At 65.2% G+C, this 57,671-nt stretch carries 48 protein-coding genes and 1 pseudogene (1 of these 49 running past the window's edge); 41 read left to right on the top strand and 8 right to left on the bottom strand.

What is annotated here, in order from left to right; translation table 11 throughout:
- From GY937_11925 to lpxK, 16 genes are all read left to right on the top strand, one after another.
- A protein-coding gene (locus GY937_11925) for a DUF4388 domain-containing protein (protein ID MCP5057416.1) crosses the window boundary here: on the top strand, window positions 1-656 show its 3' portion. It extends 454 nt beyond the left edge of the window; 656 of the gene's 1,110 nt are visible here — the last part of the coding sequence; its start codon lies beyond the left edge, outside the window; it ends in the stop codon at window positions 654-656.
- Window positions 657-685: 29 nt separating this feature from the next.
- Window positions 686-1,759, top strand: coding sequence for a PhoH family protein (locus GY937_11920; GenBank protein MCP5057415.1), 1,074 nt, complete (start codon window positions 686-688; stop codon window positions 1,757-1,759).
- Window positions 1,731-2,207 (top strand): rRNA maturation RNase YbeY, encoded by a 477-nt coding sequence (gene ybeY, locus GY937_11915; protein ID MCP5057414.1) that lies wholly within the window; start codon window positions 1,731-1,733, stop codon window positions 2,205-2,207. Before GY937_11920 ends, ybeY begins: the two co-directional genes overlap by 29 nt.
- A gap of 49 nt (window positions 2,208-2,256) precedes the next feature.
- Window positions 2,257-3,837: an apolipoprotein N-acyltransferase gene (gene lnt, locus GY937_11910; GenBank protein MCP5057413.1), complete on the top strand. Its 1,581-nt coding sequence runs from the start codon at window positions 2,257-2,259 to the stop codon at window positions 3,835-3,837.
- Window positions 3,834-4,983 (top strand): peptide chain release factor 2 gene (locus tag GY937_11905; protein MCP5057412.1). Its coding sequence is split into 2 segments (ribosomal slippage): window positions 3,834-3,932 and window positions 3,934-4,983, totalling 1,149 coding nucleotides; the frame shifts between segments, so codons are not numbered across the junction. Before lnt ends, GY937_11905 begins: the two co-directional genes overlap by 4 nt.
- A complete protein-coding gene (lysS, locus tag GY937_11900; protein ID MCP5057411.1) occupies window positions 4,980-6,458 on the top strand; it encodes a lysine--tRNA ligase in 1,479 nt (492 codons plus the stop codon). Before GY937_11905 ends, lysS begins: the two co-directional genes overlap by 4 nt.
- 8 nt (window positions 6,459-6,466) lie before the next feature.
- The gene (locus tag GY937_11895) at window positions 6,467-8,497 is read left to right on the top strand and encodes an FtsX-like permease family protein (protein MCP5057410.1); all 2,031 of its coding nucleotides are present in this window, start codon (window positions 6,467-6,469) and stop codon (window positions 8,495-8,497) included.
- On the top strand, window positions 8,497-9,183 hold the full coding sequence (locus GY937_11890) for an ABC transporter ATP-binding protein (protein MCP5057409.1): 687 nt from the start codon (window positions 8,497-8,499) through the stop codon (window positions 9,181-9,183). Before GY937_11895 ends, GY937_11890 begins: the two co-directional genes overlap by 1 nt.
- Window positions 9,184-9,424: 241 nt before the next feature.
- Window positions 9,425-12,724: an outer membrane protein assembly factor BamA gene (bamA, locus tag GY937_11885; protein ID MCP5057408.1), complete on the top strand. Its 3,300-nt coding sequence runs from the start codon at window positions 9,425-9,427 to the stop codon at window positions 12,722-12,724.
- Window positions 12,725-12,751: 27 nt separating this feature from the next.
- Window positions 12,752-13,276, top strand: a complete 525-nt coding sequence (locus tag GY937_11880) for an OmpH family outer membrane protein (protein ID MCP5057407.1) — start codon at window positions 12,752-12,754, stop codon at window positions 13,274-13,276.
- Window positions 13,277-13,284: 8 nt separating this feature from the next.
- On the top strand, window positions 13,285-14,061 hold the full coding sequence (lpxA, locus tag GY937_11875; GenBank protein ID MCP5057406.1) for an acyl-ACP--UDP-N-acetylglucosamine O-acyltransferase: 777 nt from the start codon (window positions 13,285-13,287) through the stop codon (window positions 14,059-14,061).
- 7 nt (window positions 14,062-14,068) lie between these two features.
- The gene (locus GY937_11870) at window positions 14,069-14,914 is read left to right on the top strand and encodes an LpxI family protein (protein MCP5057405.1); all 846 of its coding nucleotides are present in this window, start codon (window positions 14,069-14,071) and stop codon (window positions 14,912-14,914) included.
- The gene (locus tag GY937_11865) at window positions 14,911-15,861 is read left to right on the top strand and encodes a Gfo/Idh/MocA family oxidoreductase (GenBank protein ID MCP5057404.1); all 951 of its coding nucleotides are present in this window, start codon (window positions 14,911-14,913) and stop codon (window positions 15,859-15,861) included. Before GY937_11870 ends, GY937_11865 begins: the two co-directional genes overlap by 4 nt.
- On the top strand, window positions 15,858-17,033 hold the full coding sequence (lpxB, locus tag GY937_11860) for a lipid-A-disaccharide synthase (protein ID MCP5057403.1): 1,176 nt from the start codon (window positions 15,858-15,860) through the stop codon (window positions 17,031-17,033). The genes GY937_11865 and lpxB overlap by 4 nt, the downstream gene beginning before the upstream one ends.
- Entirely contained in the window at window positions 17,014-18,270 is a 1,257-nt protein-coding gene (locus tag GY937_11855) for a 3-deoxy-D-manno-octulosonic acid transferase (protein MCP5057402.1), read from the top strand. The genes lpxB and GY937_11855 overlap by 20 nt, the downstream gene beginning before the upstream one ends.
- Window positions 18,267-19,403: a tetraacyldisaccharide 4'-kinase gene (gene lpxK / locus GY937_11850; protein ID MCP5057401.1), complete on the top strand. Its 1,137-nt coding sequence runs from the start codon at window positions 18,267-18,269 to the stop codon at window positions 19,401-19,403. Before GY937_11855 ends, lpxK begins: the two co-directional genes overlap by 4 nt.
- 25 nt (window positions 19,404-19,428) lie before the next feature.
- Here lpxK and GY937_11845 read toward each other — a convergent pair whose 3' ends face one another.
- Complete coding sequence (locus GY937_11845) at window positions 19,429-20,253, bottom strand: hypothetical protein (GenBank protein MCP5057400.1); 825 nt, start codon at window positions 20,251-20,253, stop codon at window positions 19,429-19,431.
- 22 nt (window positions 20,254-20,275) lie between these two features.
- Window positions 20,276-21,415: a YjgP/YjgQ family permease gene (locus tag GY937_11840; GenBank protein ID MCP5057399.1), complete on the bottom strand. Its 1,140-nt coding sequence runs from the start codon at window positions 21,413-21,415 to the stop codon at window positions 20,276-20,278.
- A gap of 216 nt (window positions 21,416-21,631) precedes the next feature.
- Here GY937_11840 and GY937_11835 point away from each other — a divergent pair, with 216 nt between their 5' ends.
- The 15 genes from GY937_11835 to GY937_11765 all read left to right on the top strand — a co-directional run bounded on the left by GY937_11835 (window position 21,632) and on the right by GY937_11765 (window position 37,006).
- Window positions 21,632-22,555: a glycosyltransferase family 9 protein gene (locus tag GY937_11835; protein MCP5057398.1), complete on the top strand. Its 924-nt coding sequence runs from the start codon at window positions 21,632-21,634 to the stop codon at window positions 22,553-22,555.
- Between the two features lie 19 nt (window positions 22,556-22,574).
- The gene (gene waaF, locus GY937_11830) at window positions 22,575-23,672 is read left to right on the top strand and encodes a lipopolysaccharide heptosyltransferase II (GenBank protein ID MCP5057397.1); all 1,098 of its coding nucleotides are present in this window, start codon (window positions 22,575-22,577) and stop codon (window positions 23,670-23,672) included.
- Window positions 23,669-24,652, top strand: a complete 984-nt coding sequence (locus tag GY937_11825) for a glycosyltransferase family 2 protein (protein MCP5057396.1) — start codon at window positions 23,669-23,671, stop codon at window positions 24,650-24,652. Before waaF ends, GY937_11825 begins: the two co-directional genes overlap by 4 nt.
- A complete protein-coding gene (locus GY937_11820) occupies window positions 24,649-25,764 on the top strand; it encodes an NAD-dependent epimerase/dehydratase family protein (protein ID MCP5057395.1) in 1,116 nt (371 codons plus the stop codon). Before GY937_11825 ends, GY937_11820 begins: the two co-directional genes overlap by 4 nt.
- Window positions 25,764-26,783, top strand: coding sequence for a D-glycero-beta-D-manno-heptose-7-phosphate kinase (gene rfaE1 / locus GY937_11815; protein ID MCP5057394.1), 1,020 nt, complete (start codon window positions 25,764-25,766; stop codon window positions 26,781-26,783). The genes GY937_11820 and rfaE1 overlap by 1 nt, the downstream gene beginning before the upstream one ends.
- Window positions 26,780-27,664, top strand: a complete 885-nt coding sequence (locus GY937_11810) for a YicC family protein (GenBank protein ID MCP5057393.1) — start codon at window positions 26,780-26,782, stop codon at window positions 27,662-27,664. Before rfaE1 ends, GY937_11810 begins: the two co-directional genes overlap by 4 nt.
- Before the next feature lie 24 nt (window positions 27,665-27,688).
- The gene (locus GY937_11805) at window positions 27,689-27,955 is read left to right on the top strand and encodes a DUF370 domain-containing protein (protein ID MCP5057392.1); all 267 of its coding nucleotides are present in this window, start codon (window positions 27,689-27,691) and stop codon (window positions 27,953-27,955) included.
- A complete protein-coding gene (gene gmk, locus GY937_11800) occupies window positions 27,952-28,605 on the top strand; it encodes a guanylate kinase (GenBank protein ID MCP5057391.1) in 654 nt (217 codons plus the stop codon). Before GY937_11805 ends, gmk begins: the two co-directional genes overlap by 4 nt.
- Window positions 28,606-28,769: 164 nt before the next feature.
- Window positions 28,770-30,923 carry a bifunctional (p)ppGpp synthetase/guanosine-3',5'-bis(diphosphate) 3'-pyrophosphohydrolase gene (locus tag GY937_11795; protein MCP5057390.1) on the top strand — a complete coding sequence of 718 codons (2,154 nt, stop codon included), beginning with the start codon at window positions 28,770-28,772 and terminating at the stop codon, window positions 30,921-30,923.
- Window positions 30,920-31,741 (top strand): glycosyltransferase family 2 protein, encoded by an 822-nt coding sequence (locus GY937_11790; GenBank protein MCP5057389.1) that lies wholly within the window; start codon window positions 30,920-30,922, stop codon window positions 31,739-31,741. The genes GY937_11795 and GY937_11790 overlap by 4 nt, the downstream gene beginning before the upstream one ends.
- Window positions 31,741-32,880, top strand: a complete 1,140-nt coding sequence (locus tag GY937_11785) for a glycosyltransferase family 4 protein (GenBank protein MCP5057388.1) — start codon at window positions 31,741-31,743, stop codon at window positions 32,878-32,880. The genes GY937_11790 and GY937_11785 overlap by 1 nt, the downstream gene beginning before the upstream one ends.
- Before the next feature lie 32 nt (window positions 32,881-32,912).
- The gene (locus tag GY937_11780; GenBank protein MCP5057387.1) at window positions 32,913-33,944 is read left to right on the top strand and encodes a GHMP kinase; all 1,032 of its coding nucleotides are present in this window, start codon (window positions 32,913-32,915) and stop codon (window positions 33,942-33,944) included.
- Between the two features lie 10 nt (window positions 33,945-33,954).
- Window positions 33,955-34,308 (top strand): hypothetical protein, encoded by a 354-nt coding sequence (locus GY937_11775; protein ID MCP5057386.1) that lies wholly within the window; start codon window positions 33,955-33,957, stop codon window positions 34,306-34,308.
- Window positions 34,305-35,744 (top strand): FAD-binding protein, encoded by a 1,440-nt coding sequence (locus GY937_11770; protein MCP5057385.1) that lies wholly within the window; start codon window positions 34,305-34,307, stop codon window positions 35,742-35,744. Before GY937_11775 ends, GY937_11770 begins: the two co-directional genes overlap by 4 nt.
- Window positions 35,741-37,006, top strand: coding sequence for a DSD1 family PLP-dependent enzyme (locus GY937_11765; protein MCP5057384.1), 1,266 nt, complete (start codon window positions 35,741-35,743; stop codon window positions 37,004-37,006). Before GY937_11770 ends, GY937_11765 begins: the two co-directional genes overlap by 4 nt.
- On the opposite strand, the gene GY937_11760 is transcribed toward GY937_11765, so the two are convergent.
- The 4 genes from GY937_11760 to GY937_11745 are packed head-to-tail and all read right to left on the bottom strand — an operon-like array spanning window position 37,007 to window position 42,512.
- Entirely contained in the window at window positions 37,007-38,899 is a 1,893-nt protein-coding gene (locus GY937_11760) for an ABC transporter ATP-binding protein (protein MCP5057383.1), read from the bottom strand.
- Between the two features lie 51 nt (window positions 38,900-38,950).
- The gene (locus GY937_11755; GenBank protein ID MCP5057382.1) at window positions 38,951-40,336 is read right to left on the bottom strand and encodes a hypothetical protein; all 1,386 of its coding nucleotides are present in this window, start codon (window positions 40,334-40,336) and stop codon (window positions 38,951-38,953) included.
- 22 nt (window positions 40,337-40,358) lie between these two features.
- Window positions 40,359-41,447 carry a phosphoribosylformylglycinamidine cyclo-ligase gene (locus GY937_11750; GenBank protein ID MCP5057381.1) on the bottom strand — a complete coding sequence of 363 codons (1,089 nt, stop codon included), beginning with the start codon at window positions 41,445-41,447 and terminating at the stop codon, window positions 40,359-40,361.
- A gap of 54 nt (window positions 41,448-41,501) precedes the next feature.
- Window positions 41,502-42,512, bottom strand: a complete 1,011-nt coding sequence (locus GY937_11745; GenBank protein ID MCP5057380.1) for an LLM class F420-dependent oxidoreductase — start codon at window positions 42,510-42,512, stop codon at window positions 41,502-41,504.
- Between the two features lie 231 nt (window positions 42,513-42,743).
- On the opposite strand from GY937_11745, the gene GY937_11740 reads away from it, so the two are divergent.
- From GY937_11740 to GY937_11715, 6 genes are all read left to right on the top strand, one after another.
- A complete protein-coding gene (locus tag GY937_11740) occupies window positions 42,744-43,415 on the top strand; it encodes a glycosyltransferase family 2 protein (GenBank protein ID MCP5057379.1) in 672 nt (223 codons plus the stop codon).
- A gap of 53 nt (window positions 43,416-43,468) precedes the next feature.
- Window positions 43,469-45,235, top strand: a complete 1,767-nt coding sequence (locus tag GY937_11735) for an ABC transporter ATP-binding protein (protein MCP5057378.1) — start codon at window positions 43,469-43,471, stop codon at window positions 45,233-45,235.
- Entirely contained in the window at window positions 45,232-47,136 is a 1,905-nt protein-coding gene (locus GY937_11730; protein MCP5057377.1) for an ABC transporter ATP-binding protein, read from the top strand. Before GY937_11735 ends, GY937_11730 begins: the two co-directional genes overlap by 4 nt.
- Window positions 47,137-47,343: 207 nt before the next feature.
- Window positions 47,344-47,880, top strand: a complete 537-nt coding sequence (locus GY937_11725; GenBank protein ID MCP5057376.1) for an HDOD domain-containing protein — start codon at window positions 47,344-47,346, stop codon at window positions 47,878-47,880.
- Window positions 47,547-48,134 carry an HDOD domain-containing protein gene (locus GY937_11720; GenBank protein ID MCP5057375.1) on the top strand — a complete coding sequence of 196 codons (588 nt, stop codon included), beginning with the start codon at window positions 47,547-47,549 and terminating at the stop codon, window positions 48,132-48,134. Before GY937_11725 ends, GY937_11720 begins: the two co-directional genes overlap by 334 nt.
- A gap of 455 nt (window positions 48,135-48,589) precedes the next feature.
- Window positions 48,590-50,809 carry an acylase gene (locus GY937_11715; protein MCP5057374.1) on the top strand — a complete coding sequence of 740 codons (2,220 nt, stop codon included), beginning with the start codon at window positions 48,590-48,592 and terminating at the stop codon, window positions 50,807-50,809.
- 445 nt (window positions 50,810-51,254) lie between these two features.
- Here GY937_11715 and GY937_11710 read toward each other — a convergent pair whose 3' ends face one another.
- A complete protein-coding gene (locus tag GY937_11710; protein MCP5057373.1) occupies window positions 51,255-52,022 on the bottom strand; it encodes an enoyl-CoA hydratase/isomerase family protein in 768 nt (255 codons plus the stop codon).
- 187 nt (window positions 52,023-52,209) lie between these two features.
- Between GY937_11710 and smc the strand changes: the two genes are divergently transcribed.
- The gene (gene smc, locus GY937_11705; protein ID MCP5057372.1) at window positions 52,210-55,884 is read left to right on the top strand and encodes a chromosome segregation protein SMC; all 3,675 of its coding nucleotides are present in this window, start codon (window positions 52,210-52,212) and stop codon (window positions 55,882-55,884) included.
- 42 nt (window positions 55,885-55,926) lie between these two features.
- Here smc and GY937_11700 read toward each other — a convergent pair whose 3' ends face one another.
- Window positions 55,927-56,364: a DUF4281 domain-containing protein gene (locus GY937_11700; protein MCP5057371.1), complete on the bottom strand. Its 438-nt coding sequence runs from the start codon at window positions 56,362-56,364 to the stop codon at window positions 55,927-55,929.
- A gap of 93 nt (window positions 56,365-56,457) precedes the next feature.
- On the opposite strand from GY937_11700, the gene GY937_11695 reads away from it, so the two are divergent.
- The 3 genes and pseudogenes from GY937_11695 to GY937_11685 all read left to right on the top strand — a co-directional run bounded on the left by GY937_11695 (window position 56,458) and on the right by GY937_11685 (window position 57,536).
- Complete coding sequence (locus GY937_11695) at window positions 56,458-57,075, top strand: methyltransferase domain-containing protein (protein MCP5057370.1); 618 nt, start codon at window positions 56,458-56,460, stop codon at window positions 57,073-57,075.
- Between the two features lie 2 nt (window positions 57,076-57,077).
- Window positions 57,078-57,218, top strand: coding sequence for a redoxin domain-containing protein (locus tag GY937_11690; protein ID MCP5057369.1), 141 nt, complete (start codon window positions 57,078-57,080; stop codon window positions 57,216-57,218).
- Window positions 57,219-57,224: 6 nt separating this feature from the next.
- Window positions 57,225-57,536: pseudogene (locus GY937_11685) on the top strand (peroxiredoxin).
- Window positions 57,537-57,671: the final 135 nt, after the last annotated feature.

The following is a 57,671-nucleotide window of genomic DNA, read 5'->3' as shown; positions in this document are numbered from 1 at the left end:
TGATGGACGGCCTGCGCATGGTGGACGAGTGGCGCACGCTGGATCCTGTCGCCACGGGCGCCGACGGCGTTTTCAGGCGTACGGGCAGTTTCGAACCGTATCGCGAAGCCTATTCTGGTGAAGCTCCGGAGCGGCTGGCAGCGGCCGAGCGGCTCTTCCTGCTGATCGACGGGCGGCTGCAGGTTCGCAGGGCGATCGATCTGTCTCGGCTCGGCGAGTTCGAGGGGGCGCGCCTGCTTTCCCGGCTTCGAAAGCTGGGAGCGATCGAGCCGCTCTCCGAGGAAGAGCTGGTGCGGGCACGCGGTCGCACCCAGGTCCGGCCCCGTTCGGGGGCATTTCGGTTCGATGCTGGGCGCCTGCTCGCCATTCTCGCCTATGCCGCCCTGGCGCTGGTCGTCTGGCAGGCGGCCCGGCCGGCGCCGCCTGCTGGGAGCTACCTGGGCGGCGATCCGGTGGCACAGGCCGACGCGGCCCATGAGGCGCTGCGGCTGCGGCAATCTGCCCTGGCCTTCAGGTATGCCCGCGGCCGCTGGCCGAGTCAGGTATCCGACCTCGAAGAGCTTCGAGGGGCGACCAGGATGGCGGGGATCGAAGCCGATTCGTATTATTTCCGACGACGCGACGACGGCGTCGTGGCGCTCGCACCCGAGCGCTGAGCCCGCTCGTCGTTCCACGGAGGAAGCCCCTGAACGATCAGGACGCCAGCAGCCGCCAGACCCTGGTCTTCGACGACAACCACCTGGCCGCTGCCCTCTACGGAGAGCGCGAACGTACCCTGCGCATCCTGGAACAGGATCTTGGCATCCAGGCCCGTGCCCGTGGCAATCAGGTGAAGCTGATCGGCGCGGAAGCCGAAGTGCGCATTGGCCGTCAGGTGCTCGAGGAACTCTACGCGCTCCTGCGCGAGGGCCAGCCCGTGAAGCCGCGCGATGTGCGAAGTGCCGTCCAGATGTTGGCCAAGGAGCCCGGCGTGCGGCTCCAGGACGTCTACCAGGATGTGCTCGCGAGTGTCGGCGGACGCCGGCGCATCGCGGCCAAGAACCTTTCGCAACGCCGCTACGTCGAGCTGATGGGCAAGCACGACGTGGTGTTCTCGACGGGGCCGGCCGGGACCGGCAAGACCTATCTGGCGATGGCGATGGCGATCGCTGCGCTCAATCGTCACGAGGTGGCGCGTGTCGTGCTCACACGTCCTGCCGTCGAGGCAGGTGAGAAGCTCGGATTCCTGCCGGGCTCGATGGCGGAGAAGGTGCATCCCTACCTACGCCCTCTCTATGACGCGCTCCACGACATGATGGATTTCGACAAGGCGGGACGCTTGATCGAGCGCGACGTGATCGAGGTCGCGCCTCTGGCGTTCATGCGCGGCCGCACCCTGAACGATTCCTTCGTGATCCTCGACGAAGCCCAGAACACCACGCCGGAGCAGATGAAGATGTTCCTCACCCGGCTGGGCTTCGAATCGAAGGCCGTGATCACCGGGGACACCACCCAGATCGATCTTCCCTCCGACCGGCCGAGCGGGTTGGTGGATGCGATGCGGGTGCTGCACGGGACCAGCGGCATCGGCTTCCATCAGTTCACGGAGGCAGATGTCGTGCGGCATCGGCTGGTTCAGTCGATCGTTCGCGCCTACGACCGCAAGGACCGTGCTGCCAAGGAAGCGCGGGACAACAACTCTGGTGATTCGGCGTCCGGCGCCTCCGGTGATTCGGCGTCCGATGCCTCTCGTGAGTCGAATTCCGACACCGGAGAGTGACAGGGTGCCGGTCCACGTATCCGGGCCGCCTCCCGAGGTGGATGCACAGGCATTCGATACGGAGGGCTTCATTCGGCGGGCCGAACGATTGCTCGGAGCGCTCGAAGTTCCGGACGCGGAGCTGTCGATCTCGTTGGTTGGTGATCAGGCCATGGCCGAGATGAACCAGCGCTTTCGCGGGCGCGACGGCCCCACCGACGTGCTCTCTTTCTCCCTACTGGAGGGGGAGCATGCCGAGCATCGCGGTGGAATGTTGGGCGACGTGGTACTCGACGTCGATGTCGCAGGTCGCCAGGCAGACTCCTTGGGACATAGCCTCGACGAGGAGCTGCTGCGCCTGCTGATCCACGGTGCCCTCCACCTGCTGGGTTTCGACCACGAGCTCGAGGAAGACGCCACCGTCATGGAGGCGCGAGAGCGCGAACTCCGGGTGTATCTCAGCCGGTGAGCTCCAAGGATCGGAAGTTGAAATTCCAGAGGCCGGAAGCAGCGACCCGATGAGCCGACGCGCACGCCTGGCTTGGGTATTGCTGCACGTGGGCGTGACCTTTCTCGCCTTCCCCCAGCCATGGGGCGACGGCTCCATCGATCTGGGGCCCGTGCTTGCCTACGCCGTTCCGCTGACGGCACTTCTCGCTCTGCGGGGTCTTTCCGTTCGCCACGCGGCCATGCTCGGCTTCGTGCAAGGCAACCTGGCCCTGGCCGCTGTGATTCATTGGTTCTTCGTCGTGACCCACCACTACGGGCACGCGCCGTTCGTCATCGGTCTCCTTGCACCGCTCGCCGGAGCGGCCTACGGCGGGCTCTTCCAGGCCGTCTGGGCGGGCGGTTTCGCCTTCCTGGCGCGACGCGGTGCGGTTTCGATCTGGGTTCTCGCCGCGCTCTGGGCCGCCCTCGATCATGGTCGCTCGTTCTTTCTCGGCGGGTTTACGTGGGGGACCCTTGGCTACGCCCAACACGGGAGCCCGCTGCTGGCCCTGGCACCCTGGACCGGTGTCTTCGGTCTGTCCTTCGTTACGGTCGTAGCGAGCCTGGGGCTCTTCGCTTGCCTCGCACCGGCAAGGGCCGGCGAGTTCGGCCTGGGCGGTCGGCGCTCGGGGGCGACGGTGCTCGGGGCGGTTCTGCTCGGGGCGGTAGCGGCGTGGGCGGTCTGGCCCAACCCTCCCGAGGAAGAGACGGTGTCGGTCGCCGTTCTGCAGGGCAACATCGAGCAGGGTGTGAAGTGGTCGCCGGATTGGGCCGAACGAACGTTGGCGATCTACGACGGGCTCACCCGGCAGGCCGCCGAGCAGGGCGCGGCGCTGGTGGTCTGGCCGGAGACCGCGGTGCCTGGCTCGCCGGATGGCGACCCCGAGCTGATGGAACGGCTCCAGGCCCTGGCCGAGGAGACTGGGACCACGCTCATCGTTGGGGCCGTTGGTGTCGAATGGAGGGTCGGTGAGGAGGCGCCACGCCTCTTCGATAGTGCCTACCTCCTCAGCGGCGGAATGGAGTCGGAGCGCTACGACAAGGCGCACCTGGTTCCGTTCGGCGAGTACCTTCCGCTTCGCAGTCTGCTCGGTCGGTTCATTCGCGCCGTCGCCACCGGTAGTGCCGGTCGAGACGTGACCGCCGGGCCGGGTCCTCGGGTTCTGATCGCGCTCGGCCCCGATGGCGAGGCGATCCCCGTCGGCATTCCCATCTGCTATGAACTGCTCTTCCCGGATCTGGTGCGTCAGTTTGCGGCCGGCGGAGCCCGGGTCCTGCTCGCGATCACGAACGACGCCTGGTACGGGCGCACCGGCGCTCCCTACCAGTTTCTCGCGATCACCGCGCTTCGCGCGGCGGAGACGGGCCTTTGGGTAGCGCGGGCGGCCAACACGGGGGTGTCGGCCACGATCGATGAACGCGGGCGCGTTCGCGATCGAACCGCCATCTTCGAGACGGATCTCCTGGTGGGTGCGGTTCCCCTGCGTCGCCCGGAAAGGGGAATGACCTTCTACGTGCGACACGGAAATGTGTTCGCTTGGATTTGTTGGGCCGCCGTGTTCGGCTGGCTGATCCGGGCGCGGCGCCTTTCCTTCGAGGACTCACGATGAGCGAGAACGTCGAATCTGCTTCTCTTGCTTCCGGGGAGCTCGCCGAGCGCCTCGAAACCCTTCGAACCCGCTTCGCCGAGTTCCGGGGGCGTCTTTGACGAAGCGGGGCTGAGGAAGAAGCAGCAGGAGCTCGAAGAAGCGTCTGCCCGCCCGGATCTCTGGGACGACCGGGAGAAGGCCGAGCAGTTGCTGCGGGAGAAGCGTCGCGTCGAACGCGAGCTCGAGCTGGTCGATTCCATCGAGTTGGCCTTCTCCGATGCGGAAGTCCTGCTCGAACTGGCTCAGGAAGCCGACGACGCCGATACCCTCGCTGAAGTCGTGGACAAACTCGGCGAGGGCGAAGGCCGTCTCGAAGACGCCGAGCTGCACGCGATGCTTGGCGGTGAGCACGACGGCGCGGGCGCGATCGTCGAGATCAATGCCGGCGCAGGTGGTACGGATGCGGCGGATTGGGCGGAGATGCTGCTTCGCATGTATCTCCGCTGGGCCGAGGATCGGGAGATGAAGGCCGAGATCCTCGATGCGCAGCCCGGCGATGAGGCGGGCCTGCGCAGCACCACCGTGACGGTTTCGGGTGACTACGCATTCGGCTACCTGAAGGCGGAGGAGGGCGTGCATCGGCTCGTGCGCATCTCACCCTTCGATGCCCAGCATCGCCGCCACACGGCGTTCGCCAGCGTCAGTGTCATTCCCGAGCTCGACGATTCGATCGACGTCGAAGTGGACGAGAAGGATCTGCGCGTCGATACCTACCGGGCTGGCGGCGCGGGTGGTCAGCATGTGAACAAGACCGATTCCGCGGTTCGGCTCACCCACGAGCCGACCGGAATCGTCGTGCAATGTCAGAACGAGCGCTCGCAACACAAGAATCGCGCGCAAGCTCTGAAGGTGTTGAAAGCGCGTCTCTACGAGCACTATCGGAGGGAGCAGGAAAAGAAGGTGGCGGCGATGCGCGGTGAGAAGCAGGAGATCGGCTTCGGAAGCCAGATCCGCTCCTACACTCTGCATCCCACCCAACGCGTGAAGGATCACCGCACGGGGGTCGAGGCTGGCAACGCCCAGGCCGTCCTCGATGGTCAGCTCGAGAAGTTCATTCGCGCGACGCTGCTCTGGAAGAGCACCAAGAGCGCTGGGAGTGGTGCATGAGCGAGAACGAACAGGACGCTCGCCGAGCCCGGCTCGAGGCCTTGCGCAAAGATGGGGTGGAGCCGTTTCCCGCGCGGGTCGCGGAGCGGACGCCGATCGCCGTCTTGCGTGCGCCCTGGGAAGAAACGAGCGCCGAGGTGCTGGAGACCGAAAAGCCGCCCGCGGCGATCGCCGGGCGGATCAAGGCCCTTCGCTCTTTCGGCAAACTGCTCTTCATGACGCTGGTGGACGACGGCGTGGGCATGCAGGTCTGCCTGCGCAAGCAGGAGGTTTCCCCTGAGGTCTTCGACTTCGCGAAGAACCTCGATGTGGGGGATTTCGTGCGAGCCGAGGGCTTCGTGTGGCGCACGAAGAAGGGCGAGCTCACCCTGGATGCCAGGGGGATGACGATGCTCGCGAAATGTCTCCAACCCCTGCCCGAGAAGTGGCACGGCCTGGCGGATGTCGAGACGCGCTATCGCCAGCGCTACCTCGACCTGTTGTCGAACGAGGAGGCGAGGGCGACCGCGCTCCTTCGCAGCCGTGTGACGACTGCTCTGCGCCAGTTCCTCGGCCAGCGCGGTTTCCTCGAAGTGGAGACGCCCGTCCTTCAGCAGATCTATGGAGGCGCTGCGGCGAGGCCCTTCACCACGCATCACAACCTGCTCGATCAGCAGCTCTACCTGCGCATCTCCGACGAGCTCTATTTGAAGCGTCTGGTGATCGGGGGCCTCGATCGTGTCTACGAGATCGGCCACAACTTCCGCAACGAGGGGATCTCGAAGAAGCACAATCCCGAGTTCACCATGCTCGAGTGCTACGAGGCCTTCGCGGACTACCGTGACATGATGGATCTCACGGAAGACATGGTGGGATTCGTTGCCGAGCATGTTCTCGGAACCACTTCGATCCCGTTCCAGGGCACGACCCTCGAACTCGGCAAGCCATGGCCGCGAGTCACGATTCGAGACGCGATCCTCGAGAAGACCGGTGTCGACATCCTGGCTGCCGGCGATCTACCGGCTCTGCAAGACGCGGTACGGGCGGAGGGCAAGGATCCGGGCGATGCGCCGACCTGGGCTGTCCTGGTCGACGATCTCTTCTCGGATTTCGTCGAACCCACGCTGATCCAGCCGACCTTCATCACGAACCATCCGGTGGAGCTTTCTCCACTCGCCAAACGATCCGCAGAAGACCCGAGGTTGGTGGAGCGCTTCGAACCGTTCATTGCGGGAATGGAGATCGGAAACGCCTTCAGCGAGCTCAACGATCCGGACGATCAGAGAGAGCGCTTCGAATCCATGGGGCGGGCCCGGGAACAAGGAGATGAAGAGGCGCATCCAATGGATGAGGCGTTCCTGTTGGCCCTCGAGCACGGGATGCCTCCTACCGGGGGCCTGGGTATTGGAGTGGATCGCCTGGTGATGATTCTGGCCGACGCGCCGAACCTGCGGGAAGTGATCCTCTTCCCCCACCTGCGGCCCGAGGGAGACTAGGGAGACAGATGGGCCCGCTTGCCGCCGATCTCTGGTCGTTCCTGAGCACCGCAGGGGGCTCCGTCGCCCTTGCGTTCATCGTGGCGCTGGCTCTCGGCATCGTCGCCGTCACCCTGCTCTTCATGGGCTCTGCGGTCGTGGTGCTCGAGCGCTTCGCCCGGGCGACCCATCGTCTCGGCAGCATCGCGCTCGTGACCGTCATCTGGGCCGCGCTGCTCGGTAGCCAGGGCCTGGACAGGGAATGGTTCGAGGCGCTGGGATTCGATTGGCCCGGACCCTTTCGGGCCTGGCTGGCCGTCTCAGCCCTTTCCTTCGTGCTCCTGATCGGTGCGCAGCTCCTGGTGGCTGCGCTACTGCGCTTCATCCCTCCGAGATTTCTCGGGATCGGCAGCATCGTCGTCCTGGCCGCGGGTTACGTGTTCATGGTCGGAGGGCTCGATCAGCTCGACTACGCGATTGCTCCCGCCGGGGTGGCATGGCTGTTGTTCGTGTTCTTCGGTTGGCGGCGGCGCAAGGCGAATGCACACGGGCCATCCGCCCCGGGGAATGACGAACGCTTGACGCTCGTCCTGGCGCTCGTCCTCTCGGCGGGCATCGCGTTGCCGCTCGTTCTCTCGGGGCCCCAGGCCGAGCTCTTCGTGCTGGGTCAGTCTCTGCTCTCGGGCTTCTTCTCCTTCGTGCTGTTGGGGCTCCTTCCGCTCGCGGCCGCAGGGCTCCTCGATACCCGCGGCACGGCCGAGTGGTTCATCGCCCGCCGGTACCTCTTCGCCAAACGGCGTCAGACCTTCATCTCCCTGGTGACCGGCATCTGCATCGTGGGCGTAGCGGCCGGCGTGTGGCTCATCATCACCGTGCTCTCGGTCATGAATGGCTTCGAGCGGACCTGGCGCGACGAGATCATTGGCAATCGCGCACACCTGACGGTTCATAGCCCGCTCGGCCCGATCGAGAACTACCGCGAGGTCCTCGAGACGCTCGACGGTTTGAACGATGTGACGGGCGCCTCACCGTATCTGGATGGCGAAGGAATGGTACGCGGCCGAGACGGTGAAATCGTCGGTGTGCGGGTGCGTGGCATCGATCCGGAGCGCATCGTCCAGGTGACCGACCTGCGAGAAGATCTGCTGCCTGGCTCTGAATATGCCTTGGACAACCTGGCTGCTCCTGCGTCCCAGAATGGTGAGCCACCTTCCGATCCGGCTGACGGGGCCCCGGCCCCGGATCCAGGGATCGTGATCGGCAGTCAGTTGGCTCAACACCTGGGCGTGGGCGTCGGCGACGATCTGCTCGTGATCTCTCCATTCGGGGGGCCACCGACCCCGCTCGGGCCGAGCCCTCGCCTCAAGCGATTTCGAGTGGCGGGCGTCTTCCAATCGAGTTTCTTCCAATACGACGAGGTCTTCACCTACGTGAACCTCGCTGCAGCGCAGGATTTCCGGCGGGTCGAGGATGTCGTCCACGGGATCGAGGTTCGCACCACTGACTACTACCGTTCGAGCCGTGTCGGTCGGGAGATCGAAGGCGTGCTCGGGTTCCCGTTCTTCACGCGAGATTGGAAGGAGTTCTTTCCGACGTTCTTCCAGGCGTTGAAGAACGAGCGGGTGATGATGTTCCTGCTGCTCGCCATGATCATGGTCGTTGCCACCTTCGCCATCGTCGTGACGCTCGTCATGATGATCATGGAGAAATCGAGCGACATCGCGATCCTGAAGGCCATGGGGGCGAGTGATGCTTCGATCGAGCGCATCTTCGCCATCGAAGGCACCCTGATCGGGCTGATCGGAACCTTCGTGGGGGTGCTTGCGGGAATCGCGGTGACGACCCAGTTGCCATGGGTCCAGCGTCAGATCGAGGCGCTCACGGGCATCGATACCCTGCCCGCTGCGATCTACCAGTTCTCGACGCTGCCTTCGGAAATCGACGTGGGTCAGGTCGCGGTCGTCGTCGCGATCGCCATGGTTCTCTCGCTCGGGGCGACGCTTCTGCCCTCCCGTCACGGCGCAAGGCTCGATCCCGCCGAAGCGCTTCGGTACGAGTGATGGAGCACCCTCTCCTCCAGGCCCGCTCCGTTTCGAAGAGCTTCCACACGGGCGAAGGCGAAATCACGGTGCTCGAGGAGCTCGAAGTTTCCGTCGGCCGTGGTGAACGCCTGGCGATTCTCGGCCAATCCGGAATCGGAAAGTCGACATTGCTGCACATCCTCGGAACGCTCGATCATCCGACCTCAGGCGAAGTGCTGTTCGAGGGCGAGGATGTGTTTGCGAAGGATCCGGAGGAACTGGCCGCGTTCAGGAACGAATCGCTCGGGTTCGTCTTCCAGTTCCATCATCTCCTGCCCGAGTTCACGGCCCAGGAGAACGTGATGATGCCGGGCCTGTTGCGCGGCCTGTCCAAGCGTGAGATGGGGGAGCGCGCGGCGACGATTCTCGATGAAGTCGAAATGGGCCATCGCATCCGACATCCCGTCGGGAAGCTCTCCGGTGGCGAACGCCAGCGCGTGGCCGTGGCCAGAGCCCTGGTGCTCGACCCGCCGCTCGTCCTGGCCGACGAGCCGACGGGCAACCTCGACCCGTATACCGGGGATCGGGTTGCGGACATGCTCTTCGACCTGAACGAGAGACGCCAAACGGCCCTGGTGGTCGTCACCCACAACGACTCCCTCGCCCGCCGTCTCGGCCGAGCCGTCACGTTGAAGGGCGGGAAACTCGAGCGGGCCGGGCTGTAAGGGCCCCGCTGGTTGATTTCCGGCCTCCGGCACACCGACCTGTGAATTGCAACCTAAGTGTCGGTTTTTGAAGGAGAAAACTCCATCCTGCCGGCTTGCTTCGAATCTCCGCCACGAGTAGACTTCGGTGCCGCCGAGGCAGGACTGCCACGGTTTTTTTGGGGGGCGCGCTGGGGGGCGGGGAACGGATCCCGCCGCCCCGGATTCGTATCCGCTGTGACGGCTCACCCCCATGGGCGTCGTGCACCGAATTCACGAGGTGGGGACCCACACGTTGCGCTTCCAGCGAATCATGGCCCTTGCTCTGCTCACAGGGCTGCTGCTTGCAGGACTCACCCCTCGGAGCGCGGCGGCACAGGATGCCGTGCGCGTCGTCGTCGCGGTCTTGCCGTTCGAGGTGCATAGCGCCGAGCCGCTCGACTATCTCGAAGACTCCCTTGCGGATCTCCTCGCCACACGACTCGAAGCCAGCGAGCGGGTCGAGGTGGTCGAGGCACTGACGGTTCGCGAGACGCTGGTCGCGTACCCGGGCGAGCGCACAGAGGCCGTCGTGCGACGATTGGCTCGCGAGGTGGGAGCAGATTTCGTGGTTCTCGGCAGCCTGACGGAGCTGGCCGGCCACTACAGCCTCGACGTTCGCGTCACGCCGGTCGATAGCCTGGTTGCTACGTCGACGATGGTGTTCACGGCCCAGGACGATGACGCCCTCCTCGATCGCATCAACGAACTCGCGAGTCGCGTGCTCTCGATCGTGGGTGAAGGCACGCTCCGGGCGCGGGTCGTCGCGGTCGAGGTGACGGGCGTGCCCGACATGCCCGAGGAGACAACGGGCCGCCTGCGCATGCAACCAGGCGCGGCCTACGATAGTGCGGCGGTTCGGGATGACCTCGCGACCTTGAGGGGCATGCCCGGAATCGCTTCCGCCAGTGTCCAGACGGAGCGTGGTCGGGAGGGCGTGCACGTCGTCTACCGGCTGGTGCCGACCGAGCGCATTCTGCCTATGGGCGACATCCAGGAGGTCGGTGATCCGATTGCCGAGGTTCGCATCGAGGGGAACAAGCGCATCGAGTCCGGCGCCATCCGGGCTCGGATCACAACCCGCGCCGGGGATCCCTACGACGCCCGCCGCATCTCCGAGGATGTACGCGAGATCCACGGCCTCGGTTTCTTCAAAAATGTCCGCGTGCTTTCCGATGAGAGCATCGGCGGCCGCGTGATCACGTTCGAGGTCGAGGAGAACCCGGTCATTCGCCAGGTTTCGATCACCGGCAACGACAGCGTGGATGGTGAGAAGATCCGCGACAATCTCACCCTGACGACTGGCTCTACGTTGGACATCCCCCTGCTCTTCGAGAATCGGGAGCGGATAGAAGCGCTCTACCGGGCCGAAGGCTACTACCTGGCGCAGGTCCGCTACGAGGTCGAGGAGACCGGGCCCGACGCGGTCGCCGTGAATTTCGAAGTCTCCGAGAACGACAAGCTCACGCTCACCAAGATTTCCTTCGATGGCAACGAGGAATTCACGGATGATGAGCTGACGCTCCGACTCAAGACGAAATCCTGGCACTGGTACTCCTACGTCACCAAGTACCTGGACCGTTCCGGCACCTACTCCGAGCCTGTCTTCATGCAGGATCTTCAGACCCTCCAATCGAAGTACCTGGACGCGGGCTATATCCAGGTCGAGATCGGAGATCCGGAAGTGACGCCCGTCGAGGAGGGCCTGGAGGTCGTCGTCGAAATCAAGGAGGGACGCCAGTTCAACACGGGTACCGTGGATGTCGCTGGCGACGACTCGGTCGATATCGATGCTCTTCGCGAACGCCTCAGTCTGAAGGTCGACGAACCCTTCAGTCGATCCTTCTTGAACGCGGATCTGAAGGCGCTCGAGGATTTCTACACGAATCGCGGGTTCTACCAGGCCGAAGTCGCACCGCTGACCCGGGTGAACGAGACGGACGAAGTCGTCGACGTGACGTTCGAAGTGGTGAAGGGTCCGCTCTACTTCATTCGTGAGATCGACATCGCGGGCAACACCACCACCGTGGATACGGTGATCCGACGCGAGGTGCCGACGGTCGAAGGCGAGCTCTATTCTGTGCGTAGAATGCGCCTCGCCAACCGACGCATTCGGGGCCTCGGCTATTTCGAAGACATCTCGCTGGATGCCAAGCTCACGGACTTCGAAGACCAACTCGATCTCGAGGTACGTGTGATCGAGAGGCCTACGGGCTCCCTCTCCTTCGGTGCGGGCTTTTCGTCACTCGACAAATTCGTCATCTCCGGTTCGGTCTCCCAGTCGAATCTCTTCGGGCGCGGGTATGGGTTGGCGCTGTCGGCGGATATCGGTGGACGCAGTACGCGCTTCTTCCTCTCCTTTACGGATCCCTACTTCATGGGGTCGACCTTCGGGTTCGCCGCTTCTCTCTCTCAAACCGATCTGGAGTTCACGGACTTCGAGCAGGAACAGACCGGACTCGACCTCACGCTTTCGCATTTTCTCGACGAGGCGCACACCATGCGCGGCTCCGTTCGTTACAGCTACTCGGCCCGGGACATCACCGAGCGAGGAGGCTTCAACGCGGCCGGCGTGATCTTCCGAGAGCTTCTGGGGGATACCGAGAGCACCAGTCTGATGGGTGTCACCCTGCAACGGGATACCCGGAACGACCGCATCTCCCCGACATCGGGAAGTGCCTGGGGAGTTTCGGCTGACCTCGCTGGTCTGGGGGGCTTCGCGAAATACATCCGCCTCGAAGGCCGCAGCACCTGGTTCCGCAAGACACCGGATTGGATGCCCGGCTGGTTCCCGCTCCGTGACGAATCCGCCTGGGTGCTTGGCCTGCGCGGTGGTTGGGTCGTGCCGTTCAACTCGATTGGTGATTTCACCTTCGATACGGCGGATTTCCCAACGGCTTCGGATAGCGAGGTGCAATCGCTCCAGAACGTCGACGAGGACGTGAAGCTGCCGCTGACCGAGCGGTACTTCCTCGGTGGCATCGGTACCTTCCAGCTGCGGGGATACAAGGCCCGCTCGGTGGGCCCGCGTAGAGCCGTGTTGAAGCGAGGAGGCCTGTTCGGAACCGGGGACGCGTTCACGCCGGTCGGCCGAACGATCGTTCCCACGGCGACCGGGCTCGACTCGGTCTGCACCGATTTCGAAGACTCCTTCATCTCCGAGCAGGGAGATGGCGACGAGAAGTGCAACAGCATCTTCGACACGGATATCGACGACTTCGACGATCTCGATGAGACCGACGTGATCGGCGGCAACAAATTCCTTTCCGCGACGGTGGAGTACCGCTTCCCGATTTCCGAATCCCTCGGCCTGGTCGGGATTCTCTTCCTCGACATGGGCAACGCATTCGATGAGACCCAGTCGTTCATTGACCTTGCCGATTGGCGTTTTGGTACGGGCTTCGGGGTGCAGTGGTTCTCACCCTTCGGGCCTCTCCAGGCGTTCGTTGGCTTTCCCATCAACAAACTGGAGGTCGAAGACGGCCAGGTCTTCGAGTTCTCCGTCGGCGGCGCGACCTTCTAGGTCGGCCGCCATCACGAGGTAAAGAAGATGATGACGCGAAGAATCCAATGGCTCGCAGTGATCGCAATCGCCTTGCTCGCCGTCGCCCAGACCGGGGCCGATGATGGGCTGAAGATCGGTGTGGTCGACATGCAAGAGGCCCTCACCTCGACGGATCAGGGTAAATCCGCGCGCGATGAACTCACTCGGAAGGAACGTGAGGCCCAGAGCGAACTCCAGCCGATGATCGAGCGGCGCAATTCGCTGCAGGAAGAGATCCGCGGCAAGAAGTATGTGCTCTCCGAGAGCGCACTCTTCGACAAGCAGGTGGAGATGGCCGAGCTCACCAACCAGATCGAGAGCAAGTACAAGGAGCTCGAAGGTCAGTTCAAGATCGACCAGGGTCGAATCCTCGCGCCGATCTCGGCCAAGATGATGGAGATCATCGAGGAGATCGGAAAGGAGCAGGGCTTCACGGTCATCCTGCAGCGCGACGCTCCCGGGCTGATCTACGCCCGGGAGGCTCTCGATATCACGGATGTGGTCGTGGGTCGCTTCAACAAGCAGAGCTGAAGCTGAAGATGCCCCAGGTTCATCCCACCGCGGTCGTCGATCCCGGCGCGAAGCTGGCCGACGACGTCGTCGTCGGGGCCTACTCCATCGTGGGCCCCGAGGTCGAGCTCGGTCCGCGGGTCGAGCTGCGTCCTCACGCCTACGTCTGGGGGCGCACCCGGATTGGCGAGGGCACGCGGATCTTCTCGTTCGCCGTCATCGGGGAGGATCCTCAAGACAAGGACTTCTCCGGTGAGACGACGGAGTTGGTGATCGGCAGCGAGAACGTGATCCGGGAGCATGCCAGCATCCACGTAGGGACAGCCAAGGGAGGCGGCGCCACGCGACTCGGCGACGACAACCTGATCATGAACGGTGTCCATCTGGGCCACGACACGCAAGTTGGCTCCCACTGCATCATCGCGAGCCATTGCGCGATCGCCGGCCACGTGGAGGTGGGAGACTATGCGGTGATCGGCGGACTCTCAGGCGTCCACCAGTTCGCGCGCATCGGTGAATCGGCAATGGTTGGAGGGCTGGCGGGCGTTACCAAGGATGCGCCGCCGTTCTCGATCGTAGCCGGAGAGCGGGCGACCACCCGCGGCGTGAACGTCATCGGCCTGCGCCGCCGCGGATTCTCCGCGGATGTGCGGAGCCAGATCAAGCGCGCCTTTCACATCCTGTTCAGTTCGAAGCTTCGCTTCGAGGTGGCGCTTGCCGAGGTTCGCGACCAGGGTCTCGTGTGCGACGAGGTTCAGCGACTGCTGGCGTTCGTCGAGACCTCGGAGCGCGGAGTCTCCCGGTAGTCCTCCCATGGATGTGGTCGGGCTCATCGCCGGCCTCGGCCGCCTCCCGATCGAGGTGGCCCTGGCCGCCCGCGAGGGAGGCACGCGAGTCGTCGCCATCGGCTTGCACGGCTTGACCGAGGCTTCCCTGGCTGACGAAGTCGAGAGCTTCGCCTGGGTGCATGTGGGTGAGGTGGCGCCGATGATGGCTCACTTCCGGGAGGCGGGAGCCAAGACATTGGTCATGGCTGGCAAGGTGCCCAAGACCTTCCTGTGGGAGCGCCCGGACCTCGTGAAACCCGATGCCCGCGCATTGCAGGCGCTTGCGGGATTGAAGGATCGCAAGGACGATTCCCTGCTCGGCGCCTTCGCAGGCCTTCTGGTCGAGGAGGGGTTCTCCTTGCTGGGCCAGGCCGAGCTCGCACCGGCGTTGTTGGCCGAAGTGGGCATTCTCGGTTCCGTTGAACCCGGGCCGGAAGAGCTCGCCGATATCGAATTCGGTTGGCCGATCGCCAAGGCGATCGGTGAACTCGATGTGGGCCAGACGGTGGTCGTGCGGGGGAAGGCCGTTCTCGCGCTGGAAGCTGTCGAGGGCACGGACGCCGCCGTCGAGCGCGGTTGCGCCCTGGGCGAGCCGGGTGCAACCGTCGTCAAGGTCGCGAAGCCTGCCCAGGACATGCGCTTCGATGTCCCCACGATCGGCTTGGCCACCGTGCAGGCACTCGCCAGGGGTGGAGCACGAGCCCTGGCGGTCGAGGCAGGCAAGACCGTCGTGCTCGAGCGCGAGGCGCTCCTTGCCGAGGCCGATCGACATGGGATCGCCGTCGTCGGATCGAGGAGCGGAAGACTCGATGTGGGGGAGGGAGACCGATGACCCTACGTCTCGCGGTCGTCGGTGTCGGGCATATGGGTCGCTTTCACGCCCAGAAGGTGAAGGCCCTGGAAGAGGAAGGCGTCGAGCTCGTCGGCGTGGTCGATGCTGAGCTCGAGCGCGCGCGAAGCGTGGCCAACGAACTCGGCGTCGTGGCCTTCGCCAATCTGAGCCAGGCTTCGAAGGGTCTCGATGCCGTCATCGTGGCCGTGCCGACGGTGAACCACGCGGTGGTCGTCGGAGAAGCGTTGCAGGCGGGGCTGGACGTACTGGTCGAAAAGCCCATCGCGGCGACCCTGGCGGAAGCCGAGCAACTCCTCGACCAGGCACGGAAGCTGGGGCGTATCGTCCACGTGGGCCACCTCGAGTGGTTCAACGCCGCCATGCGGAAGGCCGCCGAGCGGATTCGCCGGCCCCTGTTCATCGAATCCCATCGCCTTGGTCCATTTCCAGATCGGGCAACGGACGTCGATGTCGTGCGCGACCTGATGATTCACGATCTGGACCTGATCCAACGCGTGGTGGGAGACGAGCCGGAACGCATCGAGGCCATCGGTGTGCCCGTCATTACCGAGCGGGTCGATATTGCCAACGCGCGTCTCACGTTTCGCAGTGGCTGCGTTGCGAACGTCACCGCAAGCCGTGTTTCGCCTCAACCCTTGCGCAAGATCCGTTTCTTCCAGGCCGATGGTTACCTCTCGATCGATCTGCTCGAGCGCGAGTTGGTGCTTGCGGAGCGCGGAGCACCGGACGCCGAGGGCCGCCGGGAGATTTCGCTGGATCGCGTCGCGATCGATCGGGCGGACGCGCTCGAGGCCCAGCTTCGCGCCTTCCGCGACGCGGTGCGTGACCGCAGCGAGAGCGAAGGAATCGCCGACCACGGGCTGGCAGCACTGCGTTCGGCCTTGCGAGTGATCGAAGCCATGCCGGCCCTGGATGCACTCGCATGAGTACGGTGTTCGTCTCGGCCGGCGACGTTTCGGGGGAACAGCACGCGGCGGCCCTCGTGGAAGCATTGAACCGACGCTTACCGGATCTGCGCTTCATCGGCCTCGGCGGCCCGGCCATGGAAAAAGCCGGCGTGGAACTCGTCGTGCATCAGCACGAAATCGCCGTGGGCGGGTTGGTCGAAGTGCTTGGCGATGCCGGCCGAATCGTGAATGCCTGGCGGAGGCTGCGAAAGACGTTGAAGGCCCGACCGGATCTCGTGGTCCTGGTCGACGCGCCAGACTTCAACATCCCGTTGGCCCGAACAGCACGCAAGGCCGGCATCCCCGTGCTCTACTATGTGAGCCCACAGGTCTGGGCGTGGCGAACGCGACGCATCCAAAAAATCGCCCGCCGGGTCGATCGCATGGCTGTGATCTTTCCGTTCGAAGTGGATGTCTATTCGGGCACCGGTCTGCCCGTCACGTTTGTTGGGCACCCGGTGGTCGATCGCCTGCGACCCTTCCTGGAGGGAAGGGATGCCGCGAGCTGTCGTGCTGCGCTTGGCCTGGAGGGGGAGGGGCCCTGGATCGCCCTGCTTCCTGGCAGCCGTCGCAACGAGGTGCGCGATACCTTGCCCCTCCAGTTGGAGGTGGTGAAGGCCGTGCACGCCCGGGATCCTCGGGTGCGATTCGTGATCGGGGTTGCGCCGAGCATTCCGCGTGAGACGATCGATAGCCGCCTGCGCGAAGCCGCATTGCCTTCCCTCGTCGATCTCCGCGTTTTCGAGGGGCGTACCCATGAGGTCATTCGTGCGGCGGATGTGGCGCTCTCGAAGCCGGGAACGGTAACGGTGGAGATCGCCGTCCTCGGGACCCCGGCGGTCGTCGCCGCACGGGCGCATCCGCTGACCGCGTTCTTGATGCGTCGCCTCGTCAAGGTGCCTTCCTTCACGATGCCGAACCTGATCGCCGGCGAAACGGTCATCCCGGAATTCCTCCAGGAAGAGGCGGAGCCGGAGCCGATTGCGGAAGCGCTCCTGGCACGGATCGCTGGCCCGGAGCGAGGTGCCCAGAAGGAGGCTCTGGGCGGGGTTCGTGCCCGGCTCGGCCAGGGAGGTGCCGCGGAGAGAACCGCCGATCTCGTTCAGGAGATGCTGGGGGTGGAGGCGATGGATGGGGCTTCGCAGGCATAGCCTGGCGGCAGTCGCTGCCATGATCGGCATTCCGCTCGGTTTGCTGGGTGTCGCGTTGCGACCCGGGTGGCGCACGGGTCTGTCCGAACGCCTCGGGTTGCGACCACCCCAGAGCAAGGGCTCGGCACCCATCTGGATTCACGGGGCTAGCGTGGGCGAGTTCCAGGCGGCACTCCGCCTGATCGATCCGCTCCTGGCTCGCGGTGAGGAGGTCGTCGCCACGACGACGACCGCGACCGGGCGAGCGCTGGCGCGGCGCGTGCGACCCGATCTGCCGTCGGGGCTGGCGCCGATCGATCACCCCTGGTCGACCATGAGCGCCCTGCGCCGGACCGCGCCTTTGGTTCTGGTCTTGATCGAGACCGAGCTCTGGCCGAGCTGGATCTCGTCGGCTTCACGGCTCGGGATTCCCGTCCTGGTGGTTTCGGGACGCATCTCCGACCGGAGCTTTCCCCGCTACCGTCGGATGCAGCCGCTGCTCGCCTCGACGTTCGGAAGGCTGGCTGCGATTGGATCTCGGACGGACGTAGACGCCGAGCGTTTCGTCGCGCTAGGTGTGGACAGCAAGAAGGTAGAAGTGACGGGTGATCTGAAGCTCGCGCCGCCCTCGGCGCCTCCGCACCTCGATGGCGAGCTTGCGCGGGCACTCTCCGCAACACCTTGCTGGGTGGCCGGAAGTACCCACCCGGGAGAAGAGCTCGCAGCACTGCGAGCCACCCAGGAGGTGCGAGCACGGGGTGAGAAACTCGCTCTTGTCGTTGCGCCTCGTCATCCAGAGAAGCTGGACGCCGCTGAGGCGGCGCTTCGCGGAGCCGGTGCGAAGCTGCATCGGCGCTCGGCGCTTGCTGGTGCCTTGCTCGAAGACGGAGACGTCCTGCTGTTGGACACCCTCGGCGAACTGGCCAGCCTGTACGGCGTGGCAAAGGCAGCGTTCGTCGGCGGAAGCCTGGTTCCGGTCGGCGGGCACAACCTCCTCGAGCCGCTTCAAGCGGGCTGCCCGGTGCTATTCGGCCCGCACGTCGCCAATGCACGGGAGAGTTCGCGGCTACTGCTCGAGGCAGGGGCGGGCACACAGGTATCCGATGGGAACGCATTGGCAGGGGCCCTGGCCCGTCTCCTGGCGGAGGATCAGGGTCGTGCGGTTTCCGCTGGGCAACTTGCTCTCGGGCCCCATCGCGCCGCGGTGGCTGAAACGCTCGCACTCATCGACCGGGTGCGCAGGGGGGACGCGGGTTGAAGCGCCCGGGTTGGTTCGACGCAGAGCCCGAGGGCGTGGGCCGGTTTGCATTGATTCCAGTCTCTGCCGTAGCGATGCTCTACGGCCTCGTGGCACGGCTGCATCGCCTCGCCTACCAACGCGGCTGGTCGAGCCGTCGCGCACTCGCCTGCAAGGTCATCAGCGTAGGCAACCTGGTTTCGGGCGGTGCAGGCAAGACACCCACGGCTGCGTGGGTTGCGGCGGCCCTGCGCATCCGTGGCCATCGTGTGGCTCTTGCCAGCCGTGGCTATGGTGGAGGCGGACGTGACGCGGTTCAGGTCGTCTCCGATGGTCGCTACGTGAGGGCTCGCACCGAAGGCGTGGGGGACGAGGCCATGCTCCTTGCGGCGCTCGCGCCCGGTGTGCCCGTGCTCGTCGGAGCCAGGCGGGATCTCGTCGGTCAACGCGCGGTTGCTGCCTTCGACGCTCATATCCTCGTGCTGGACGATGGCTTCCAGCACCATCGGCTGGCGCGAGATGTCGATCTGGTGACCGTCCACGGGAGTGCGGGCTTCGGAAATCGTCGCCTTCTCCCGCGCGGTCCACTCCGCGAACGATTCGAGGCACTCCGCTGCGCTGATGCGATCGGCGTCGTGGATGGGCCGCTATGCGAAGCCGATTCCGCGCTCCTCGACGAGTTCGCACCAGAGGCCCGACGTTTCGAGGTCGAGCGCGTCGCAACACATACGCGTCCCCTCGCGGGAGGTGAGCCCGCTCCGGTGGAGACCCTGGCCGGGCGCTCGGTCGGTCTGCTCTGCGGCATCGCTCGCCCTGCATCGTTCCGGGAGACGGTGGAGGCCATGGGCGTCCGGGTCGCAGCCGAGCGGAGCTTTGCCGACCATCATGTCTATCGGGCAGCGGATCTGAAGGGACTGGCGGATGATGCGCCGCTTTGGCTCACGACCGAGAAGGATTCCGGGAAGCTGTTGCCGCGCTGGGCGCAAGGGGTGGAGCTTCTCGTGCTGTCTTTGGAGACGCGGGTTCGCGAGCCGGAAGCCTTCCTCGATTGGTTGGAGGATCGGTTGCGCGCCAAGGCCGCCGGTCGGAATGCAGCGGTCCCCGGGTTCGCTCACGCACCGCGGGCCGCTCGCGATCGCTCCGCCCTGGGATGATTCGCGGCAGCGAGTCCTGCGATCGCTAGGTCGGGCTCTTCCGATAGCGAAGCGCGTGCAGCGCGACCTTGCGCAACTCCCGGTCCACCCTGCGCAAGAGGGCGCGTCGAAGCGCGCGGTCCTCGCCACAGTAGGCGCCGAAGAAGGCCGCGATGCCGCGGGTACCGATGCTGGGGAGGACTTCCCGCTTCAGGAGCGAGCGAAAGAGCCGCATGATCTGGGCCATGCGCTCGCCGGGCGTGAGGCCGGGAGTCATCCGAGCACGGTCCAGGTCGATCAGCATGACTTCCGGTGGAACGGTGTCGCGGACGAGGAGGTTCTTGATGTGGAGGTCGGCGTGACGCCCGCCCGCGTCATGAAAAGCGCGAACGGAACGGCCGGCGGCACGCGCGACGCGCAACAACGCATCGGGTTCAGGCGACTCTGCTAGCCAGGCCAGACCATCCCGCGTGTCTTCCTCGAACACGGTTCCTACCGTCAGGGCCCAGAACGCACCGAAGATGCGTTCTCCGCCGGCCAGAACCGGCAGGGGAACGGGGGCCCCGGCAGCGCGCAGCTCCGCAGTGACCTGGATCTCCCGTGTGGCTCGCCCCGTACCCAGATAGGCACGGCCGAGCAGGGGCCCGAGCAGGCCGCCATGCACGAGACGTCGCAGGGCGATTCGTTCGCTGCGTCCGGGTAACGTGGCGACTGCCAGGGGCAAACGACCTGATGCCGCACCCGGGTCTGCGAGCAGCACATTCTCGAGTGCGCCCGGCTCTGCCCAGCCCAGACGCTGGATGTCCTGCACGAAGCTCTCATGCACGCTCAGGCGGACCCGACCTGCCGAGAGGACACGGAATTCCGGCACGGCCGTCACGCCTTCGGGGGGATCAACTCTCCGCGTGCCGCGCGCGGTAGAGCAGGAAAACGGCGACAGCGGCGAAGACGAGGTTGGGAAGCCAGAGCGAGACGGCGGCTGGAGCCAGGCCCTCTTGAGCGAGGTACTCGCCGGCCGAGAGCAGGGTGTAGTAGCTGAAGACGAGCAAGACGCATAGCAAGACACCCCAGGAACGCGCGCCGCGGGATCGCTGCAGGCCGAGGGGAACACCGATCAAAGCGAAGAGCAGGGGCGCGACAGGCAGGGCGAGGCGACGATGGAGTTGAATCTCGTATCGATTGCGATCCTTCACCCGAACCCAGCCCGGCGCCTTGTCGTTCGGCCCCCATTCACTGAGGACCTGCTGGATCAGACTATTGTCCATTTCGCGTGGTCGGATTCGATCCAGGCCTGGGGTGGCCAGTTTCGAAAGATCGAATGCGTATTCGAACTCCTTGAACGAAATCCGCTGGTACCGATCATCGCCGGCATCTTCCCGCTCGAAGTGGATATCGCCTTCGAAGAGGCGGATGAGTCCGATGCCGGTATCGCGCTGGAAATCGAATTTGCCCCGGTTGGCGACGACCGTGAACGGCTTGACCGGGTCGGTTCGGTCGGAGATCAACACGCCCTTCAACTCGTTCTCTTCGTTGCGCCCGTCGACGAAGAGCAGCCGTTGACCGGTGGTGTCGAGTTCGTTGAACGCGCCTGCCTCGATGATCCCACCGCGGGAAGCGACCTCCCCCAGGAAACCGCGAAGATCCCGCCGTGCGCCGGGCTCGACCGAGCTCAGAAGCCATCCCGTGCAGAGGGCGACGATCAAGCCGACGGCCGCTACTGGCGCGACGAGCTGCCCGAGGCTCACCCCCAGAGCCCGCATGGCGTTCACTTCCGCGTCCGACGAGAGCCGTCCGACGGCGACCAGGATTCCAAACAAGAAGGCGACCGGGATCGAATAGGCCGCCAGCATGCCCAGCAGGTAGGCCATCAGGTTCAGCATGTCCCCGAACCCGATGCCAATTCCGGCCATATCGTTCAGCTCGCGGAGGATTCGCTGGGAGAGCATCACGGAGCCCACGGCGAGCAGGCCGATGCCCGCATACTGCCCAAGCTCGCGCAGGACATAGAGCGAAAGGGTACGCGGGACTCGCATGGGCGGGTATCCTACCGGTCGCCGTTTCCCCCCGCGAGGCTCGCCATCCACACTTGTACGAATGCCCTGGGGGCCCCCGCGTCGGCGGAGCGGATCCTGATCCTACGCCTGGGAGCGCTCGGGGATGTCGTCCGCACCCTGCCGGCTGCCTCCGCGCTCCGCCAGGGCTATCCCGATGCTCATCTGGCTTGGCTGGTCGAGCCGGCCTCTGCCTCATTGCTTGGCGGTGTTCCGTGGCTCGATGAAGTCCTCGTCTTCCCTCGGCCAGAGCTGCGGGCCGCCCTGCGCCGGGCGCGGCCGGATCGTCTCTGGTCGGCCGGCGGCAGCTGGCTCCGGGCGCTTCGTGCGGAGCGCTTCGATCTGGTCGTGGATTTTCACTCGATCTTGAAGAGTGGCGCGCTGGCATGGCTTTCGGGGGCCGGTCGTCGGGTCGCCTATGCACGGCCCTTTGCCCGGGAGGGCGCGGATTGGTTTGCGACGGAGCACGCACATCTGGCGCCGCCCCGGCAAAGCCGCTTTCAGCGCAACGAGGCGCTGGTTCGCTACCTGGGTGTCTCCGAAGCCGCGCTGAGGCGCCCCCTGGTCCTCAGCCCCGAAAGGGTGGAGCAGGCCGCCAAGGGCCTGGGCCCGGGTCCCGTGCCCATCGCGATCCACCCTGGTACCAGCGACGCGACCGCCCACAAGCGTTGGACCGTCCAGGGCTACGCCGAAGTTGCCCGGGCGCTGGCAGGCGAAGGTGTTCCCGCGGTCGTGACCGCGGGTCCCGCCCGGGACGATCGGGAGTTTGCCGATGCCGTGGTCGCAGCGGCTGGCGGCGTGGCCCGTCGGGCTCCGGAAACCCCGACGTTGCTCGATCTGGCGGCCCTTTTTCAAGCTTGCCGCTTGTATCTCGGGGGGGATACGGGGCCTCTTCACGTGGCCTCTCTCGTGGGCACACCCGTCGTCCAACTGATCGGCCCGACCGACCCCGTCGAGAACCAGCCTTCGCCGGCCACGCCATCGCGCACGGTACGGGTTCAGATCGGCTGCAACCCATGCCGTCGTGGCTGCGCAGCAGCGTCTTGCATGAGGGCAATACCACCCAATTTGGTCATTGAGGCGGCCCGCGAACTTCTGGCGGGGGAGGGGGCCCAGTGGTAGGTTCCGCGCGCCGTAACCCATGACCAAGCCTCAGGAAATTCTCATTCGGGGGCCGAACTGGACCGGTGATTGGATCATGGCGACCCCGGGTTTCCGGGCCCTGCGCGCTGGCTTTCCCAAGGCGCGCATCACGCTTGCAGTCCGATCCGGTCTCGAGCCGCTCGCAACGGGCGCTCCCTGGTTCGACGCCGTCGTTCCCGTGTCCTCCTACGGACACGGATCACTGGCGCTCGTTCGCGAGGCGAAACAGCTACGCGGCACCTCTTTCGACCTGGGTGTGTGCCTGCCCGATTCGTTCTCTGCTGCTCTGTTGATGCGCCTGGCCGGGGTTCGCGAAATCATCGGGTACCGGCGGGGCTGGCGCAGGGCGCTCTTGCATCGCTCTGTGCCGCTGCCGGCGGATGGTGGGCGCCGGCTGATGCTCGCCCGCGAGCTTCACGTACTCGGGCTCATCGAGGCCCTGGGCTGCCCGCGCCTGGGCACCCACCTGGAACTCTTCGTCACGGGCGCCGAGGAACGAGAAGCCCATGACCGCCTCGACAAGGACGGAATCGATCCCGAGCAGCCCTATGTCGTGTTGGCTCCCGGCGCTTCCTATGGATCTTCGAAGTGCTGGCCCGCTGAATCCTTCGCGGCTGTCGGCGATGCGCTGGCCCGAGCTGGCGCCCGGGTCATCGTGGTGGGCACTCCCGCAGAACGAACGCTCGTCGGCGAGGTGGTGAGCGCGATGACCGAGAGATCCGTCGCACTTGCCGGGGAGCTTTCCCTGGGTGGCTTGAAGGCGGTTCTGCGCGAGTCCAAGCTGCTGGTCTGCAATGACGCAGGCGCACGGCACCTTGCGGTCGCCTTTGCCGTACCGTGCGTGGTGATGATGGGCTCGACCTCCCTCGAGAAGACGGACCTGAATCTCGATCGGGTCCAGATCCTGACGGCTGATGTCGCGTGTCGGCCTTGCTACAAGCGCGAGTGTCCGATCGACCACCGCTGCATGACACGAATTTCACCCGAACATGTCACCGCGAGAGCGCTTCCCGCCCTGGCTGCCGACGCTGCTGAAAGCTGGCGCGGGGCCCAATGGGTGGTGCGCGAGGGCGGCGGCCTGGAAGCAGCTGCATGACGGATCTTTCCATTGTCATCGTCACCTGGAATGCTCGAGATGTCCTGCTCGACGCGCTCGAATCCATCGAGCGCGAGATCCTGGGTCGGCAGGATGAGGGTCGAATCGAGGTCGAAACGCTCGTCGTCGACAACGGTTCCGAGGACGGCAGCGTCGAGGCTGCGCGCGGGAGGTTCGGCTGGGCCTGCGTTCTTGCCCTGCCGGAGAACATCGGATTCGCTGCCGGGAACAACGTCGGCCTGGCACGGGCGAAGGGGCGCTACTCCGTTCTCTTGAATAGCGACACCGTCGTCCTTCCCGACGCTCTCGAGAAATGTGTGCGATATCTCGACGCCCATCCGAAGGTCGGCGTCGTCGGGCCCCAACTCCTGAATCCCGACCTCTCCAAGCAGAACTGCATTCACAACTATCCGAGCTTGGCGACGGAGTTGATCCCGAAGGGAGTGCTCGAGAAGTTCTTTCCGCGCCGATTCCCATCCAAACGCTACGAGCACGCGGAGCCGATTCCCGTGGAAGCGGTGCTCGGGGCTTGTCTCTTCGTGCGTCGGGAGGTGCTCGACCAGGTCGGTCCGATGCCCGAGGACTACTTCTTCTTCCTCGAAGAAACGGATTGGTGCTACGGCATCGCGGCGGCTGGCTGGGAGATCATGCACATCCCCGATGCTCATGTGATCCACATCTTTGGCGCGAGCACGAAGAAGAAGATCCCGGCGGAGACCCGGATCGAATATCACCGCTCCCTGTATCATTTCTTCCGCAAGAATCGCGGCGCTGCACGAGCTGCCGGCATCAAGGCCCTGCGGATCACGAAGGCGTTGCTCTACGTGGCGATGCGTGGCCCCCTTGCACTTCTCTCGTCCTCGACTCGAGAGCGTTGGCAACAGGATTGGCGGGTATTGCGCTGGCATCTTCGGGGCTGCCCGGACAACGAAGGGCTTCGTGCGCCGCGCGCAGCCAAGCAAGAAGGGGAAACAGCATGAATGTGCTCGTGACGGGAGGCGCCGGTTTCGTAGGGTCTCATCTTGTCGATGCCCTGGTCGCGGCGGGCCATCGTGTTCGCGTGCTGGACAACCTGGATGCTCAGGTACATGGGGAGGGCGCCGAGCGTCCCGCGCACCTGCATCCGGATGCCGAGTTGCAGGTGGGCGACGTTCGCGACCGGGCGGCCGTGGCACGGGCACTGGACGGCGTGGATCAGGTCTTCCACCAGGCGGCAGCGGTCGGGGTCGGCCAATCCATGTACGAGATGGAGCAATACGTCTCGGTCAACAGCGTTGGGGCTGCGGTACTGCTGGAGGAGATCGTGGCCCGCCGGGATCGCATCCAGAAGATGGTCGTGGCTTCATCGATGTCGATCTATGGCGAGGGCGCCTATCAATCGCCCGAGGGTACGGCCGTATTTCCGGGGCTGCGCCCGGAATCGGCTCTGGCGGCGCAGCGCTTCGAGATGCATGACGACGAGGGGCGAGAGCTGAAGCCGATTCTGACGCCCGAGGAGAAACCTCTCCTCCCGACGTCGATCTACGCGATCACCAAGCGGGATCACGAAGAGATGTTTCTTGCGGTGGGCGCGGCCTACGGCATCCCCGCGGTCGCGTTGCGCTATTTCAACATCTACGGCCCGCGCCAATCGCTCTCCAATCCCTATACCGGCGTGATGGCCATCTTCTCTTCGCGCATCATGAACCGGCACCGGCCCATGATCTTCGAGGATGGTCTCCAGAGTCGGGATTTCGTGCACGTTTCCGACATCGTCCAGGCGAATCTGCTTGCGATGGGGAGGGACGAGGCGAACGGGCAGGTCTTCAACGTGGGTACGGGTCGTTCGACCTCCGTGCTGCGGATCGCAGAGATTCTCGGAGAACAACTCGATTTTCCCGACCCGCCGGATGTGGTCGGGAAGTACCGGGCTGGTGACATCCGCCATTGCTTCGCCGATACGAGCCGCATCGAGAAGGAACTCGGGTATTCAGCGACGATGACGCTGGAGGATGGCATGCGGAATCTGCTCGAATGGATCCGAACCCAGAAAGCAGATGATCGAGTCGATCAAGCAGCTCGGGAGCTCGAGGACCGGGGGCTCACGCGCTGATGGCCCGCCTCGATCGACGCAGACTCGACAAGCTCGTTTCGGGTTTCGCCCGGGTGCGTCTGCTCGTCGTGGGTGATGTGATGCTCGACGAGTATCTGTGGGGCGATGTCGATCGGGTGAGTCCGGAGGCACCGGTTCCGGTCGTCCATGTCACCCGCGAATCGATCGCCCTCGGTGGCGCGGGCAACGTCGTGCGAAACGCGGTCGCGATGAGTGCCGTCTGCCGCTTCTGTGGTGTGGTGGGAGACGATGGGGCCGGCGACCGGGTCATCGATCTGCTGAAGGATCTGGGTGTCGACGTTCAGGGAATGGTGCGGGAGGAAGGCAGGCCGACCACGCGCAAGACGAGGGTCGAGGCCCGCTCCCAGCAGATGCTGCGCTTCGATCGGGAGACCGAGGAGCCGATTTCCGGAGGCGCTTCCCGGGCCTTGTTGGCTGCAGTAGAAGCTGCCCTGCCTGGCAGCGATGGGCTCGTACTCGAGGACTACGGGAAAGGCCTGTTGCACAAGCGCGTCTTGAAGGGGCTGATGGCGCGCGCGGGGGCCGCTGGCCTGCCGGTTACGGTCGACCCGAAGGACCACGTGGCGAGCTTTCGGGGTGCGAACCTGGTGAAGCCGAATCAACGTGAAGTCGAGCAGCTCACCGGTATCCGCATCCGCAATCGAGACGATCTGCAGCGTGCCGTCGCGAAACTACGGCGGAGTCTCGGTGGTTCGGACGTGATCGTGACCCGCGGCGCCGATGGCATGACGATCTTCGAAGGCGACGCCTCGCCCGTCGACGTCCCGATCGCCCATAGCGAAGTGTACGACGTGCAGGGCGCCGGCGATACGTCGATTTCCGCCCTCACCTTGGCGCGCCTGGCGGGCGCATCCCTGCTCGAAGCTGCGGTGATCGCCAATGCCGCTGCTGGTGTCGTGGTCGGCAAGCTCGGTACGGCGACGGCAACCCCGGAGGAGATTCGCGCATTCCTCCCGGCTGCGGCGGATGCTGCACGGGCGGGTGGGCGCGCTTCGTGATCCATTCGATGACCGGCTTTGGAAGGGTGGATCTCGAGGTGGAGGGGCTGCCCATCTATGTCGAGGTTCGCAGCGTCAATCACCGGCATCTCGATGTCTCGCTTCGGGTACCCCGTGTGTTCTCGGCACTCGAAGCCGGGCTGAAGAAACTCCTGCGGGATCGTTTCCAGCGCGGAAAGGTCGATGCATCCGTCGCCTTCCCGCAGAACTCGTCGCCGCGCGCACAGCTGGTCCTGGATGCGGAGGTGGCGGAGCAATATCGCAGCTTCGCGACCGAACTCGCGGGGGGCGAGGCAACCCGACTTCCTGCTTCACAGCTCGTAGCCCTGCCGGGTGTTGCACGACTGGTCGAGCAGGAGCTTTCCGTGGAGGGCGCCAAAGGGGTTCTCGAAGAAGCTCTCGGCCGGGCAGCCGAGGAAGCCCTGGCCATGCGCCTTCGAGAGGGTGAGGCCTTGGAGCGCGAGCTGCGCGGGCGGCTGTCGGCCGTGCTTGGCCTGGTCGCATCGCTCGAGGCTCGCTCCGGTGATGTCGTGTCGGCCGCAAAGCAGCGAATCCGCAAGCGTGCCGATCAACTCCGCGAAGAGATCGGGAACCTCGACGAGGCGCGCCTCTACCAGGAAGTCGCGATCGCCGCCGACCGGCTCGACGTGACGGAAGAGTTGGTGCGCCTGCGCAGCCACGTCGAGCAATTCGGTGATGTTCTCGATTCCGCCGATGCAGCGACGCCCTGCGGGCGCCGGCTCGATTTCCTGTTGCAGGAAATGATGCGCGAAGCGAATACCGTGGGGTCGAAGGCCAACGACGCGCCACTGGCCCATTTCGTCGTCGATCTGAAAACGGAGGTCGAACGCATCCGCGAGCAGGTGCAGAATGTCGAATAGGCTGGCAGTGATGAGGGCGACGCGATGAATGACGACGCTGGCCCGCGCCTCTTGAACATCGGCTACGGCAACCTGGTCATGGCCTCACGAGTCGTCGCGATCGTTTCCCCCCAGTCCGCTCCCATGCGTCGGCTCCGAGAAGAGGCGGCAGGACGTGGAAAACTACTCGACGCGACCCAAGGACGGCGGACCCGTTCGATCCTCCTGACGGATAGCGATCTCGTGATCCTCTCGGCCATCAATCCGGAGACGATCGCGTCGCGCCTCGTTGCGGATGGGGAAACGGGTTGAGCGGGCCGCGCGGCATTCCGTTCGTGGTCTCGGCCCCGTCGGGAACGGGCAAGACGACGGTCTGTCGAGCCGTGGTCGAGAGAGACGATCAGGTGGAGTTCTCGATCTCTCATACCACCCGCCCGCGCCGTCAAGGTGAGGCAGACGGTGTGCACTACCACTTCGTCAGTGCTGAGGCCTTTGCGGAGATGATCGCGGCCGGAGGTTTCGTCGAGCACGCGGAGTACGCGGGCAACCAATACGGCACGAGCTGGGCTTCGATTGATGCGCCCCTGGCCGCAGGCCGCGATCTCCTGCTTGAGGTCGAAGTACAGGGTGCCCGCCAGCTGCGAGCCAGGCGAGACGATGCGCGCCTCGTCTTCCTGCTTCCGCCGTCCTGGCAAGCACTCGAATCGCGGTTGCGAGGCCGGGGGACGGACTCGGAGGAGGCGATCGACAAGCGCCTGGAGACTGCCCATGTGGAGCTCGCGGCGGTCCACCAGTTCGACTACGCGATCGTCAACGACGAGGCCGCCAAAGCAACGGACGCCATGCTCGCCATCATCCATGCCGAACGGGGCGGCACCACAGGAGAAGTCCGCGAGCGCTTTGGGCGGGCGCGGGTCGTCGAAGGCTTGAAGGGTGTTCTGCCCATTCCTGGGAGGACTTGATGGGGACAGCGGAGGTTCCATCTCCGTTAGGGGCCCCGAAATCCGACCCGCGAGGCGATCGCTGACGAGAGGTCGAGGCCAAGGCGCCCCACGCCCGCATTGGTCGCTGCGTCCCCACTCCGGTATTCTTCGGCAACGCCTCGTTTTGAAAGCGTTTTTCCAGCATGCTGCGCTTCAACGACATCGCCGATCGCGTGCTCGAGTATGACTCGGAGTGCGATCTCGAACTCTTGCAGCGGGCCTATGTCTTCACGGCAAAGGTTCACGAGGGACAGGAGCGCCTATCGGGCGAGCCCTATCTGATCCACCCACTCGAGGTGGCGGGCATCCTGGTCGACATGCGGCTCGACGAGGTGACGATCGTCGCCGGCCTCCTGCATGACACGGTGGAGGATACGCTCGCAAGTCTCGAGGAGATCAGGCGGCTCTTCGGGGAGGAGGTGGCGTTCCTGGTAGAGGGCCTGACGAAGATCTCGAAGGTCCAGTTTCGTTCGGCTCGCGCGCGTCAGGCAGAGAATTTTCGCAAGATGCTCGTCGCGATGTCGAAGGACATCCGTATCTTGCTGATCAAGCTCGCTGATCGCATCCACAACATGCGGACACTTCATTTCATGCCGCAGGCGAAGGCACAGGTCATCGCCCAGGAGACTCTCGACATCTACGTGCCCCTGGCCCATCGGCTTGGCATCGATTGGATGAAGCGCGAGCTCGCGGATCTGTCCTTTCGAACCCTGCACCCGGATGTCGTCATCGAGTTCGAGCGCATGCTTCGGGGAAGAAGCGACGAGCGCGAGCGCTACATCGAAGAGGTCAAGGGCATCATGGCCAAGGCGCTCGAGGAGGCCGACCTCTCCGGCGTGGTCTCGGGTCGTCTCAAGGACATGGCTTCGATCCATGGGAAGATGGCCGACCAGGGTTTGAGCCTCGACCAGATCTATGACGTGATCGCTTTTCGGATCGTCTTGGAAGGCGGCACCGAGCAGGTCTATGCCGCGCTCGGTCTCGTGCATTCGACCTGGCCTCCGGTTCCGGGTCGTTTCAAGGACTACGTCGCCCTCCCGAAAGCCAATGGATACAAATCCCTGCATACCACGGTGATCGGGCCCTACGGCGAGCGCATCGAGGTTCAGCTTCGAACCGAAGACATGCATCTCCACGCCGAGTTCGGGATCGCCGCTCATTGGCGCTACAAGGGTCACGGCGGGCGCGAACAGGACGACGAGAACTTCAACTGGCTGCGGCAACTCCTGGAGCGTCAGCAGGAGCTCGACGATCCGCACGAGTTCCTGGATACGGTCAAGGTGGATCTGTTCGCGGACGAGGTCTTCATCTTCACGCCGAACGGCGATGTGATCAACCTGCCCCGCGGTTCGACGGCCCTGGATTTTGCCTACGCCATCCATAGCGAGGTCGGCGACCATTGCTCCGGCGCGAAGGTGAGCGGAACCATGCGGCCTCTCTCCCGTGAGCTCGAGAGTGGTGACACGGTCGAGGTGATGACCAACCCGAACCAGGCACCCAAGAAGGATTGGCTCGAATTCGTCGTCTCGGGCAAGGCGAAGAGCCGCATCCGCCACGCCGTACGCCTGGCCGAGAACGAACGCAGTCGCGAGCTCGGCCGCGGAATCCTCGAGCGAGAGCTGCGCAAGGCCGGAGTCTCCCTGGCTCGCGTGCTGGAGAGTGGGGAACTCGAGCCGGTGGTCGTTCGTTTTGTCAAGGGCGGCGTGGAGGATCTGTTTGCTGCGGTCGGCTACGGACGCGTCTCTCCCCGGGCCGTGCTCGAGATGCTTCGGCCAGAGCTGGAGACAACGCCGACGGAGGAGGTGACCAAGGGGAGAAAGCTCCGCGATCTCTTCCGCAGGGAGCCCAAAACCAGTGGTTCCGGAATCAGGGTCGACGGCCATGGCGACGTGTTGGTGCGCTTTGGTCAGTGTTGCTCGCCGCTCCCCGGCGATGAGATCATCGGTTTCGTGACCCGCGGTCGCGGCGTCACCATCCACGCCCGAGAGTGCCGGGTTGCCTTCGAGCTCGACAAGGAGCGTTGTATCGATGTCGAGTGGGAAGAAGCCTCGGATATCAAGCGGCGCATTCGCATCAAGGTCACCTCGCGGGATGCGCCGGGACTTCTGGCCAAGGTGACCAAGACGATTTCTGCGGCCGGAATCAACATCGGCTCGGCGCGCATCGATACGCATGACGATACGACGGCGACCCAGACTTTCGATCTCTGGGTCGGTGATGTGACGACGCTGCGTCAGATGATGAAGGATATCCAGAAGGTAAAGGGTGTTCTGGCCGTCGAGCGTGTGCGCTCGTGAACGTCCCTCGTCCGAAGCTCAGTGTTTGCATCATCGCCTGCAACGAGGAGCGGGATCTCCCCCGTTGTCTCGCCTCCGTTGCGTTCGCGGATGAGATCGTCGTAGTCGTGGACGATCGCAGCCGGGACGCCACCGAAAAACTGGCAAGCGAGGCCGGCGCGAAGACGATTCTGCGCGCGTATGATGGGAATATCGAGCAGAAGAACTTTGCACTGGGTCAGGTCCAGGCGGAGTGGGTGCTGGCTCTCGATGCCGACGAGGCACTCAGCGATCCGCTGGCGGCAGAGCTGAAGGCGTTTCTCGCAGGCGGCGCAGAAGGCGTCGTGGGCATGGAGATCAACCGGGTGACTTGGCATCTGGGTCGCTGGATCCGGCACGGCGAGTTTTTTCCGGATTGGCAGCTCCGTGTCTTCCGAAACGGGGCCGGCCGCTGGGTCGGCACGAATCCGCATGGTCGGGTCGAGCTCACGGCTGGGATCGGAAGCCAGGGACGGTTCAGCGGCGAGGCCTATCATTGGAGCTATCGGGATCTGGCGGATCAGGTCGATCGCATCCAGGATTTCAGCAGCATCCAGGCCAGGGCCAATCTGGGACGCGGCCGCCGCCATGCCCTCCGCGACATGATCCTTCGGCCACCGACACGCTTCCTGCGTGCCTTCATTCTCAAGCAGGGTTTCCGGGACGGAGTGCCCGGCTTCATCATCGCCGCGGCCACGGCCTTTCACGTCTTCCTGAAGTACGCCAAGCAATGGGAATTCGACCATCTCGGGGCCGATGAAGAAGCGCAAGATGCTGGCAAAGCGAGGCGGTCGGAATAGTGTCCCCGCTCCGGGTGCTTCAGCTGACGAGCGATTGGAAATGGACCGGGCCGGCGGAACCGATGCTTCGTCTGGCGGAAGGTCAGCGGGCACGTGGTCATCAGGTGTGGCTGGCATGTCCGTCGGCGCCGGAGAGCGCCGATCGTTCGGTCGGCAGCGAAGCGCGAAAGCTCGGATGGATCCCTTCTCTGGAGTTGCCACGCGGCCGCGGTGTGAGGCCCCTCTCGGATCTTCCCACGATTCGCGCGTTGCGGGGCTTGATCGACGAGCACGGAATCGAACTCGTCCATACCTGGCATACCCGGGATCACGTTCTTGCGTTGCGCGCCGCGGGGCGGCGCTCCATTTCGGGGCGCCCGGCCGTGGTTCGCTCCTACCGCATCGCTGAGCAGATCGCGGATCGCCCGTGGAATCGTTGGTTGTATGGCGCGCGGACGGATGGGCTGCTGTGCGTTTCTCCTGAAACAGCACGAAGCAATCGCGCCTTGCGCCGCGGTCGCGCGATCCGTGGGGTGTTCGGGGCGGTCGACGTGGATCGCTTTCGCCCTGTCGCCCCGGATGCAGATCTGCGACGCGCGCTCGGGCTGGCCCCCGAGCACCACGTCGTGGGGATCGTCGCCCGCGTGCAGCCCCATCGTCGCTTCGATCTGCTTCTCGAGGCAGCGCGGCTTCAAGCCGATCGCGATCCCGCATTCCGCCTGCTCGTGATCGGTCGAGGGACCCGGCGCTCCGAACTGGCCGAGGAACCGGCTCGGCGGATGGGATTGGAGGATCGGGTCGTGTTCGCAGGCTACCGCCGCGAGGACTACGCGGACGTTCTGCGCAGCATGGATGTCTTCACCTTCCTCGTGCCGGGGAGCGACGGTACCTGTCGTGCGCTCCTGGAAGCTGCGGCCGCGGGCATTCCCGCTGTCACGCTACGCCGCGGAGCGTTGCCCGAAATCGTGGTGGACAGGAAGACGGGCCTGCTCGTGCCCGACGATCCGGTGGCCTTGGCGGACGGCTGGCAAGCGCTCCTCGATGATGACGAGAAACGGCGGGCTTTCGGCGCCGAGGCGCGAAAGCGGGCCGAAGCCTGTTTCACGCCGGAACGATTGGCCGACGAGGTCGAGGTGCTCTACCGCGAGGCGCTTGCTTGAACTCGCTATTCGTGCCCGGGCGGCTGTGTCTCATGGGAGAGCATTCCGATTGGGCGGCAGGCTACCGATCCACCGATCCGGGGATCTCGCGCGGTCATTGTCTTGTTGCGGGCACCGACCAGGGCCTTCGCGCAGAAGCCCGGCCGATCGCGGGTGCCCTCGAGATCGAGAGCATCCTGCCCCACGGCGAAGAGATGGGGCCGGCACGAATCCAGGCCACGGCCTCGGCGTTGGCTGCCGCCGCTGCCGGTGCCGATTTCTTCAGCTACGCGGCTGGCGTTGCGGCAGAGGCGATCGAGCGGTTCCAGGTCGGCGGCCTTCGCCTACGAGTCCAATCCGATCTCCCTGTTCGCAAGGGTTTGTCTTCGTCGGCCGCCGTCTGCGTCTTGTTGGCTCGGGCGTATTCGGAAGCCTATGAGCTCGGCCTCGATCTGGATGCCGAGATGGATCTCGCCTACGCCGGGGAACGCCGCACGGGTTCGGAATGCGGACGCATGGATCAGATCTGCGCCTATGGTCGCCAGATCACTTCCCTCGTTTTCGATGGCGCTGATCTGGAGGCCGAAGTCGTGGAACCCGGTGCCGCATTCCACTTCTTGATCGTCGACCTCCGTCGGGGCAAGGACACGCGTCGAATCCTCTCCGACCTCAACGCTTGTTTTCCGGACACGGAGGGAGCCTTGGCGCGTCGGGTTCGGGAGGGTCTCGGGGAGGCGAACGCCCAGCTGGTGGCGGAAGGGCGCCGCGCGATCGAAGTCGGCGACCCGGTTGGCCTGGGCGCTTGTCTCACTGAAGCCCAGGCGTGCTTCGACGAGGCCGTGGCACCCGCCAGCGAAGAGCTCCGCTCTCCGCGCTTGCACGAAATCCTGGCCCATCCCGCCGTTGCCGAACTCGGCCTTGGTGCCAAGGGGATCGGTTCTCAAGGGGACGGCTCGGCCCAGGTGTTGGCCCGTGATGATCGGGCACGCGAGGAGCTGGCTCGCAGACTGGAGGAAGAAGAGGGCGTGACCTGCCTGCCGTTGAATCTCGGTAGCGAACGTCCCTCGGACGAGGCTGTGGGTTAGCATGGACGCGATGTCGAATGCATGGTCGCGGGGCTGGATGCTCGCAGGCCTGATGCTTGTCGGAGTCAGTTCCTCCGGATGGGGAGGAGCTTCGGTTGCGAGCGCCCTGACGGCTCGAGAGGCTCAGGTCTTCCAACAGATCTGCGCCGAATGTCATACCCAGCCGGGCATCGGGGTTCCGGTGGTCGGGGGCGAGACCGAATGGCAAGCGCGTCGGGCCAAGGGGCTCGACCAACTCCTCGCCAACACCGTGGACGGCTGGTTTGGGATGCCTCCTCTCGGTACCTGCAGCTTTTGTACGGAAGAGGAGCTTCGGCATCTCGTGGCCTTCCTGGCCGGAATTCCCCCGGCCCGCGAAGAATGAGAGCGACCACGCGACGGGAGCTTCTCCACGCGGCACTCGTTGCGGCGGGAACCGGTCTGCTTCCGGCTTGCCGCAGGACGAGCTTGGGGCCGGCCTCGGAAAACCTTCCCGCCTACCATTCCGGTGAAGCCCTGCCCTGGCGAAATTGGGCTGCCAACCAGGGCTGCCGGTCCGCCCTGCGCGGTGCCCCCACGAACGAGGCGGCCTTGGCTGATCTTCTTCGAACGGCACCCGGTGTGATTCGTCCGGTCGGCGCGGGGCATTCCTTCAGCCCATTGGTTCCCAGCGACGGCACGCTGGTCGCCTGCGATCTGATGAGTGGGGTCGTGAGCGCGGATACGGAGCGCCTCCAGGCCGAGGTCTGGGCGGGCACCCGGCTTCATCAGCTCGGCCCCGCCCTCCAGGCCGTGGGGCAGGCCATGCCGAACCTTCCCGATATCGCGTACCAGGCCCTGGGTGGAGCCGTCGCGACATCGACCCATGGGACGGGCCCGGCCTTCGGCTCGCTTTCGAGCACGCTGCAGGCGTTGACGCTGGCGACGCCCGCTGGCGATCTCATCGAATGCAGCTTCGATCAGAACCCGGAGATCTTTCAGGCCGCTCGCTGCTCGTTGGGCGCGCTTGGTGTCGTGAGCCGAATGACACTGCAGAACCAACGACCCTTCGATCTCACCGAGACCACCTCGTTCGAGATCCTGGAGGATGTGTTGGATGAGATCGAGGATCGACGCAAGCGGCATCGCCACTTCGAATTCTACGCCTTTCCGCATACCGGCGCGGCGATGGTCATTGCGACGGACGAGGGACGCCATGAGCCCACGCCGGAGTTTCCTGTCGAGGAGGACCCGATCCAGGCCCTCCGCGACGCTTATCGCAAGGTCGGTGGCGTGCCTCTGCTGGGAAGCCGGCTCTACGAGAGCATCGTCTCCGACCTCGGGGGCGCCGAGTCCATCGTCCGCAGCGGGCCATCCTTCCAGGTCTTGACCCACGTGCGCATCTCTCGCTTTCGCGAGATGGAGTACACCGTGCCGTCCGACGCGGGGCCCGATTGTCTTCGGGAAATCCTCGACACGATTCGGCGCAAGGGAATCCCCGTGATTTTCCCGATCGAGTATCGGTACGTCCAACGGGATGATAGTTGGCTCAGCATGTTCCATGAGCGGGATGGCTGCACGATCTCGATCCACCAGTTCGCGGACGAGGAGTATCGCCCCTACTTCAATGCGATGGAGCGCGTGTTCCGGAAGTACGAAGGCCGGCCTCATTGGGGCAAGCTGCATACCCAGACCTCCGAGAGCCTGGCTCAGCTCTACCCCCGCTGGAAGGATTTCCTGGCCGTGCGAGAGAGCCTCGATCCGAAGGGCCGGATGCTCAATGAACACCTCCGGTCCGTCTTCGGCGTGACCCGGAGCCCGGCATGGGAGGAGACTTCATGAAGCGGCGCAGCTTTTTGTTGGCGGCGGCGGGTGCGGCGGCCGGGCTCTGGTGGCTTCGCCCGGAGAGCCGCGGGCGGGGCGGACACGAGGTCTATTTCCTGGAACTCTCGGCTGCTCTGCAGCGAGAGGGCCTCGCACGGCCCACGTTGGTTGTCGACCTGGACCGGCTCGATTCCAATATCGAGGAGGTTCGGCGGGCTCTTGGCCCTCGCGCATTCCGAATCGTCGCGAAATCCCTTCCCAGTGCGCCGATGCTCGACTACGTGATGGCACGAGCCGAAAGCCAGCGACTCATGGTCTTCCACCAGCCGTTCCTGAACGCGGTCGCTGCGAGTCATCCAAGCGCCGACCTGCTGCTCGGCAAGCCGATGCCGGCGATCGCCGCGAATCGCTTCTACGAGCGGCTACGGCCAGGTGCCTTCGATCCCGCGCGCCAGCTCCAATGGCTGATCGATAGCCCGGAGCGCTTGCGGCAGTACCGCGAGCTCGCCGAGGCGCGAAATCTCGAACTCATCCTCAATGTCGAGATCGATGTGGGTCTTCGGCGCGGGGGAATGGGGAGTCCTGCGGAATTGGCACGCCTGTTGGCAGTCATCCGGGACGATCCTCACCTGCGCTTCGGCGGTTTGATGGGCTACGACGCGCACGCGGCGCTTCCCGAAGCCCTGGGTGTGCGCGCCAGGGAGTTCGAGCGCGTCGAGGCGCGCTATCGAGGCTTCCTCGAGGCCTGGCGCAGCCAGGCCGGCGATTGGCGCGAGCAAGATCTGATCTTGAATGCCGCCGGTAGCCCCACCTATCGTCTGTGGGACGACGTCGACGGCCTCTCCAACGAACTCGCAATCGGCTCCGGCCTCGTCAAGCCCCTGAACTTCGATATCGATACCCTCTCCGAGCATGTTCCAGCGCTCTTCATCGGGACGCCGGTTCTCAAGGTCAAGGAGGGCCTTGAGCTCCCCGCCATCGATCTGGGCCCGCTTCACCAACTCTGGGATCCGAATCGCGCGCGGACATTCTTCTTGTACGGCGGCTACTGGAAAGCCGAGCCCGTATCTCCGCCCGGACTCGTCACCCATCCCATCTACGGCCGGAGCACGAATCAGGAGATGTTGAACGGTTCGCGGCAGGTCGATCTCGGCGTTGACGACACGGTCTTCTTCCGGCCCACCCAGAGCGAGTTCGTGATGCTCCAGTTCGGCCCGATTGCCGCCGTGCGCGGAGGGAAGATCGTCGATCTCTGGGAGCCTCTCCCCCAGGCGGCCTAGCTAGCCCGGGCTGCCCTGCAGCGTCATCAGTTCCCGATACAGCCCGCCCCGAGCCATCAGCTCATCATGCTTGCCTACGTCGGCCACCTTGCCGCCGTCGAGGACGAGGATCTTGTCGGCGTGTCGAACGGTCGAGAGCCGGTGTGCAATGATGAAGACAGTTCGCCCGCCCAGGAGCGTTTCGATGGCGTCCTGCACATAGCGCTCGCTCTTGGCATCGAGGGAACTCGTGGCCTCGTCGAAGATCAAGACATCCGGGTCGCAAAGAATGGCCCGGGCGATGGTGATGCGCTGGCGTTGGCCCCCCGAGAGACGAACGCCGGCGTCGCCGACATCCGTTTCGTAGCCCTCGGGAAGCTCGCTCGCGAACTCTTCCACGTGGGCGGCACGAGCCGCTGCCAGGACTTCGTCCTCACTCGCGTCCGGCCTGCCGTAACGGATGTTCTCCCGGATGCTGCCCGTGAACAGGAATGGATCCTGGCTGACCACGGCGCAACGATCCTGCCAGGAATGGCGCGCCAGGTTTCGCAGATCGATGCCATCCACCTCGATGCGGCCCTCTTCGGGATCGTAGAAACGCAGGATGAGATCGACGAGGGTGGTCTTGCCGCTGCCGGTCGGGCCGACGATGGCAACGACCTCGCCGCGCACGACCTCCAGGGAGAGGTCCGTCAGCACGGGCTCGCGGCCGTAGGAGAAGGAGAGGTTGGAGATCGAGATCCCATTGCGCAGTGCGGGCAAGTGGACGGCATCCGGCGCGTCGGCCGGCTCGCCCTCGGTATCGAGGAGTTGGAAGAAGCGTTCAGCCGAAGGCATGGCCTCCTGCAGCTTGGTCCAGCCCTTGGTGATCTCCTTCATGGGCCGGTAGGTCGTCTGCATTACGACGATGAAAGCCATGAGTGAGCCGACCGTGAGGCCCCAAAGTTGCCCGGCGACGACGGCGACGCCTAGCAATAGCACGCCGATGCCGGCCGCATTGGTAATGGCCTCGACGACGGCGCGGGAGAGCGCCCGGTTCTTGACGACCTTCAGGTTTCGGCGGTAGTAGCGGAGGTTGTGCTCGTCGAAGGCATGTTCCTCGCCCGGCTCGGCACGGAAGGCTTTGATGACCTTGATTCCCGCAAGGATCTGGACGAGCCGCCCGGTGACGTCTGCCTGGCTCTGCTGCCGGCGTCGCGCGCTCTTGCGGATGCGACGGCCGAAGATCGCGATGGCGCCTGCGACCGGGGGCGCGACGACGACCAGGGTGAGCGTGAGTGGCCACGAGAGGTAGAGCAACGTCGCGACACCTACGCCCAGCGCGAGCACGCTCTGGACGACATCGGAGAAGAGCAGGTCGAGGGATTGCTGTGCTCGCTGGGCGTCGTTCATCACCCGGGAGAGCGTGTCGCCACGGCTCACGCCGTGGTGGAAGCGCAAGGGAAGGCGGAGCAGCTTCGCACAGAGATCCCGCTGAACGTCCACCAACACACGCCCGAGCACGGTCTCGGCAAGGTAGACCTGGAAGAAATGGGAGATCGGCAGAAGCGTCAGGATCAGCAGGGCTGCCAGCAGGATGCGTGGCAGGGTCTCCTTGACCTTGCTGACGACCGCATCGCCGCCAGGCGCTTCGGCCTCCGCGAGAGCATCCGGGGCGCTGGCGTCTCCGCCGCCGAGTGCGGAGTCGAACCAATCGCCGAGCGCCGGTGCGCTGCCAGCCGAAGCCTGCGGCAGGATGACATCATCGAAGAGCGGTTGGACGAGCACGGCCCGGCCCGTGCGGGCGCCGGAATAGACAAGGGCTGCCAGGATGGCGACCAGCATGAGCCCCACGTACGGACGCACGTAGGCGAGCAGGCGCCAGAATGAGGAGAACGACCCAGGAGCCAGAGCCCCGGGTTCCTCCCCAGGCATGGGGGAAGGTTCGGTCAACATTTCCTCCGGGGGCACCGCCGAGGGTAGGGGCTACCCGAGCTCCTCGCGAATGGCATCCCCCGCCCGCCAGCCGAGCAGGAGTTCGCCTTCGAGACCCAGCGAAGCCACCTCCTCGCGGGGCAGGGTGAAGACGGGTTCGCGGCTGCGGGTGCGGATGTTCACCGTGCTGGGCCAGCCGCTCGCGTGTGCGGGTTGGCTCATGGGATCGTCCCAACCAGGGATGGGGGGTAGGGGCCCCGCCTTCAGCCGCTTCTCGGAGAAGGGCATCAACTCGCGGATCTCGGCCTCCAGGGCGTCCGCTGCCGGTGCCGGATCGGCCTCGGCCGGGATCGTCGCACTGGCCACCAATTCGGCGAAGCGACTGCCCCGCGCCGAGGGATGGACCGAAAGACGAATCGGGCTGACGAACGGAGAGCCTTCTGGAGCAGGAAGCAAGGCGCGGGGCGCCAGCGGCTCGGGCACCACTTCCCGGAGCGCGCGGAAGTGGACGGCGCAACGCCTGAAGGCCGGCGCCTCCCCGCCCAGAAAGCCCGGGACGGGCTTGTCCCAGCCCTCGAGGGCCCGGGTAAGGGATCCATCCACCGTGTTGATGACCAGGGCGCGCCCCAACCATACATCTCCCGGCCCGGCGCGGAGGATGCCCGGATGTTGTCCCAACTCGACGAATTCGAAGGGGCAGCCGATGGTTCGGAATTCTGCGTGGAGGGATTCCAGCCGTTCGCGCAGCGCACCCAACAGGCCTGTTTCGCGAATCGAGTGGCCACTACCGCCGGCCAGGTTCGCGCCTAGCAAGCGGGTCGCCGGTTCTGGCCCTGGGTCGGTCCCTGGTAGCTCGCTGAGTCCTCGGCTCTGGAGGGAGAAGTAGTCGGCGAGTTCGCCATCCGCCGTGGAGACGCCGGTCGGAAGCCCAACCCCTGTCGGGGCATCTCGGGAGAATGAGGGCAGACGTGCCCCTCGCTTCACGAAGGGGGCCTCGAGCAATCCCTGTCCGAGTTCCGCGGCACTGCGTTCGAGTTCGTGGGCAAGGGCCCGGGCATGCTCGGGTTTGGCCAGACCCCAAGCGACGAGTTCCCCGGCCGTCATGTCCCGATCCCCGACATCGAGGCGGGCTTCCGGAAGAAGCACTTGATAGGCGACCTCGCTCGGCGCGAACCGTCGTCGCTCGATCAAGGGGATCCCGAGGGCGCGAAGGGCCCCATCGGCCAGGCCCCCTCCGAGCACGCCAGGCACGATGAAGGGCTCACGCAGCAACAACGGCGTGCGGGCGGTCGCGTCCTCTTCCGCGATCAACACCCTGTGGCCCGCCATCGCGAGCCGGATTCCGACGACCAGGCCGGGCAGGGCGCTGCCCAGCACCAGCACGTCCCAGCGGCGCGAACGAAGGCTGTTCCGGGTGTCGATGCGCGCTCGAGCCATCAGCGCTCCGCGGGCCCGGGCTTCATCCAGCCGGGCCCTTCTCGCCGCCCTCGAAGAGCAACGGCGGCTCGTCTTCCGGCTTGGCTTCGACGCTGCCGATCCGATAGGCGCGTTCGCCCATTCCGGCGAGACGTTCCAGCATGTCGTCCGCGTCCTGGCGGCGAGCGATCAGGATCATTCCGAGGCCACAATTGAAGACGCGGCGCATCTCCTGCTGCGAGATCTCGCCGTGCTTCGCCAGGAAATCGAAGATCGGGGGGCGCGGCCAGGCCGAGAGATCGATGCGGGCGCGTACGCCTGAGGGCAGGATCCGGGGAACGTTGCCGTCGAAGCCGCCGCCGGTGACGTGGACGATGCCGTTGAGGGTGAAATCACGCAGCAGGTTGAGGACCGACTTGACGTAGATGCGCGTCGGCGTGAGCAGGGCAGCAGCGAGCGATGTATTCAGCTCGGGCGGCGCTTCTCGCAGGTCGAATTTTCCGGCGGCGATGCCTTCGTCGATGATTCGGCGGACCAGCGAGAAGCCGTTCGAGTGGACTCCGTTGGAAGCCAGGCCGATCAGCACATCTCCGACGCCGATGCTCGAACCGTCGATGACCCGATCCCGTTCGACGACACCGACTCCGAATCCCACCAACTCCAGCTCGCTCTTCGGGTAGAAACCGGGCATGCTCGCCGTCTCACCGCCGAGGAGCGCACAACCCGCGCGCCGGCAGCCTTCGGCTACGCCGCGCAAGGCCTCCGCGGCAATCTCTTCATCCAACTCGCCCATGGCGAGGTAGTCGAGGAAGACGAGCGGTTCGGCGCCCTGCACGACCAGATCGTTGACGACCATGGCGACGCAATCGATCCCGATCGTGTCATAGCGGCCCATCAAAGCTGCCAATTTCAGCTTCGTTCCGACCCCGTCGGCGCCCGCCACGAAAATCGGGGAGCGGTAGCGCTCGGGTGCCTTGAAGAGGCCGGCAAAGCCGCCAATCGAGGACAGGATCTCTGGCCTGAAGGTGCTCCGGGAGATCTCCTTGATCTCGTCGACGAATCCCTCGTCCTTGTCGAGATCGACACCGGCACGCGCGTAGGCAGGAGCGCTCTTCTCGTCGGGGGGCGACATGGGGCCTTGATAGCAATTCCATGGGCCCAGCGCGCCCATATGGCAGCCGGGCGACTATCCCAACACGAGTTCGGCAGCCGTTCGGATCTGGTTCGGGTCACCGGACATCATGAGGAGGTGTGTGACGGGCGTGTCCCTCCAGGCGTCCAGCCGGTCACGGATGCGTTCCGCCGGACCCACCAGCGAGATTTCATCGCAGAACTCGTCCGGGACCGCGTGCACGGCTTCCTCGCGTTTCCCTTCCATGAAGAGCTCCTGGACCTTCGCGGCCTCCGCCTCGAAACCCATGCGGGCCATGAGTTCCTTGTGGAAGTTCCGCTTTGCCGAGCCCATGCCCCCGATGTAGAAGCCGAGCATGGTCTTCTGGGCCATGAGCCCGGCCTTCACGTCGTCGGTGAGAATGACGCTCACTCCGGCGCAGATCTCGAACCCTTCCGGTGCGTCCTTCAGGGAGTCGGAGTAGACCTCGGGCCGGTAAGGCGAGTAGTAGAGTGGCAGCCAGCCCTGACATAGCTCTGCCGCCAGGGCGACGTTCTTGGGCCCCTCGGCACCCAGGAAGATGGGTACGTCCGCGCGCAGTGGGTGGGTGATCGGCTTCAGCGCCTTTCCCATCCCCCACGCTCCCTCGCCCGTGTACGGCAGCGGGTAGTGGGGGCCAGGATTCTGTACCGGAGCCTCCCGCCGCAACACCTGTTGGATGATGTTCACGTACTCGCGGGTGCGCGAGAGCGGCTTCGAGAAGGGTTGGCCATACCAGCCCTCGACGACCTGGGGCCCGGAGACGCCGAGACCCAGGACGACTCGGCCCTTCGACAGATGATCCAGGGTGAGCGTGTGCATGGCGGTGGCGGTGGGCGTGCGAGCCGAAAGCTGCACGACGGCCGTCCCCAGCCGGATGCGCTCGGTATGCGCAGCGATCCAGGTGAGCGGCGTGAACGCGTCGGAACCCCAGGATTCGGCGGTGAAGACGATGTCGTAGCCGAGCCGCTCGGCCTCCTGGGTGGTCTCGACGAAATTGGGCGGTGGCTGCGCTGGCCAATAGCCAAGTTGCAGGCCGAGCTTCAGATCTTTGGCCATGGGGTCTCCTCGTGAAGACGATTCGATAGCACGCTTGGCGCCCCTGGCCCGAAGGTCGAACGACGGCCCCGCACCTTTTTGGCCCAGGGCGGATGAAATCCCTGCGGGGAGAGCCCATGAGCCGGTGGAGAAACAGTCTTGTCCTCCTGACTCCCCCGAATTGCAGCCCCGTGGACCGGTGGCTCCATCGGGCGATGGCCTGCGTGCTAGAGTGCCGCCGTGCGGATTGCGGTCGTGATTCCCGCGCTCCACGAAGCCGATCGGATCTGCGCCGCCGTTCGGAGCGCCCATGAGCCGGAAGTCGACGTGATCGTCGCGGATGGGGGCAGTGTGGATGCGACCGGGCAGCGTGCAGAAGAAGAAGGGGCGATCGTGGTGCGCTGCGAGCCGGGCCGAGCCAGACAATTGGCAGCGGGTGTCGCCGCTGCGGGCCCGGTCGATGCGTTCTGTTTCCTGCACGCCGATACCCTGCTCCCGCCCGGTTGGTCCCAAGCGATCCGCCGGGTTCTCGCCGACCCTGAAGTCGCCGGTGGGGCCTTCACGTTCCGTTTCACCGGGGGCGGTGCAAAGCTCCGCTTCATCGAGGCATGGGTCGCCTTGAGGGTGCGGCTCTTCAGGCTTCCGTACGGTGACCAGGCGCTCTTCCTGCGACGCCCCGTGCTCGAAGCGATGGGGGGAGTCCCTCAGGTTCCCATCATGGAAGACCTGGATCTGGTGCGGGGCCTGCGACGACACGGCCGGCTGGCCGTTCTCGAGGAGCCGGTGCGTACCTCCGCCCGGCGCTACGAGAGCCGGGGCTTCGTCCGTACCGTCCTCCGCAACCTGATGGCGCTCGTGGCGTGGCGCGTCGGGCTCGACCGCGAGCGGGTTGCGGCCTGGTACCGCCGTTGAGCGCCGCCGAGGGTTTCTCCCAAGACAGGGAAACGATCGCCAGGAACCGTCGCATGATGTTCCGGCGGCTTCGTCACTACGTGACGCGCAACAAGACGGATTACCTCCTCGGCGTGCTCACCACGATCGCCTATGCGGGCTTCTTCGTCGCACTTCCGGTCACGGTCGGCTGGTGCGTCCAGGCTCTGGCCGAAGGGATGCCTGCGGAGGAGGTCGCCCGCCGCTGTGCCGTGCTCTTCGTGGTCGCCGTTGCCCGTTCGGGCGTCCGGTTCTTCTCGCGCGTGCGCATCTTCAACGCGGCCCGAGAGATCGAATACCAGATGCGCAACGATCTCTTCGAGCATCTACAACGCCTCCCCCAATCGTTCTACTTCCGTTGGCGCACCGGGGATCTGATGAGCCGTTGCGTGAACGATCTGACGTCCGTGCGGCTGATGCTCGGGCCCGGGCTCCTCTCCGTGGCTCAGACGCCCGTCCTGGTGGGCGCCACCCTTGCGGCGATGTTCTATCTCGATGCGAAGCTCGCCGCGTTGGTCTTGATCCCGTATCCGCTCTTCATCCTGATTTCGCGGGCTTTCGGGCGCGCCATGCATTCGAGCAACCTGGCCGTGCAGGTCGGTCTGGCCGACATGTCGAACCATCTCCAGGAAACGGTCTCGGGGATCGCCGTGGTCAAGGCCTACGCCATGGAAGACCACACCCGCGGACGCTTCGCCGATCTCTGCGACGACCTCTACCACCGACAGCTCCGCGTTGCCCGGGTGAACGGTGCCATGCCGGCGGTGACGAGCCTCCTGCCGATGATGGGGATGTGGATCATCTTCCTGGTCGGCGGTGCGGCCGTAGCCGCGGACGAGATGACCATCGCCGAGTTCTTCACGTTCTCGATGTTCAACTACGAGTTGACCTTCCCCATCTTCATCATGGGTTGGGTCTTCAACCTCGTGCAGCGGGGCACGGCATCGGTTCAGCGCATCGACGAAGTGCTCTCCTCCGAGCCGGCGATCGCCGATCCAGCGGATCCGGTCGATCTGGTCGATCCAAGGGGAGAGATCGATTTTCGCGATCTCACGTTCAGCTACCCCGGAAGCGAACGGGAGCCAGCACTCCGAGATGTGAACCTCCACGTGCCCGCGGGCAGCGTGCTGGGCATCGTGGGCCCGGTAGGCGCCGGGAAGACGACGTTGGCGTCGCTCATCCCGCGGCTCTATGAAGTCGAGGACGGGCACGTCTTCGTCGATGGCATCGATGTGAACCACATCGGGCTGCGCCCGTTGCGTCGCAGCATCGCCAGCGTGCCCCAGGATTCGTTCCTGTTCTCGATGACCCTCGCCGACAACGTCGCCTATGGCCTTGCTTCTACCGAGCCGGCAGAAGTGCTCCGAGCTGCCGAGCGGGCCCAGTTGGCGAAAGACGTTGCCGAGTTACCCGAACGCTACGAGACGGTGGTGGGCGAGCGCGGTGTGATGCTGTCTGGCGGTCAGCGGCAGCGGACGGCCCTGGCGCGGGCCCTGGCGTTGGACCCCGCGATCCTGATCCTCGATGACACGCTCTCCGCCGTCGACGCAGAGACGGAAGCCGCCATCCAGGAGAACCTGTCGGAGGTCTTCGAGGGGCGTACTGTCGTGATCGTTGCTTCCCGCGTGACGACCGTGCGCGATGCGGATTTGATCGTCGTGCTCGATGAAGGCCGCATCGTCGAGCGGGGCACGCACGAGAGCCTGCTTGCCGAGGGCGGTCTCTACGCCCGGCTTGCCCAGGACCAGGCGGCCATGGAACAACGCGCCGCTCAGGTTCAGGCTCTCGAGGCCCGCGGATGAGCGCACCTCGCGGAACGGGTTTGAATGCGATTCTCGAGGAAGAATTGCTCGGGAAGGCCGTCGATCGCGTCCTGCTCGGCCGACTCTGGGCCTGGGTGGAGCCCTACAAGGGGAGGGTGGCCCTCACCATCCTGATGGTCGTGCCGATGTTCCCGTTGGAGCTGGCGCCGGCCTGGATCGTCAAGACCGGAATCGATCGCGTGATGCTTGCCGAGGAAGCGGGCGGTTCGGGCCCACTCGACGCATGGCTCACGGCGCCCGAGGGCTGGCCGCCTCTGGTCTGGCTCGCCGGCCTGTTTCTCGTCGTTTCGGTTTCGTCCTCTGTCCTGACCTACGCGCATTTGTTGCTGATGGTTGCGACGGGCCAGGCGGCCATGCGCGATCTCCGACGTGAAGTCTTCGACCACATCCAGGGCCTGCATCTGGGCTTCTTCGATACCTATCCGGTGGGAAGGCTCGTCACCCGCGCAACGAGCGATGTCGAACACGTTGCCGAGATGTTCAGTCAGGGTCTCGTGGCTCTGGTCACGGATATCCTCAAGATGATCGGCTTCGCCGTCGTGCTCTTCGCGGTGAACGCGAAGTTGGCGCTCTGGACGTTCGCCGTCGTGCCCTTTCTCGTCGTTGCGGCGGTGGTGTTCCGGCTGAAGGTGCGTGAAGCGTTCCGAAGCACGCGGGTGCTCTTGGCGCGCATCAACGCCACGATCCAGGAGACCGTGACCGGGATGAAGGTGGTGCAGCTCTTCACCCGCGAAGAGCGGAACCTCCGGGACTTCGAGGACTTGAATGGGGCGCATCGGGACGCCTGGCATAAGTCGATCTGGTACGACTCGGCTCTCTTTTCGGTGGTCGAGCTTGCGAGTGGCGTCACTGTGGCTGTGGTGATCTGGGCTTCTACCGGTTGGGCTACCGCCGGCGTGATCTACCTCTTCATCAACTACATGCGTCGCTTCTTCATGCCTCTGCGCGACCTTTCGGCCAAGTACTCGGTGATGCAATCCTCGATGGCGAGCATCGAGCGCATCCTTCAGCTGCTCGATACGGAGCCGGCGATCCGGGACCCGGAGCCCGGCTGGGAGCGACACGTCACCGGCAGCGCCGCGCCGGCCGTGCGGGGTGAAATCGAGTTCGACCACGTCTGGTTCTCGTACTCCAACGCAGATGGCGAGGAGGACTGGGTGCTTCGGGATGTCTCCTTCAAGGTGGCCCCGGGCGAAAAGGTCGCGTTCGTCGGGGCGACAGGTGCAGGGAAGACGACTGTGATCAACCTGCTCACCCGTCTCTATGAAGTGAGCCGGGGCCGAATCCTGCTCGATGGCGTCGATCTGCGTGAGATCCCCCAGGCCGAGCTGCGGCGCCGGGTGGGCATGGTGCTGCAGGATGTCTTCTTGTTCAGCGGGAGCGTGGCGGACAACCTGGCCCTCGGCCGGGAAGACCTCGATCGCCCGGCCATCCAGACGGCGGCCACGGCTGTCGAAGCCGATCGCTTCATCGCGGCGCTCCCCGAGGGCTACGAGACGGAGGTTCGGGAGCGCGGAACCAACTTCTCCACGGGCCAGCGCCAGCTGCTCTCCTTCGCCAGGGCCCTGGCCCACGGAGGGGATGTCCTGGTCCTGGACGAGGCCACCAGCTCCATCGATACCGAGACCGAAGCCATGGTCCAACGAGGCATTCATGTCCTCATGGAAGGCAAGACCTCGCTCGTGATCGCCCACCGCCTTTCCACCATCGAAGACGTCGATCGCATCTACGTGCTCGATCGCGGTGAGCTGGCCGAGAGTGGAAGCCACGCCGAGCTACTCGAGCTCGATGGCCTCTACGCGAACCTGCTCCGCCTGCAAGTCGAAGGGGACGTTCCGCGCGAACTCGGGCTGTTCGTCGACGCCTCTGCCAACCACTGAACCTTCCCGGCGAGCGTCCCACATTCGAACTCGGTGAGAAGGCTGCGTGCGCTGCCTACGAGTTCGATGGAAGAGGCGGATCGCATTTGCTCATCCTTCCCGGGTGCGTACGCTGGCGAGGTGGGGGTGGTACGAGGTGTCTCGGAAGAACGCATAGAACGGGCGGTAAGGGAGATTGCGCCGCTCTCTGTATCCGCCCTCGCGTTGGTGAGGCTGACGAGTGACCCCAACCACGCGGCCGAAGACATCGTGAGGGTCGTCGATCAGGATGCCTCCCTGACGATCCGATTGCTGCGCATCGCCAACTCTCCCGTCATCGCTCCGGTGGCTCCGATCGAGAGCGTGGCGCATGCGGTCTCGTTGCTGGGTGACCGGACCGTCGTTTCCGCCGCTCTCTCGATCGGGGCCAATTGGATGCAGGCCCCGCTTTCGGGCTACGGACCCGATGCGAAGCTCTTCGAGATCGGGTTGAAGACGGCCGTTGCTGCACGGCTCGTGGCGACCGCGTTGGTAGCGACGAACTCGTGGCGGTGGCCTATACCGGCGGCCTGCTCCACGACATCGGCAAAGCCGTGCTGGCGGAGCTCTTCGAGCCGAGTGCTCAAATCGCGGCCCTGGGCGCCGGCTCTGGAACCGCCGCGGCTCGGCTGGCTGCAGAGAAAGAGCAGATCGGAGTCACCCATTGCGAGCTCGGAGTCCGTGTGGCCGTTCACTTCGGCCTCGGGCCGGCGCTTCGCGCGGTGATCGAGCACTACCATGTTCCCAGTGGGGCTGGGCCGGAACATCGTCGGCTGGTCGAGATCGTCCATGTGGCGGACGGGGTGTGCGCCAGGTTGGGCGGAGACGACGGCCTGGGATCTTTCGCCTATCCGGCCGATCCCGCAGTCTTCGAGAAACTCGGAATCCCCGAGTCGGATCTGGCCGAGATCATCTCCGAAACGCTGGAAGAATCGAGTGCTCTGCTCGAGGCGGTCTCGTTTGGGGGCGCGTCCGCCTAGCTCGTTTCCGCCTCACCATTCGTGGGTGGACGAGCGACGCGGAGGTCGATTGGCCCCCTTGTCCGAGGGGGCAAAGGCTGAGGGGCCTCCTCGAGGCCGCCGGTTGACCGGGGAGTAAGTGCTCGACTGCGCATGACCTGCCGGTGGGTGAGCACTCCAATCCGTGCCGCGTTTCTTCTGGATCGTGGTACCATCCCCACGTCTGAGCGGCTCTGCGCCTCGGCTCCGGACGCCATGGCCTCGCGCCCGTGAGTCGCTCCCAACGCTGGAGACCCGTGATGATTCGCCCAGCCGAACCTATGCCCTGACGCTCGTCCTGTGTCTATCGAGCTTTTCCCTGGTCGCCTTGCAATGCGAGGACCCGCCGACCTACGACGCGCAGGTGAGCCGGACCAGTTTCGGTATCCCTCACGTCCGCGCCGAGGATTTCGGGAGCCTGGGCTACGGGGTGGGCTTTGCTTGCCGAAGACAACTACTGCGAGCTGGCCGAGTTGATCGTCACCGTGCGAGGCGAGCGCGCCTTCTTCTTCAATTCGAGTTCGAGCAACATCAACTCGGATCTCTTCTTCAGCTTCTGGGGGAGCGACGCGCGTGTCGAGAGCTTCAAGGATGCGATGTCGCCGGACGTGCGGGCCGCCGTTCAGGGCTACGCAGCCGGTGTGAATCGCTATGTCCGGGATACGGGTGTGAGTTCCCTTCCCGTCCGGTGCAAGGATGGCGAATGGGTACGCCCGATCGACGAGGACGACATGGTCCGTGTCTTCATCCGCTTGATCTCCCTGGCGAGTACCCTGAATTTCTCGACCGGGACGCACGCCGTGCCCCCTGCGCCGGTGATCGCCGGCGTGCCGCCCCAGCCGACTCCCGATCCGTCGAAGTTCAGCCCCGAGGCGATCCGCACCGCAATGGCCGTAATCGAGCGGGAGGGGCCGATCGGCAGCAACGCGGTGGCCCTCGGGAGCGACACGACCCACGACGGTCGCGGGCTGCTGCTGGTCAACCCGCATTTCCCCTGGCGGGGAACGCTCCGCTTCTATCAGATGCACGTCACGATTCCCGATGTGCTCGACTCGATGGGCGCGGCGATCTTCGGTTCGCCGATTCCGAACATCGCGTTCAATCGCGACGTGGCATGGAGTCATACGGTCTCGACCGCGGCCCGCTTCGTGCTCCGCGAGTTGAAGCTCGATCCCGCCGATCCGACCGCCTACCTGGTCGATGGGGTATCTCGCCCGATGCAGCCGGTGCCCGTTTCGATCACGGTCCGCGATGCCAATGGGACGGTTCGTACGGTGGACCACACGTTCTATGACACCGAGTTCGGCTTCGTCATCGCGCTTCCGCCCATCCTCAGCTGGAGCGCAACGACCGCCTTCGCGATCCAGGATGCGAACAAGAACAACTTCCGGATCATCAACCAGTACCTGGCCATGAACCAGGCGAATGGTGTCGAATCCCTGGAGCGAGCCCTCGAGGAGAACATCGGCCTGCCCTGGGTGAATACGATCGCGGTCGATCGGCACGGCGACGCCTACTATGCGGATATCGGGGCCATGCCTCATGTGACGGATGCGCAGCTGACGGATTGCGCCGTGTTCTTCACCGCTGCGGTGAAGGTGATCGCCGGTGTCGATCTTCTGGATGGCTCCACCTCCGCATGTCGATCGGGCACCGACCCGGGCTCCCCTGAACCCGGAATCTTCGGCCCCTCCCATTTGCCTTCGATCCACCGTTCGGACTACGTCCAGAACTCCAACGACAGCTATTGGCTGGCCAACCCCGCAGAGCCGCTGGAAGGATTTCCGTCCATCATCGGCGCGGAGCGCAACGAGCAGGGCTTCCGCACGCGGCTAGGGAACATTCAGATCGAGGAGTTCCTGGCAAGCGGGGCCTTGTTCGAGCGAGAGGATGTCCTGGAACTCGTCTACGGCAATCGGAATCTGAGCGCGGAGCTGGCCCTGGCCGCTGTCCTCTCCGTCTGCACCCCGGCCCCTGCGCCGATCGTCGTGCGAAACGGACAGCCGGTCGATCTGACGGCGATCTGCGCCGCACTTGCCGGTTGGGATGGGCGGCAGAACCTGGATAGCAGGGGAGCGCATGTCTGGCGGCAGTTCTGGCCCGGCTTCGTCGGTTCTGGCGGCCCGAGCAGTGTGTTCTCCACCCCCTTCGATCCGAATGATCCGGTTCACACTCCGCGCGATGTCGATCTGTCGGCTCCGACCGTCGTCAAGCGGCTGCTCGACGAACTCGCAGACGCAACCTTGGCCGTCCAAAGCCTGGGCGTTCCCCTGGATGCGACGCTAGGCGAGGTGCAATTCGAAGAACACAAGGGCGAGCGAATTCCGATCCACGGCGGACCCGGAAGCCACGGCGTCTACAACGCCATCGGCACGCGTACCCGGAATGGCGCGGGCTACGCCCCGATCACATCCGGGACGAGCATCCTGCAGGTCGTCGATTTCCAGCCCCATCGCGTCCAGGCGCGTGCCGTGCTGACCTACTCGGAATCGACCGATCCGGACAATCCGCATTTCGCCGACCAGACGCGGCTGTTCTCGGACGAGGGCTGGAACGATCTGCCCTTCACGCCGGGCGAAATCAGCCAGGATCCCGAATTCCAGCAGATCCAAATCCAGGAAACGATTCCCGAGACCGTGCCCGCGCAGTTCAACTAGCCACGTGAGCCGCTTCGCTTCTCATTGTGGATCGCGGGGCGGGGGGCGGCCATCGCGGAATGGCTCGGCCGGGGCTTGGGAGGCCGCTTTCGACTTGGAGGCGGGTTCGCTTACGCGGCTTCGCCGCTAGCGAACTTGCACACGCTCATCAGTCGAGATGCCTGCGCTTTATTTCCGCGCTGACCGCCCCCCGCCCCGCGATCGGCCGTGCATGTAACCGGGGCCGCTTCGCCGGGGCTGGGCGCAGGCCGGGCGGAAATAAAGCGCAGGCATAGGTCCCGTCCGGCGTGCGCGTCGGTTGCCCGTGGCGAAGCCGCAAAGGGCAACACCCCGTCCAACTCCTTACGCGGCCACCCGACTCCCGGCCGAGCCATTCCGCCCGGCCTGTGCCCAGCCTCGGCGACTCGAATGTCACGCATGCGAAGCGAAGCGGCTCGGCACAGGTCTATCGGGCTGCTCGTTTCTGGAGATAGTTTCTGCGGGCTTGGTCGCATTCTTCGTCGCCTATGGCCGTGACCAGGCCGTCGGCGTCGCTCCAGCTGCGCATGGTGCCGACCATCTGATCGGTCACCGCGTTGACGTGGCGTTTGGTCGCGAAGATCGCGTGGGATGCCTTCTCGGCCAGGCTTTCGGCGAGGGCCTCGACTTCGCTCTTCAGCTCGGCGGCGGGCACCACCCGATTCAGGAAGCCAGCGGCCTTGGCCTCAGCGGCGTCGAAGGGTCGGCAGGTCAGGACGAGTTCCTTGGTGAGGGCCGGGCCGATCTCGCGGACCAGCCGCGGAATGCCGCCCCAGGCGAGTGGGATCCCCAGGTCGATTTCGGGTATCGAAAAGCGCGCGTCGTCCGCAGCGAGACGGAGATCGCAGGCGGCTGCCAGGACCAGACCTCCGCCGACACACCAGCCGCGGATCTCCGCGATGCTCAAGGCTCGCATGGCTTCGAGCGCATCCGCCATCTGCCGGCCGACGTCTGCCGCATCGCGGGTCGAGCCTTGAGGCGGACCCGAGAAGGTGGTGAGATCCGCGCCCGCCGAGAAGGCGCGGCCGGCACCGCTCACGATGACGACCTTGATTTCTCGTTGCTCATCGAACCAGCGAGCCGCCGTGGCGATCTCTGCGAGCGTCTGGGTGGAGAGGGGATTCAGCTTGTCAGCCCGGTTCAGGGTCAAGCGGCCGATCGGGCCTTGGGTTTCGGCGAGCAGGGTTTCGAACATGGATCCTCCGGCCGGTCAGGGTACCGTTTCGAAGCCCCCGGGGAACGGCTTCTTTCGGTTGCGCGCGGAGGGGCCGGGCTGTTAACTAGAGGGCACCCCCAAGAGCCTGAGCCAGCATTCATAGGCCCCCCCGGGAATCCACCGGTCTTCTCCAACTGGTGGGACCCCGAGGGGCAAAGAGGTTCAGTTGCGCGTCAAGTCGCTGCAGATCACGGGGTTCAAGTCTTTCGTCGATAAAACGGCGTTCTCCTTTCAGCCTGGGATCACCGGAATCGTCGGTCCCAATGGTTGCGGGAAGTCGAATGTCGTCGACGCCATCCGCTGGGCCATGGGCGAACAATCGCCCCGCCGGCTGCGCGGCAAGGGGATGGAAGACATCATCTTCGCGGGCTCCGACGCGAGGTCGCCGGTCGGCCTGGCCGAGGTGGTGCTCACCTTCGACAACAGCGATGGCCTCGCCCCGGCCGAGTTCGCGTCGTTCTCCGAGATCGCGGTGGCCAGGCGGTTGTATCGCTCCGGTGAGAGCGAGTACCTGATCAACAAGACCGCCGTGCGGTTGCGCGATGTCCAGGACTTCTTCCGCGATACCGGGATCGGCACCAAGGGCTACACGATCGTCGAGCAGGGCCGGATCGCGGAGATCGTCTCTGCCAAGGCCGAGGAACGCCGCAGCCTGATCGAAGAAGCGGCGGGCATCAGCAAGTACAAGGCGCGGCGGCGGGAAGCCGAGCGCAAGCTCGAAGCCACCGATACCAACCTGACCCGGGTGCGCGATGTCCTGGCCGAGATCAAGCGCCAGATCTCGTCGATCGAGCGCCAGGCCAAGAAGGCCGCCCGCTTCAAACGGTTGCGAGAGCTGCAGCGCCTGCTCGAACTCTCACTTGCCGCCGACGATCGTGCCGAGCTGACCCGCTCCCTCGAGCAGGGGCGAGGTCATCTGACGTCCCTTCGGGACGCAGCGACCCAGGCCGAGACACGCCTGCAGGAGCGTGAGGCCGGTCTCGAGGAGAAGCGCCTCGATCTGACCGACCTGGAGCGCACCCTGGGGCAGGGCAACGAGGTGCTCTTCCAACTGCGCGGGCAGATCAAGGAGTTCGAGAGCCAGATCGCCTACGAGCGGCGCGAGCGCGCGTCCCTTGCCGAGGCGAATGAGGCCCGGGCGGTCGAGAAGGAACAGCTCCAGGGTCAACTCGCCTTGGCGCTCGAAGAAGCGGGCCGCGTGGGCGACGAGTTGCGCGGCGTCGAAACGGCGCTCAGCGAAGCGGGCGAAGCCATGCGCCTGGCGGATTCTGAAGCCCGCACGGCCGAACAGGCCCTGCGCGGTTTCGAACAGGCGCGGGATACCCAGAACCAAGGCCTCGTCGAGGTGCTGACGGGCGTCGCCCGGGGCGAAGATCGTCAAGCCGCTTTGGCCGATCGGCGCGCCGAGATCGATCGTCGCCTGCGCAGCGCGGATGAGCAGCTCGAAGTGCAGCAGGGTGAGGCCTCTCGCGCCGACCAGGAGCAAGAGGCGCTGGAAGAGGGCCTGCGCAACCTGCTTGCCGAGCGCGACCGGCTGATGGGTCTGGTGCGGGATGCACTGGCCGGCCACGCGGAAGCGGTCGAGGTCGCCCGCACGACGAGCGAGCAGTTGCAGGCCCGGCGCGAGCTGCGCGAAACCCGGCGTGCCCGTCTCACGTCGCTTCAGGAGCTGCTGAGCCGCCAGGAGGATGTGGGCCAGGGCGCCCGGCATCTGCTTCGCCTGGATGAGGACGAGCGTCGTTCGCTCGGACTGCGAGGGTTGGTGCGCGATGCCTTCGATGCCGACGCGGGCATCGAGAAGGCTGTCGAGGCGGTTCTCGCCGAGCGCGCCGAGGCGTTGATCGTCGAGAACGGCGCCAAGGCTCTGGACGCGTTGGCCGCGCTGCGAAGCTCTTCGGCAGGGCGCGCCGTATTGGTGCTTCAGCAACAGGGAGACGACCAGCCGCTGGGCTTCGTGCCTCTGGGTGAACCCCTGCTGGGCCGCGTCTCGCCGCGCCCCGGATCCGAAGCGGTCGCGCGTTCGCTGCTTGGCCGGGTGAACCTGGTGGAGAGCCTACGGGAGCCACTCGAGCACTATGGCGGCGCGAACATTCCGTGCACTTTCGTGACTCCGGCCGGCGATCTGTTGACTCGCGACGGCGTCATCCACGGCGGTGGCGATGCCTCCCAGACCGGAATCCTCACGCGCGTCCGCGAAGTGCGCGAACTCGAGGACGAAGTGGCCGGCCTCGAGCGAGAAGTGGAGGAGCATGGAACCTCCCAGCGGGCCTCGGAGGAGCGGCTGGCCAGCGCATCGGACGAACTCGAGAACCTTCGCAATCGCCATCACACTGCGGCGCTGGCGGTGGCCAATCACGAGAAGGATCTGGAGCGTACCCGTGAGCGGGTGAAGGCGATCGGCGAGGCCCAGGAGGGCCGGGTCGCCGAGCGCTCCGATCTGCTGGCCGAGGTGGAGGCCATTCTGGAAGAGGGCGAGAGCTTGGAGCGTCGCCTGGTCGGTGAGCGGGAGGATCGAGCCCGACGCCAGAGGGCCCTCGAACAGATGGGTCTGCAGATCGGTTCCGCGGGTCGTGAGGTCTCGCGCCTCGAAGCGGTGGCTACCGAGCGGCGGGTGCTTCACGAAGGCCGCGAAGACGCCGCGACCCGCTTGCGGAGCGCTCTCGAACGGGCGGAAGCCTCGGTGCGCGAAAGCCGTGGCTGGATCCAGCGCAGGGATGCGGAGATGCAGACGGCGGAAAGCCGCCGCGACGAGTTGGCCGAGGGGATTGCCGAGGCGGAGCGGAACCTCGCCGAGCGACTTCAGGAGGAAGAGGTCGCACGTCTCGGAAACGAAGAGAAGCGCGATGCCTACGAGCAGCGGGCGGAGGTGGTGCGCGAGCTCGAGGAAGAAGCCCGCAGTGTGCGTATCGATCTGGAAGCACGGCGCGACGAGGCCCAACAGGCGGAGCTTGGCCTGCGGGAGCAGGAGTTGCGCCTCCAGCACCTGGACGAATCGATTCTCGAGAAGTGGAAAGTCGATATCGTCCACTGGAAACCGCCGGCGCCCGCACTGGATGCGGAGGAGGCGCCGGAAGTCGTAGAGACTCTCGAACTGCCGAGCGGTGACGAGGATCCGACCCTTGCACGAAGCGCGGCCTCCGAGGACCGCGACGCGCGCAAGGAGGCCCGGGAGATTGGAGAGCTGATGGCGCTCGACGTCGATGGGCGCCGTGAGCGCCTGGTCGATGTGCGAAAGCGGGTCGAGGCCATCGGCGAAGTGAACCTCGGCGCGATCGAAGAGCATGAAGAGCTTCGCGAGCGCTTCCGATTCCTCGGAGAGCAACAGGGCGATCTGGAAGCCAGCGTTGCCCAGCTTCGGGATGCCATTTCGCGAATCAACCGGACCAGCCGCAAACGCTTCCGTGAGACCTTCGATGCGGTCAAGGAGCGCTTCGAGGAGAACTTCCCGCGGATGTTCCGGGGCGGCAAAGCAAGCCTGGCCCTGACCGAGAGCGAGGATGTGCTCGAAGCGGGAATCGACATCATGGCCCAGCCCCCCGGCAAGCGGTTGCAGAGTGTGAACCTGCTGAGTGGCGGCGAGAAGACGATGACCGCCATCGCCTTGCTGGTCTCGGTCTTCCAGGTCCGGCCGTCACCCTTCTTCCTGCTCGACGAAGTCGACGCGGCACTCGACGATGCCAACGTCGGCCGCTTCAACGAGATCGTGAAGGAGATGGCCGACAGCTCCCAGTTCCTGCTCATCACGCACAACAAGCGCACGATCGAGATCGCCGACATCCTCTACGGCGTCACCATGGAGGAAAAGGGTGTCTCCAAGCTCGTTGCCGTCGAAGTCCACTGAACGCAACCAGGGGACGCTCCTCGAGGCGCCCCCCTGCTGCTTCTACTCGGCCAGCGTGAGTTCTCGGGTGAGTCCGAAGCGCAGGGCGAGGTAGGCGAGCAGGCCCAGGGGCCCGAGCATCAGGGTGAGGACCAGGCAGGGAACCACCCACAGGTGAGCGATGCCACGTCGCCGGGCGTCGCGCACCTCCCAGGCTCCCACGAAGAGATCGAATGCCAGGTAGTGGATCCAGCCGCCGAGGGCGGCCCATGGCTGCGTGAAGAGGGCCATCACGCCGGCGAGGCTCCCGAATCCGCCGCCTTCCGGCGCCTCGGCCAGGCCCTGGCTGATCGCGAAGCCGTAGGCGATGGCGAGCAGGCCCGGGATCCATGCGGCGTGGATCAACCGGGTCGTCCAGGCCCAGCCCGGGGCGAAGACGAGAAGCAGCCAGGCGGGCAGGACGCCGTTGTTGCAGAGGAGGAAGAGGAGATCGGGTGACATGTGCCCCTTCGTAGCCCATCTGGGCGGTGCCGACGCGCTGGGATTCACCCCCGCCGACGGCCTCCGCGAGCGCTGCTAGGATGCCACGGCCGAATGACCAGGAGCCCCCCCGTGCTGCAGCGATTGAAATCTGCTCGTCAGGACCGCCCTGTCGATTTCTTCCGAGGCTTCCTCGACCGCCCCAAGCAGGTGGGCTCGGTCATCCCGAGTTCGCGCTTTCTCGAGCGGCGCGTGGTCGGAGCTGCGGAGCTCGCCGACGCCCGCGTCGTCGTAGAACTCGGGCCCGGAACCGGTGGCTCCACCCGCGCGTTGCTGAAGGCGCTTCCGCAGGAAGCGACCCTGATCGCGATCGAGATCAATCCGGATTTCGTGAAGGTGCTGAAGCGCCACATGCCGGATCCGCGTTTGATCGTCCACGAAGGCAGCGCTGCGGATGTGCGCGGCGCCCTGGCCAAGTACGGCTTCGAGGCGGCAGACGTCGTCATCTCCGGCATTCCCTTCTCGACCATGCCCGAAGCCCTCGGTGCCGCGATCGTCAACGAAGTTCACGCGAGCCTGGTGCCCGGGGGCCGATTCGTGGCCTACCAGGTTCGCGACAAGGTTCACGAACTCGGGCGCCGGGTCTTTGGCCGCGCTCGCGTCAAGACCGAATTGCGCAACGTGCCCCCCATGCGGGTCTACCGCTGGGAGCGCACACGGGAGGCAAGCTAGCCATGGCTGCCGTGAGCGAAGGAGCGCGAGCGCCTGCGTTCGAGGGCCGCACCTCGACCGGTGGGAGCCTCTCCCTGGAGGATTTCCAGGGGAGTCGACATCTGGTGTTGTTCTTCTACATGAAAGACTACACCCCGGGTTGAACCCTCGAGGCGCGTGATTTCCGCGGGCACTACCCGGAATTCACTGCGCTCGGCGCCGAGGTCGTCGGCGTCAGCAACGATTCGGCGGAGCGGCACGCGTCCTTTGCCGAAACCCTGGAGCTTCCCTACCCGCTGCTCAGCGATCCGAAGGGTGCGATCGCGAAGGCCTACGGGCTCGCGCGGGCCGGTGGTTGGTTGCCGAACAAGCGCGCCACGGTGGTCATCGATCGCGAGGGCATCGTTCGCAAGGTGATCGAGGCCGAACTCGACATCGCCCAACACGCGCGCGAGGCGTTGGAAGTCCTGGCTACTCTCTAGTGATATGATTCATAAATAAAGGGCACTATTGGACTATCCACGTTACCCTCGCGGCGAACGGCCAGAGGGGCACGATGCGGGTCGCAGCCGAGATTCACCTCAGCAAGAGCCAGCGGGCGACGCTTCAGCAATGGT

Source organism: bacterium, assembly GCA_024228115.1.
GTDB lineage: Bacteria > Myxococcota_A > UBA9160 > UBA9160 > UBA6930.
This window is presented reverse-complemented; position numbering and strand designations above follow the sequence as displayed.

Coding starts and splice junctions, on each gene's coding strand:
- lnt (MCP5057413.1), top strand. CDS start 2,257: ATGAGCCGACGCGCACGCCTGGCTTGGGTATTGCTGCACGTGGGCGTG.
- lysS (MCP5057411.1), top strand. CDS start 4,980: ATGAGCGAGAACGAACAGGACGCTCGCCGAGCCCGGCTCGAGGCCTTG.
- GY937_11895 (MCP5057410.1), top strand. CDS start 6,467: ATGGGCCCGCTTGCCGCCGATCTCTGGTCGTTCCTGAGCACCGCAGGG.
- GY937_11890 (MCP5057409.1), top strand. CDS start 8,497: ATGGAGCACCCTCTCCTCCAGGCCCGCTCCGTTTCGAAGAGCTTCCAC.
- GY937_11880 (MCP5057407.1), top strand. CDS start 12,752: ATGATGACGCGAAGAATCCAATGGCTCGCAGTGATCGCAATCGCCTTG.
- lpxA (MCP5057406.1), top strand. CDS start 13,285: ATGCCCCAGGTTCATCCCACCGCGGTCGTCGATCCCGGCGCGAAGCTG.
- GY937_11870 (MCP5057405.1), top strand. CDS start 14,069: ATGGATGTGGTCGGGCTCATCGCCGGCCTCGGCCGCCTCCCGATCGAG.
- GY937_11865 (MCP5057404.1), top strand. CDS start 14,911: ATGACCCTACGTCTCGCGGTCGTCGGTGTCGGGCATATGGGTCGCTTT.
- lpxB (MCP5057403.1), top strand. CDS start 15,858: ATGAGTACGGTGTTCGTCTCGGCCGGCGACGTTTCGGGGGAACAGCAC.
- GY937_11855 (MCP5057402.1), top strand. CDS start 17,014: ATGGGGCTTCGCAGGCATAGCCTGGCGGCAGTCGCTGCCATGATCGGC.
- GY937_11840 (MCP5057399.1), bottom strand. CDS start 21,415: ATGCGAGTCCCGCGTACCCTTTCGCTCTATGTCCTGCGCGAGCTTGGG.
- waaF (MCP5057397.1), top strand. CDS start 22,575: ATGACCAAGCCTCAGGAAATTCTCATTCGGGGGCCGAACTGGACCGGT.
- GY937_11825 (MCP5057396.1), top strand. CDS start 23,669: ATGACGGATCTTTCCATTGTCATCGTCACCTGGAATGCTCGAGATGTC.
- GY937_11820 (MCP5057395.1), top strand. CDS start 24,649: ATGAATGTGCTCGTGACGGGAGGCGCCGGTTTCGTAGGGTCTCATCTT.
- rfaE1 (MCP5057394.1), top strand. CDS start 25,764: ATGGCCCGCCTCGATCGACGCAGACTCGACAAGCTCGTTTCGGGTTTC.
- GY937_11805 (MCP5057392.1), top strand. CDS start 27,689: ATGAATGACGACGCTGGCCCGCGCCTCTTGAACATCGGCTACGGCAAC.
- GY937_11795 (MCP5057390.1), top strand. CDS start 28,770: ATGCTGCGCTTCAACGACATCGCCGATCGCGTGCTCGAGTATGACTCG.
- GY937_11780 (MCP5057387.1), top strand. CDS start 32,913: ATGGGAGAGCATTCCGATTGGGCGGCAGGCTACCGATCCACCGATCCG.
- GY937_11775 (MCP5057386.1), top strand. CDS start 33,955: ATGTCGAATGCATGGTCGCGGGGCTGGATGCTCGCAGGCCTGATGCTT.
- GY937_11770 (MCP5057385.1), top strand. CDS start 34,305: ATGAGAGCGACCACGCGACGGGAGCTTCTCCACGCGGCACTCGTTGCG.
- GY937_11765 (MCP5057384.1), top strand. CDS start 35,741: ATGAAGCGGCGCAGCTTTTTGTTGGCGGCGGCGGGTGCGGCGGCCGGG.
- GY937_11760 (MCP5057383.1), bottom strand. CDS start 38,899: ATGCCTGGGGAGGAACCCGGGGCTCTGGCTCCTGGGTCGTTCTCCTCA.
- GY937_11755 (MCP5057382.1), bottom strand. CDS start 40,336: ATGGCTCGAGCGCGCATCGACACCCGGAACAGCCTTCGTTCGCGCCGC.
- GY937_11750 (MCP5057381.1), bottom strand. CDS start 41,447: ATGTCGCCCCCCGACGAGAAGAGCGCTCCTGCCTACGCGCGTGCCGGT.
- GY937_11735 (MCP5057378.1), top strand. CDS start 43,469: ATGATGTTCCGGCGGCTTCGTCACTACGTGACGCGCAACAAGACGGAT.
- GY937_11730 (MCP5057377.1), top strand. CDS start 45,232: ATGAGCGCACCTCGCGGAACGGGTTTGAATGCGATTCTCGAGGAAGAA.
- GY937_11710 (MCP5057373.1), bottom strand. CDS start 52,022: ATGTTCGAAACCCTGCTCGCCGAAACCCAAGGCCCGATCGGCCGCTTG.
- GY937_11700 (MCP5057371.1), bottom strand. CDS start 56,364: ATGTCACCCGATCTCCTCTTCCTCCTCTGCAACAACGGCGTCCTGCCC.
- GY937_11695 (MCP5057370.1), top strand. CDS start 56,458: ATGACCAGGAGCCCCCCCGTGCTGCAGCGATTGAAATCTGCTCGTCAG.
- GY937_11690 (MCP5057369.1), top strand. CDS start 57,078: ATGGCTGCCGTGAGCGAAGGAGCGCGAGCGCCTGCGTTCGAGGGCCGC.